Below are 54,209 nucleotides of genomic sequence, written 5' to 3' on the forward strand. Positions count from 1 at the left end.
GGCAGGATCGCGCCCCCTCGCGCGTTGCACCTGAACCGCCGCCCATGCCTCTCTCGCGCCCGCCCTCATGAAGCATCGCGCTCGTCTGCTCCTGCTGATGCTCTGCGCGGGCTGCTCCGCCAGCGAGACCGTGCTCGCCGCGGACACGGAGGAAGTCTACCAGACCGTGCTGGGCGAGTGCTGCTTCGGGCATCCCGCGATTCTGCAGCAGGTGACGGATACGGCCGGGCTGTCGGGCCCCGATACCTTCACGGCGGACGATGAACTGATGAACCGCTTTTCGCCGGCGGTGCTGCAGGCCGTGGAGGATCTGCGAAGGCGGAGCGCGTCGGTCTACCCGCTGCCGGACTCGGTTCGCGCGTCGCATCACGATCAGCGAGTGTCCGCGGACAGCGCCCGGGCGCTGATACGGGCTGTTCAGCGCGACAAGGTGGATCGCCTGCCGGATCGCGCCTCGGTGGTCCTCGTATCCACGGTGGGATTCAGCCGCGACGGCCAGTTGGCCGTCGTGCAGATCGTGGAGGTGTGCGGGGAAATGTGCGGGGGCGTGACCCTTCGCGCCGTGCGCAAGCACCCGGGTGGCTGGTTCCTCGCCGAGGAGGTCTTCCAGGCGGTGTCCTGAATCGCATTCATGCCTCAGGCGATGGTGGTCGCGGAAAAGACAGCGCCGCACGAGGGCGCTTCGGCCGAACACTTACCCCTTGCGCTAAGTATCACAACCTGTAACTTAGCCTCATGGATAAGTATCCCGACGAACTGAACGACATCTTTCAGGCGCTCGCCGATCCTACGCGGCGGGCGGTGCTGGCGCGGCTGGGGCGCGGGCCGGCGACCGTGGGCGACCTGGCGGAGCCGTTCAGCATGGCGCTGCCGTCGTTCATGAAGCACATCCGCGCGCTGGAGGCCAGCGGGCTCATCCAGACGCGCAAGGAGGGCCGCGTGCGCACGTGCTGCATCGAACCGAGCCGTTTCTCGCACATCGACCGGTGGCTCTCCGCGCAGCGCGCCATCTGGGAAGGCCGCACTGACCGCCTGGAGCAGTTCGTCACCCGCAACCCGTCGCAGAAAGAATCACGATGATCCAGATCGCCAATCCAGACCTTGACCTCACGCTGTCGCGGATCATCCGGGCGCCGCGCTCCGTGGTGTGGAACGCGTGGGCGGACCCCGCGAGCTTTGAGCAGTGGTGGGTGCCCGCGCCGGCGCGGTGCAAGGTGATGGAGATGGATCTGCGCCCCGGTGGCGCATTCGTGACGCGCATCAGCGAGGACGGCGGCGAGTTCGGCCCGCACATGAACGCGTGCTTTCTGGCGGTGGACGAGCAGGAGCGCATCGTGTTCACCAACGCACTGGTGGGCGGATGGCGCCCGGCGGAAAACCCGTTCGTGACGGCAATCATCACGCTGCGCGACCACGGCGACGGCACGGAGTACAGCGTGCAGGCGATGCACAAGAACAACGCCGACCGCAACATGCACGATGAACTCGGCTTCTACGACGGATGGGGCACCGTCGTGGAGCAGCTTGCCCGCTTCACCGAACGCAACGGATAGCGGGGTCCGCGCGGATCGGCGGCGGCTTGGCAACGGCGCGGGAACCCCGCAGATTCCCCCGCGCACGTTTCCACGCCGGCCCGCGCCGGGCAGCCCTCACCTCCTCCCCGAAATCCCTTCCCCATGCCCAGCTTTCCGTGGTGCCGGACGCCGATGATGGCGGTGCTTCTGCTGGCGGCTTCCGTGCTTCAGGCATCCGCGCAGGAGGTCCGTCCGCCGGCACGGATCCCGTCGTTCACGATGATGGACAGCTCGCGGTACGAGCAGCGCGAAATGGGCATTCGCTACGCCTACCGGTTCGCGGATTCCACGCAGCACGTGGCGGCGACGGCGTTCGTCTACCCCGTCCCCGCCGAGCGGCTCGCCAAGCCGGCCGCGGAGCAGATCGCGGAGGAGGCGCGGGAGTTTGTCGCCAGCCTGGATGGCGGCATCGGGCAGGGCTGGTACCGCTCGGTCACGGTGGTGGTGGACACGGCGCGCGCATGGGACGCGACGGACGGATCGCATCCCGGGCATCTCGTGGCGGCCGTTCTGCGCCGGGATGACGGGAACCTCGCGTCGTTCATGCACCTGATGCTGCTGGGCGACCACTACGTAAAGACGCGCCTCACGCTGCCGGCCGAGGAGTGGCGGACGAGCATGGCGCCCAACTTCGGGCCCGACCTGTTCGCGGCGCTCGCGCCCCCGGCACCCGCGCCCCGGTAGGCGGGCTCGCGTTCCGTCTGCCGCCACCGACGGCCACCCCGCACGGGGCGGCCGCCGTTCTCATCCACACCTTTCCCGAAACGTGATGCACGATCGCGCCGCCGCCCTGATCCAGGAGCTCCAGCTGCAGCCGCACCCCGAAGGCGGCTACTACCGCGAGATCTTCCGCTCCGCCGGATCGGTGCAGCCGGCGGACGACCGTCCCGCGCGCAGCGCGCTGACCACCATCTACTTTCTGCTGGTGGAGGGACAGCAGAGCCGATGGCACCGGGTGCGCTCCGACGAGGTGTGGCACTTCTACGAGGGAGATCCCATCGAGGTGTTCTGGAGCACGGGGCGCGACGCCATCCAGAAGGCGACACTGTCGAACGGAGCGGCGGGCGCGCGGCACGTGTGCGTCGTTCCCGCGGGCGATTGGCAGGCGGCCCGGCCGGCGGGCGCGTACGCGCTCGTGGGCTGCACCGTGGGGCCGGGCTTCGACTTCGCGGATTTCGAGATGATCACCGACGGCTCGCCCGAGTGGGATGCGCTGCGCCGCCTGGACGGCGCGCTCCCCGAGCTGTTCTGATCACACCTCCAATCGATCGGGAGACGCGATGATGACCGGCGCCCAGCTCGCCGCCGCGCGCGAAACGCTCGGCAGGACCGTCCGGGAAATGGCGTACGACCTGGCGGTCACGGAAGACGAGATCCGCGCGTGGGAAGCCGCCGGCGGTGACCTCATCCCGCTCCGGCAGGCCCGCGACGTCAAGCTGTTCCTGGCGGACAACGAGTGGATGGAGGCCGCCGGAGTCCCCGAGTGCCCGTGGAACACGGCGTGGGAAAAGCAGCCCATGCCGGACCGGCTCAGCGACCAGGTGGAGCACATCCGCCGGCGCGACGCCCACGCGGAAACCTGCGGCACCTGCCTGGCCTTTCGCCGCCGCATGGAGGAGATGTGGCCGAGCCTGGCGGACCCGCCCCCACCGCCGCCCGCGCCCCCTTCCCGGCTGGCCGCGGCGTGGAAGCGCCTTATCGGCCGCGGCAAGTCCTGACCGCGCGAGCCCGTGCCTTGACGGCCGCCCGGGTGCGCCGCAATAGTTAATCATCCACTTAACCATACCACCTCGCGCCACCGATCATGACCGCCATCCCCCCTCCCGACCCCCGGCTGGTGCACGACTCGTTCGTCATCGAGCGGTTCTACCCGGCGCCGCCCGCGCGCGTGTTCCGGGCGTTCGCGGACCGCGGCGCCAAGGCGCAGTGGTTCGGCTGCGTGGAGGGGTGGGAGGTGGTGGAACACCGCATGGACTTTCGCGCGGGTGGCACCGAGGTGTGGCGCGGCGGCCCGCCGGGCGGCGTCATCCACCGCAACGACACTACCTATCACGACATCGTCCGGGACCAGCGCATCATCTGGAGCTACGCCATGTCGCTGGACGGCCGCTGCATCTCCGCCTCGCTCGCCACGCTGCAACTGCGCGCCGCGGGGACGGGAACCACGCTGGTGCTGTCGGAAACCGGCGTGTTTCTGGACCACGACGCGGACTGCACCCAGCGCGTGCGCGGCACGCACGACCTGCTCGCCAGCCTGGAGCGCTACCTGTCCGCCGGGGAACCGCGGAGGGAGCCGTGAGCGGCGGCGGGCTGGTGAAGCCGCGCCTGCGCCGCATGCACGAGGTCCTTTCCGGACACGTGGAACGCGGAGAGATGCCGGGCCTGGTGGCCCTCGTCAGCCGGGGCGGCGACGTGCACGTGGAGGTGCTGGGCAGGCAGTCGCTGCACCTTTCCGCGCCCATGCGGCGGGATACGATCTTCCGCATCGCCTCGCTCACCAAGCCGGTCACCGCCGCCGCGGCCATGATCCTGGTGGAGGAGTGCCGCATCCGGCTGGACGACGCCATCTACCCGTGGCTCCCCGAGCTTGCGGGCCGGCGCGTGCTGCGCTCCCTCGCCTCGCCGCTGGACGACACCGTCCCCGCCACCCGGTCCATCACCCTGCGCGACCTGCTCACCTCGCGCATGGGGTTCGGCAGCGTGATGGCGATGCCGGACACGTACCCCATCCAGGCGCGCATCCGCGACCTGCGCATCGGCGGAGACCGCCCGCCGCTCCCGTCGGACGCGCCGCCGATGGACGAATGGCTGCGCGCGCTGGGCTCCCTGCCGCTTATGGCCCAGCCCGGCGAGCGGTGGATGTACCACGTGAGCATGGACGTGCTCGGCGCGCTGATCGCCCGCGTCAGCGGACAGACGCTCGGCGCGTTCCTGCGCGACCGGCTTTTCGGCCCGCTGGGGATGGACGACACCGCCTTTCACGTCCCGGCGGACAAGCTGCCGCGCCTGGCGGGCTTCTACTGCTTCGACCGGGAGGCGGGCGCGCTCGTCCCGTTCGACAGCGAGGAGCGCAGCGCGTGGGCTGACGAGCCCGCGTTCCAGACCGGCGCGGGCGGCCTGGTATCCACCGTGGACGACTGCTTCGCCTTTCAGCGCATGCTCCTGAACCGGGGACGGCACGGGAACGAGCAGATCCTGTCGCCCGCCACGGTCGCGCTGATGACGGCGGATCACGTGGCGCCCGGGGAGCGCGCCGGGGCGGAAATCTTCTTTGGAGCGTCGAGCAGCTGGGCGTTCGGGATGGCGGTAGACGTGCGGCGCACCGACCTCCATCGCACCCCGGGCCGGTTCGGGTGGGACGGCGGCTACGGGACTTCGGCGTACGCGGACCCGGCGGAGGGGCTGATCGGCATCCTCCTCACGCAACGCCTGGTGGACTCGCCGGAGCCCACGCGGATCTCCACGGACTTCTGGACAACGGCGTACGGCGCCATCGGCTGATCCACGGACCGGCCTCCATGCGCGCCTGCATGCGCGGGCGGCCCCGTGCTTGCCCGCCCCGCCCCGCTCGCGCGTGACCGGAAACGAGCAGAGGAGGCGAGGGTGAGCACGAGTGCAGCCGTACGCGGCATGCTGGCGGGGGCGGCGGGCGTGGCCGCCATGACGCTGGGAGAAAAGCTGGAGCAGCGGTTTACCCGGCGTCCGGATTCGTACGTGCCCGCGCACACGCTGGAGCGGCTTCTGGGCAGGCCGCGGCGCCCGGATTCGCGGCGTCTGGGGATGAACTGGACGATGCACTGGGGACAGGGCATTCTGATGGGCGCGGTGCGCGGCGTGATGGCCGAGCGAGGCTTCCGCGGGCCTGTGGGATCGTTCATCTTTCTGAACCTGCGGCTGATCAACGACCAGGCGCTGGAAAACGCCACCGGCGTGGGCGCGCCGCCCTGGACGTGGCCGGTGGACGAGCAGGTGATCGACCTGACGCACAAGGCGGTGTACGCGTTCGCCACCGGGCTGATCGCCGACCTGCTGGTGGCCGGCCCGCCCCACACGCCCGCGCCGCGCCCCGGCTGGACGACGCCCCGGCACTGATCCGCGTGGGAAGAGGAGGCGGATTGGCATCCTCAGCGGTGCTGGCCTACCTTTCCTCGGCCACGCCGTGCGGATGACTTGGCCGCTCTGGTGATGGAAATCAGGCGGTCCCTATGCCGATCCGGCTAATCCGCTCTCCACACGCCTTGGCGCCTGCTTCAGAGCCGCTACACAAACTGATGACGACACCGCAGGAACAGCCGAAGAACCCGCTGCACGGTATAACGCTGGAGCGCATGCTGACGGAACTGGTGGCGCACTTCGGCTGGGCCACCATGGGCGAGCGCATCGCCATCCGCTGCTTCACCAGCGACCCCAGCGTGCCCTCCAGCCTCAAGTTCCTGCGCAAGACGCCGTGGGCGCGCGAAAAGGTGGAAGGCATGTACCTGTACATGCTGCGCGAACAGGCCCGCCAGGCGCGGCGCGGGGCCTGACGCGGCCGGCTTCCGTCACGCGGACGAGCACGGACGGCGGAAAGCGGCGCGCGAACCATTCGCCCCGCCGCCGCGCGGGGTTCTTACCGGATACACGAAAACGGAGCCCGGATTTGCCGGATTCGATCTTTCCCGGCCGCGAGTTTGCGGCCTTTCTGTTCGATATGGATGGCACCATCCTGACGTCCATCGCCGCCGCGGAGCGCGTGTGGGCGGCGTGGGCGCGCGGGCACGGGCTGGACGTGGAGGCGTTCCTTCCCACCATTCACGGCGTGCGCGCGGTGGAAACGGTGCGCCGCCTGAACCTGCCCGGCGTGGACGCCGTCGCCGAGGCGGAGGCGATCACCCTGGCCGAAATCGCGGAGGTGCGCGGCATCGAGGCGATCCCGTCCGCGGCCGGCTTTCTGGCCGGGCTGCCGGCCGGGCGCTGGGCCATCGTCACCTCCGCGCCGCGCGCCCTGGCGGAACGGCGGCTTCAGGCGGCCGGCCTGCCCATCCCCCCGCTGATGGTGACCGCGGAGGACGTGGAGCACGGCAAGCCGGCGCCCGACTGCTTTCTGCTCGCGGCCAGACTGCTGGGCGTGCACCCCGCGGAATGCCTCGTCTTTGAAGACACGGCCGCCGGCATCGCCGCCGCCGAAGCCGCGGGCGCCGCCGTCGTGGTGGTGACCGCGACGCACGCGCATTCGTTCCGGACTCCGCATCCCACCATCGCCGATTACGCGGGGCTGGCGGGAACCGTGGGACAGGCCGGCTCCCTGGCGCTCTCCATCCACTGAAGCGCATCTCGCAGGATGCAGGTCATCAACCGCACGCTCCCACGCCGGTCATCCTCCCGACGCAGTGACAGCATCGTCCCGGACCGGGTGCGTGGGAGCCGGATGATCTGTCGTCCTGAGCACCCTTTTCTCCCCGTCTGAAACGCAGGATCGTAGCACATCCGCACGCTCGATTCCCGACAGCGCGCGAATGTTTGCTCTGCCCCGCAACAAGCGTTATTCGTACACGCAGGACCATCCCGCCCGCTCCCACCCCGCCCCATGCTCCTACGCTTCTCGTGGCCGCCGCAGCTGCGTTTTCCCTCGCCGTCGCGCGAAACCTGGGGGCGCAGCCGTTCCGCCTGGCCCCTCCCTGGTCGCCCGCTGACCCGCGGGAACGCCCTTTTCTACGATTCCGCACGGCGGATGAGGACTGCATGACGACGATACCCGCGGATCACGCGCCCTCGCGCGAGGACGTGCGCGCCAGCTACGACCGCGTGGCGGAAGAGTACGCGCGCCGCATCGCCGGCGAACTGGCGCACAAGCCGCTGGACCGCACGCTGCTGGACGCGTTCGCCGGGCGGGTGCGCGGTGCCGGCCCCGTGGTGGACGCGGGGTGCGGGCCCGGCCACGTGACGCGCTACCTGGCCGACCGCGGCGTTGAGGCCAGCGGGCTGGACCTGTCGCCGGGGATGGTCGACCAGGCGCGGGCGCTGCACCCTGACGTGCCGTTCCGCGTGGGCGACGTCACCGCCCTGGACGCGGAGAAGGGCGCGTGGGCCGGCGCGGTCGCGTACTACTCGCTCATCCACCTGCCCCGGCCCGTGGTGGTGCGCGCGCTGCGGGAACTGGCGCGCGTGCTGCGGCCGGGCGCGCCGCTCTTCATCGGCTTTCACGCGGGGAGCGAAACGCGGCACATGGACGAGTGGTGGGGCCAGCCCGTGCGCCTGGACTTCGTGTTCTTCAGCGTGGGAGAGATGACGGGCTACCTGCGCCAGGCCGGCTTCACGGTGGAGCAGGTCACCGAGCGAAGCGCCTACCCCGACGTGGAAGCGCCCACACGGCGCGCGTACATCCTGGCGACAAACGCTCCGGCCACGGCACCGTCCGCCGCGGCCGATCCGGCGGAACGCCCCACTCCCGCAGGTGCGGGTTGATCGAGCGCTACGAACCGTGGGAGCCGGCGGGACCAATCACCACACCGGCCGGCAACGTCGTCATGAATACGGCCGCGGCCGCGTTCACTGTCAGCCTCGAGTTCTCCGCCGTGCGGAGCGCAGCCCGTCTGGACCTCAGACTGGAGTTCCGCGAGCGCGTCTTTGCCTGCATGTCGCACGAGGAGTTCGTCCATCCCTGGCAGTACGAGCAGCACGGGCCGGTGCCGCGGCTTTCGCCCCCGTGGGAGAGATACGCGTTTCCCGTGTTGAAAGTGCATGATTCGCGGTGGCTCGCCTCGTTCTCGGACTCCCAGATTCTGGACGTGGAACTGCCTGAGGTCATCCACTACCGGTTCGTGACGCTGGACCACACCGCCGACGTCCTTGCCTCGGGCGAGGTGCACGCTTCGTGGGTCCCGGTGGATCGATAGCCGCCACGAGCCGCGCGAAACTCCCGCTCCAACCGCATCCGCCGCCGGTTCCGCGAACGGCTCCGGAAACGTTCCGCCCTCCATTCAATCCCATGACTCAGCCCACGTTCGCCACACCGCAGGAAGCCGCGATGAGCGGGTTTTCCGCCCGGCACTGCCGCGTGGTGGCCATGGCGGTGGATGGGGATGACGCGTACGTCGTCATCGACACCGGCTCCGACGGGTTCAGCTACCTGTACGGCGGCACGGCGCAGCGCGAAGCGGACGGCTGGCGCGACGGAAACAGCGGCAACGGCGATGGCTGGATGTCCACCGATCCGGAGCGCGACCTCGGCGTGCTTACCGTCTGGGACGAGGCGCCCGCCGGCTGCGACGCCGTGCGCGTGCAGTGGCGCGGCGAAACCCGCGAAGCCGCCGTGCACGACGGCGCCTATCTGGTGGCTTGGTTCAAGGTCGCGTGTCCGGAAGATTCCTGGCCATCCGTCACCTCGTTCCGCATCGGCGGCCGGTGGGTGCCCTGAACCCGCCTGCCCGTGGCCTCGGCCCCGATGACCCGTGACGACCTGATCGACACACGATTTGCCCGCGTCCCCCATCCACATCCACGCCCGACGATCCAATGCGCCTGCTCGTCCGCCCGCTCCTGATGCTCACCCTGGCACTCGCCGGGACCGCCACGGCAGCCTCCGCGCAGGAGGCGGAGACCCTGGCCGGAGTGCCGGAAATCGTAAGCTCCGCGAGCGCCGAGCAGCCGGTGCGCGCCGACCTGGCCCTGGTTACGCTCCGCTTTGGCCGGGTGGGGCGCACCCCGGCCGAGGCCGGACGCAACACCGCGCTCGCGGCCGACAGCCTGCGGCGCATGCTGCGCCCGCTGGGCATTCCCGCGGATTCCGTCATCAGCGCCAGCACCTGGTACTGGTGGCGAGGCCGCGTGGAGGCGATCGTCGCCAACCGCTCCGTCCCCCGCTGGGTCGAGGACGGCCGCGGCGGCGGGCACCGGAGTGATTCCACCGTATCGGACACGACGTTCCGGGTTTCGGAGTCGCTGCAGGTGCGCATCCGCGATCTGCGCCGGGTGGGCGCGGTCATCGACGCGGCGCTCGCGGCGGGGATCACCGACATCTCCGACGTCACGTTCTCCGCCACCAACACCGAAAACGAGCAGCGCGAGGCCATCCGCCTGGCCACCCAGCGAGCCCGGCGCAACGCCGAAGCGATCGCGCTGGCCGGGGGCGGGCGGGTGGGCCGCACGCTTCGGCTCAGCACGGACGGCAACGGCGCCGCTCCCCGGTCCGTGCCCTACGACGTGCTCCACCTGGAGGCGGTCACGGCGGAGGATGCCGGAGGTGCCCCGGGCAGCACCGTGGTGGTAGGCCCGGTGCTGCGCGTCAGCGCCACGGTGCACGGCCGGTGGCAGCTGGTGGAAGGGAGCTGACGCCGCGTTCCGTCCTCGCGCACTCCCGCGGCAAGGGAGGGAGCCGGCCGGAGCGGCCCGCGTGAAACCAGCTCCGGCATCGCCGCGTTCAACCGTGGATCGCGCGCGGATGCCCATCATCCGCGCAATCCACCATTGATGACGAGGCATCCCCCATGACCGCGATCCGCCGCGGCTTGCTCCTTCTGCCGCTGCTCCTGGCCGCCTGCGCCCCACGTCCATCCACCATCGCGGTTCCCTTCCCCGCTCCATCCACGGCCGAAACCGCGTCACCGCTCGCCGCCACCCTGGACCGGAACGCGCCGCTCTGGCTGGCCGAGCACCACGTGCCCAGCGTGTCCATCGCCTACATCCGCGGCGGCCGCGTGCTGTGGACGCGGGTCTACGGCGAGCAGTCGGAGGGCGTGCCGGCCACCGCCCAGACGCTGTACAACGTGGCCTCGCTCGCCAAGCCCGTCTCGGCGGAAACCATGCTGCGGCTGGCCGCCGCCGGGCGGGTTTCGCTGGATGAGCCGCTCGCCGGCTCCTGGGTGGACCCCGACGTCGCCGCCGACCCGCGCCACCAGCGCCTCACGCCGCGCATTGCGCTCAGCCACCGCACGGGCTTTCCCAACTGGCGCTTCCAGACCCCCGGGGGCACGCTCGCCTTCAACCGCGATCCGGGCACCGTGCTGGGCTACTCCGGCGAGGGATACGAATACGCCCGCCGGTTTGCGCAGCGAAAGCTGGGCACGGACTGGGAATCCCTGGCCAGCCAGTACGTCTTCGGCCCGCTGGGGATGAACCGCACCACCTACACGCGGCAGCCCTGGTTCGCGGGGCGCATCGCCAGTCCCTACGGGCGCGAAGGCCGGTACCGCGATCCCGCCATCCAGGATTCCGCCCTCGCCTCCGACGACCTGTACACGACCGCCGGCGACTACGCCGCGTTTCTCGTGGCCGTCATGAACCGCGACGGCCTCCCCGCCGCGTTCGCCGCGCAGCGCGATTCCCTGCACGTCGTAAACGAAGAAGCCACCGCCCGCTGCGACCGCACACGCGCCGCCCCCTGCCCGCGTGTGGGAATGGGGCTGGGATGGGAGATCATGGAGTTCCCCGGCGAAACCGTGCGGATGCACTCCGGCGCCGACTGGGGCGAAAGCACCCTGGCCTTCTACTTCGCGGAGACGCACGACGGGGCCGTGATTCTCACCAACGGCGCCAACGGCATGCAGGTGGCCATCCGCGCCATCGACCTGCTGTTCCCTGACAGCCAGCTGGCCGCCGACGCGCGCAGCTACAAGTAGCGGACGCCCACCCCTGCCCGGCGGAGGAACCGAATCACCCGGCGGATGCGCCGTGCCCGGGGTTCGCCGACCAGGCGGAGGAGACGGCGCGCTTTACGCCGGCATCTCTCCCGATCTGCGGATCATGCACATCGACGACGGCGGGCGATTCCAGCTCACCGGGGAGGAGGATGGGGCCACACCGGCCCCATCCTCTTTTTCGTCGCGCCTAGCGGAAAGCCGCCACCGTGGGTGCGGTCAGGTTGAGCACTCGCGCGTTGTCTTCGTACAGCGCGGTGCCCATCGCCACGCCGCCATAGGTCTTGAGCGGATTGCTCCAGTACTGGATGCGCGTGCAGTTGCTGCAGTTGTTGCCGTACGACATCACCGTGCGCCACGTCTTGCTGGCCGGGATGAATCCATGGCCGTAGCTGTACGGCGAGGTGCTGGCGTCCACGTAGCGGTCATGACGCGCGCCCTGCAGGTGGCCGATCTCGTGCCCGAACGAGTAGTAGCCGGTGATGCAGGTGTAATCCGCCACCGCGAACGCCGACGTGGCGGTCGCGTTGATCGCCGCGGCCTGCCCGCACGCCTCGCTGTCGTTCACTACCAGCAGCACCACGTCGGCCGCATAGGTGTTGCGCAGGGTGTGCACGTTGTCCATCAGCCCGTCGGCGGTCAGCGCGAGGGCGTTGGTGTGCTGCGTAAAGCTGCGGCTGGCCTCGTTGTACGTGACCGGGCCGGTGTACACGCGATTGAAGGTGATGTTGATGCCGCTGTTGACGTACGACTGGTTGGTTTCATCCACGGCCAGCTGAATCAGGCTGGCGATGTTGGGCGCGGCCGCCAGGACCGACGCCGTGTAGACCACCGCCACGTTGATGGTGGTGTTGGCCAGCGCGCCGACCGTGCCGCCGCCCGCGGGCACCCGGGCCTGCAGCGCACCGCCGAAATCGTCGCGCAGCGCGCCGCTGGGATTGTCGGGGGCGTGCTCCGGCGGCAGGCCGTTCTGGTCGATGCGGGTGACGGAATGCAGGCCGTCGCCCAGCGGCGCCACGCTCCAGGTGGTGCGGTCCACCGTGATGGTGCCGGTCACGGCGCCATCCACCATCACCAGCTGCACCCGGCCCACCCCGCCGCGCACGGCGCCCGACCACGACACGTCGCCGGGTGCGCGCTGAACGAAGTTTTCCCCGTCCGCCACCACGCTGATTCCGGGCGCCACCTGAAAGCGCAGGGCGGACTTGCGGTTCAGCCGCTGGGCGGGGGCGGCCTGCACCCGCGCCACGTTCACCTGGGCAGAGCTGCCCCGCTCACGAACCACCGACAGGCGGCGCTGCTGAACGCTGTTGAGCGGCGGCGCGGTGACCAGCGTAAGAAGCTCCTCCTGCACGGGTTCGGTCATGGCGGGCGTGGCGGAAGGGATGGCGTCGCTCTGGCAGGCGGCGGCGCCGAGGGTGGCGGCCAGAACCAACAGTGATCGTGCTCTCATGTGGCGTCCTCCCGAACAATGTGGATGAATTGTACTTCGTTTGACGACATATTAAACGGTACCCTCCGGACTTCCAAGAAGAAAATTTCAGACTCGCAGATCACGCCACATCGGCACATTTTCCTTGGAAGGAGCAGAATCAGGCGTCCCGATCGATTCTGGATTCGATCACATTGAGCCGTAACACCTTAGAACAAATCAGGGCGATCGTGGAGGCTCTGTTTTCGGAAACGGTTGTAGATCCCGGACGGAGTGGTTATGCTCGCGCGCCGTGGCGGAGCGCTGGTCCTCCGCGGCGCTTCTCCCCCGACCCGGAACCCCGTCGACGTGAACGTTCTCTTCGTCTGCAGCAGGAACCGGCAGCGCAGCCTGACGGCAGAAAAGGTGTTTGATGGCGAGAACGGGCACGAGGTGCGGTCGGTGGGCACCGAGCCCGGCGCGCGCATCCGGGTAACCGCCGGGCACATCGGGTGGGCGGACCTGATCTTTGTGATGGAGAAGAAGCACCTCCGCCGGCTGGAAGCGAAGTACCGCGACGAACTCGCGGGCCGGCAAGTGGTTACGCTGCACGTCCCCGATGACCACGAGTACATGGATGACGCGCTGGTCGAGCGCCTGGCCGCCGCGGTGGCGCCCTACGTCGACTTCGGCGGGATGGACGGATAGCTTTGATCCGGATGGTCCCGCATCCCGGATGGCGACACGCACGGCACAGTTCGCCGCACCTCCCGATCCTCCCCTCCAGAGAGCAGATGCCCGCAAAACCAACCCGCGCCAAGCCCGCCGCCGCACCCGCGGCGGACGAGGTCGATGCGTTTCTCGCCACGACCGAGCATCCGCACAGGGCGGAGATCGCCGCGCTGCGGGAGATCATTCTCGGCGCGGACGCGGGGATCACGGACGGCATCAAGTGGAACGCGCCCAGCTACCGCACCGCGGACTGGTTCGCCACCACTCATCTCCGGGCAAAGACGGGCGTTCAGATCATCCTGCACTTCGGGGCGAAGAAGCGGGCGGGCTTTGCCCCGCGCGCCCAGATCGCCGATCCGGAGTCGCTGGTGCAGTGGCTGGCGGACGATCGCGGGGCCGTCACGTTTCGCGACATGGACGACGTCCAGGCGAAGCGATCCGCCTTTGCGGCCCTGATCCGCGAATGGATTCCACACGTGGCCGGGTAGGCGGGATCGGGTTGGCGATCCAACCCGATCCCGCCATCCGCGTCCGTGAAGATTTGCGGATACAGAGTGGCCGCGATCAGGCGGGGGACGGACGCGCGGTGGCCTCGCGCTGCTCGCGCGTCCACGCCTCGGAAACGGCGAGGCCGGTCGCCACGTCATCCACCACGAGGATCAGCTGGTTGTCGTGGTCGCTGTACAGGACCTCGATGTTTACGCCCGCTTCCGCCATCGCGCGGGTGATTCGGCCCAGCTGTCCCGGCTGCTCCTGGTTCAGCCGCTGCACCAGGACCTCACGTACGGCGGTGACGCGAATCCCCTCCGCTTCCAGCGCCACGCGCGCTGCCTCTCCGTTGGCGATAAGGAAGTGCGCCACGCCACGCCCGCCGACCACCCACGCGCCGCCGCCCTCCACGCTGATCCCGGCGCGGCCCAGGGCGTCGCCCATCTCGGCCAGCGCACCCGGCCGGTCATCCAGTTCGATCGTCAGATCCATCATCATCGTTCGCTCGTTCAATGGGTTGTGCCGCGCCGTCGTTCAGCGGGTGCGGACCGTGGGCGCGCGCCGGATGGGAAAGGCGCAGGAGTTGGCGATGAAGCACGACGCGTGCGCCTCGTCGTGTATGCGCAGCGCGAGTTCCACATCGTTCCCGCCATCGATGGTCACCATAGGACGCAGCGTGACCTCCTCGAACCGGCCGCCGCCGGCATCCACGCGCATGGTCCCCTGCGCATCATCCTCGTAGCTCGTGACGCGGATGCCCCTGCGCGCGCAGAGCGCGAGGTAGAACAGCATGTGGCAGGCGGAGATGGAGGCCAGGAACAGGTCCTCGGGGTTGTGCAGCGCCGCGTCGCCGCGAAAGGCGGGATCAGCCGATCCGCGCAGTTCCGGCTTGCCGCCGATCTCCACGTGGTACTCGCGGCCGTAGCCGGTATACCGGGCGGTACCCTCACCCGTGTTGCCCTCCCAGACCACCCGTGCGGCGTAGGCGTGCTCGCTGTTCATCATCCATCTCCCGTCAGGTAAGGGGCATTGAGACGGGGTGGATGATAAGGGTTGCGCGCCGGCCATGCTTCGCCCATCATCGAAGTATGCCCGACACACCCGACATTGCATCCATCGCCGCGCTCGTGGCCGATCCCACGCGCGCCACCATGCTCACCGTGCTGATGGACGGCCGCGCGCACACCGCGACGGAGCTCGCGCTGGAAGCCGGCGTCACGGCATCCACCGCGAGCAGCCACCTTTCCCGCCTCACGGCCGGGCGGCTGGTGTCCATCGCCAGACAGGGCCGGCACCGCTATTTCCGCATCCCCGACCCGTCCATCGCCGCCGCCATCGAGGGGTTGATGAACATCGCGCCGCGCGCCGCGCGCACCCGCCCCGGCCCCCGCGACGAGAAGCTGCGGTTTGCCCGCGTGTGCTACGATCACCTTGCGGGAGAAGCAGGTGTGCGCCTGCTGGACGCGCTGCGGGCGCGCGAAATCATCAGCGGGGCGGATGACGGGATGCGGATGACGGAGGGCGGCGCGGAGTGGTGCGACCGCGTGGGCATCGACCGGGCAACGCTGGGCGCGACGCGGCGGAAGGTGTGCCGGTCGTGTCTGGATTGGAGTGAACGGCGCACGCACCTGGCCGGATCGCTCGGGGCCGCGATCCTGGACCGCCTTCTGGCGCTGCGGTACGCGCATCGCGAGCGGGACACGCGAGTCGTAACCTTTTCCGCCGCGGGAGAGACGTTTCTGGACCGGCTCGAGCTCGCGCGGTGATCCGGGCGCCCTCACCCCGCGTGCTGCGCACGTCGACCCTCTCCCACGAACAGATGTGGGAGAGGGAGCACACCCCAGTTCGGCGCGAAACGAGAGTCTGGTGCGCGTGGGGATCATCCGTCGGCGGTCGAAACCGCTGCTGGAAATACACGAATCCGCCTGCGCGGACTGGGTCCGCGGCTCGGTCGTAATCCCCCGCGAAGTTGAAATCCCGGCATGTCGCGCGTAGGCGATATGCCGGGATTATTCGCGCAGGGGGCGGATTCATCCGCTCCCGAGGCCCGCGATACGCGCCGACATCCGCCCTTCGCCTACATCCGCCCGCGCCGCCCTCCTCCCCCGCTTCCGCCGCACCCCGCCGGCATTTGCGCCTGCCGCCGCTGACCTCCTCTTCCCGCTCCGTTTACCTCACCGCGACCGCGCCGCCTCGGACAGACGACCGGCCGCGTCGTGAAGTACGCGGATGGGGCGCTCCAGACGCTCCAGGCGAAAGCGCGCATCCGCATCTTCCGGCGGCGCTTCCAGCAGCGGTCCGATCTCCGGCGGTTCGCGGCCCGCGGTGAGCGCGGCGCTCAGTTCCGAGAGCGCGTCCGCCGCCCGGGTACCAAACGTCGCGGCTTGCGCGCTGGAGTCGTGGGCCGCCGCGGCGGATGAGGCGGTGACCAGCCGGCGCAGGTACAGGCTGATGGTTTCCGCCGGCTCCAGGTCCGTCCCGCGCCCCGTTTCCAGCCGCGTCCGGTCCAGCGACGCAGACAGTTCCATCAGCATCAGCCCCGCCGCGCGCCGCCGCGCAGCCACCACCTCTCCCGCCACGCGTGGCCACGCCAGACACGCCAGCAGGTAGTCGCGCGCGGTCTCCGCCGCGGCGGCCGCGTGCTCCGGAAACCGCCGCCGCTCCGGGGGCGCCCACAGCAGGTGCGCGCCCGCCAGCGCGATTACCCCGCCGATGAGCGTGTCGATCACCCGCGTGAACGACAGGTTCCAGAGCCCCGCCTGCATCTCCGCCAGCAGTACGAACGTTGGCGTAATCAGAAAGGTATAGGCGAGATAATTGACCGGCAGCATCGCCACCGTGCACACCGCCAGCGCACCCAGGATGCCCACCTGCACGTGCGGATCCGTGGTCAGGTGCGGGATGGCGATGGCCAGCGTGGCGCCCAGCGCGGTGCCGCCCATTCGCTGCAGCCCCTTTACCAGCGTGGTTCCCCGCTGCGGCTGTAGGGTGATGAGCGCCGTCGCCGTGACCCAGTAGCCGTGCTCCAGACGCAGCGCGTACGCCACCGCGACCGCCGCCGCGGCCACGATCCCCGCGCGCAGTGCGTGACGCAAAAGGACGGAGTGCAGCGACAGGTGCCCGCGCAGCGGAGCCAGCCAGCCCTCGGCAGTGGAGGGGCGTGCCGCGACGGCCGCGGGGAGCGGCGGAAGGCGGCCTTCCAGCGCCTCGTGCGCTGCGTCGGCGAACTCGCGGACGCGCCACGCAAGGCGCAAAAGGTGACGAGCTTCCGGCGCATCATCCCGCAGCGCGGACATGCGCGACGGCTCGGGATGCGGCACGGCGCCGCGGCCCGTCATCAGCCGCGCGCCGGCCGCGTCAAAGAAGGCGGCCAGGCTCGCCGCCTCATCCGCGGCGGCGTCGCGCAGGGGGCCCGGGGGCACGTCGCCCACCGCGTCGGCATAGGCGGCAAGGGAGCCCAGCGCCTGGTCGGCGCCGTGCAGGTGCAGCAGAAGCACCTCTTCCTCCGTCGAGCGGCCGCCGGGGCGGCGGTCGGCGGGAAGGGTGCGCCACGCGGCCTCCAGCGCGGTGCGCACCCCGTCGAAGTGCGCCCGGCCCGTGGCGCCTTCCGTACCGGCGCGGGCAAGCTCCGCCACCTCCCGCGCCATGGCGCCCAGCGCGTCGTAGCACTGCCCCACCGCACGCTGCGCCGGCCGCAGCCGCCGCACGGGCCACAGCAGCAGCCCGATCAGCGCCGCCCATCCCGAACCCGCCAGCAGCCACACAGCCCGCATGAGCGCGGCTTCGGGCGTGGCCGCGGTCGCGAGCGAGACGGCAAAGGTGACGGAGCTGATGGTGCCCGCGTCCTGCCCGGTTCGCCCCCAGGCCCGGCCCAGGGCCGCGCAGGCGGTCCACACGGCCATCCCGGCGATGGCGGCAACGGGCGCGTGCCCCAGCAGCGCCGCGGTCGCCGCCGCCAGCGCGGAGGCGAACGAAACCACGGCCAGGTGCCACGCCCGGCCGGAATAGCTGCCGTCCTTGTCCACCAGGGCCGCGTTGAAGCCGCCCAGCGCGGCCCACGCCATCCCCGGAATCCCAAAGGCGCGTCCCAGAATCAGCGGCACCATGATGGCCGCCGCGGCGCGCAGCCCCGCGCCCCACGCCAGCCGCGCCGGCGCGACGCGAATGATCTCCCGCAACGCGGGATGCAGTCGATCGGTCTTCATTCCATTCACGGGCTCGGAATCGGCACTCTCTCCTTCGGCGCCATGCAGGGACCGTACGCGCCCGCGCGCGGCGTGCGGCGTTTTCACGGTTGGCGACACGGACCGCCATCTGGCGCGCGGCCCTGCGCATCGTTACTCATGGTGCCGGATGTTTATCCATCTCCGAGGCCCGGCGCCCTGCCCCGCCACCGGTTGACGCCAGCGCCGCGCACACCGCTGCGGGGGCAGCGCGGTTCCCTGCCGTCCCACCCACGCTGCACCCTTCCCTTTTCAGACCCACATGAACCAGTTTCTACTCGTCGGCGACATCGGCTCCGCGCGGATGGTGCTCGGGCTTGCGTCCACGGACGGCACGACCCTCACCGACCTCCAGGAAACCAGCCTCGCGGACAGCGGCGGCACGGCGGTGGAAGAGATCGTCACCGCGTTTCTGCGCGAGATGGGGGTGCGTGTAGCGGGCGCCTGCTTCAGCGTCGCCGGCCCCGTGGTGGACGAGCAGGTCTGGTTTCCTTCGTCCAAGCGACACGTGGACCAGCGGCGGCTTCGCGAATCGCTGTCGATTCCACGGCTGACGCTGGTGAATGATCTTCAGGCGACCGCGCGGGCGCTTCCCCACCTTGCCCCCAACCAGTTTGCGACACTGCAGATGGGTGTGGCGGATCCCAACGGTTCGCGCGCCGTCATCTCGGCGGAGGCGGGATTGGGACAGGCGATGCTGATTGCCCAGGGCGAGCAGCGGGTCGCGCTGGCGTCGGAGGGCGGGCACGCGGACTTCGCGCCCAACGGCGAACTGCAGGAGGGACTGCTGGCGTTTCTGCGCGCGGAAACAGGGCACGTAAGCTACGAGCGGGTATGCTCATCCGGCGGCATTCACAACATCTACCGCTTTCTGCGCAGCCGCGCCGTCGAGCCGGAGCCGTCGTGGCTCGCCCAATCCATTGCCGCCGCCGCTGATCCCGCGGCGGCGATCATCGCGGCGGCGGGCGGGACGGAGCCTTCGTGCGCGGTATGCAGGCAGGCGCTGGAGGTATTCGCGGCGATTCTGGGCGCGGAATGCGGAAACATGGCGCTGCGCACGCTTCCCACCGCCGGCCTGTTCGTGGGCGGCGTGCTGCCCCGGCAGATGCTCCCGGTGCTGCGCGGCGGGGCGTTCCTTGCCGCTTTCCGCCACAAGGGCCCGATGTCGGACCTGATCCGCCGGATTCCCGTCCACGTGATCCTGGAGCAGCACGCCGCCCTCTTCGGCGCCGCCCAGTACGCCCGCGCATCGGTGGCGTAGACACGGCTCGGGCGTGTCCGCAACGGATTGATCGCGTGTCCTCGGGGGCCGGGCGGGTGCATCGCCCGGCCCCCACGCTTTGCGCCACGGTCCGCGTCTGGCGCGAGCGCCCGCGCGGGGCTACTCATCAACCGACGCCCCACTGCCGCGCGGCGTGGTGTCACGGTCCATGCTGGGCTGGACCCGGCCAGCCGCCGCGTCCGCCACCCACGGCCAGGGGCCGACTCACCGCGACAAGGAAGCGCATGACCGACCATACCGAACCGGACATCATCGTCACCACGGATGCGGGCGGGCCTCCCCGGCGCGGCGCGGCTCACGAGCGGCTGGAGATGTTCGTGGGATCGTGGGACGCGGCGGGCAGGACGTTCATGCCGTCGGACCTGACAGGGCGGGAAACGTACGAATGGCTGCCCGGCGGCTTTTTTCTGGTCTACCGCTTCGACCGCAGGTACGGCGAAAGCCCGCACCGCGGGATGGGCGTGTTCCGGGTGGATCCGGCGGACCAGTCGTATTCCGCGACGTTCTACGACAACCTGGGCTACGCGCGCGACTACGCCGTCACGGTGGATGGACGGCGCTGGACGCTTACCGGGCCGTGGGAGCGCGCGACGATCGAGTTTTCCGAGGACGGGCAGCGGCTGGACGAGCACTGGGACCGTTCGGACGATGGCGAGAACTGGCTGCCGCTGTGCGACTTTTCCGCCACGCGCGTGCCTTCATCCTGACCGCCATCGGCCCCGCGGACCCGTTCCCGGCGCGAACCCGACGCCGGCAGCGGGTTCTGCCCGCCGGATGATCTCCTTTCCCGCCCCGCACGCATCGACAGAACCATCGTGATCCGAATGATTCCGCCGGCCAGAGTGCTCATCGTGGCCGCGTTTGCCGCCTGTGGCGCGTATCTGCCCGCCGCCGCCCAGGAGCCGATGCCGCCGCACGAGACGTTCACCCTGCACTCCGCCGCGCTGAACGAGACGCGGCGCATCAACGTGTACATGCCGCCAGGTTCGAGCACCGTGGGCGCGGCGCCGCTCCCCGTCCTCTACATGCCGGACGGCGGCGAACAGGAGGATTTTCCGCACGTGGCCGCGACGGTGGACGCGGGCATCCGCGCAGGCGAACTGCGGCCCATGTACGTGGTGGGCATCGAGAACACGGAGCGCCGGCGCGACATGACCGGCCCCACCACGGTGGAGAGCGACAGACAGATCGCGCCACGTGTGGGAGGATCCGCCGCGTTCCGCGCCTTCATCGGCGACGAACTGATCCCGGAGATCGGGCGCCGCTTCAACGTGTCGAACGAGCGGGCGATCATCGGCGAGTCGCTGGCCGGGCTGTTCGTGGTGGAAACGTTCTTCGCGCGGCCGGAACTGTTTCGCACGTACATCGCCCTCAGCCCCAGCCTGTGGTGGAACAGCGACGAACTGGTACGCAACGCGGGCGTCCGGCTCCGCACCACTCCCGCCGCGGAGCGGACGCTCTACCTGTCGTCGGCCAACGAGGTGGAGGACATCGTTCCCGCCACGGCGCGGCTCGCGGGATTGCTGCGGACGATGGCACCCGCCGGGGTGACGCTTCGGTTTGAGCCCCGGCCGGACCTGCGGCACGACAACATCTACCGCTCGTCCGCTCCGGGCGTGCTGCGCGAGCTGTTCCCGGCGGAAAAGAACCGGCCGTAGCCCGGCTGAGGTCCGGTCCGCGCGATCCACCCCTCGCGGGAGACGAGCGCATGAAGGTACGGAACGTCCATCAGCGCACGCTGGATGCATCCGGGACGCAGGTCGGCGCGCTGATCGACGGGCTGGCGCAGCGGGGAGACCGCCTGTGGCCGGAAGAGAGGTGGCCACAGCTGCGCTTCGACCGTCCGCTGGGCGCGGGCGCCGTGGGCGGCCATGGGCCCGTACGCTACGTAATCGAGGCGTACGCGCCGGGCCGCGGCATCCGCTGCCGCTTTACGGCTCCTCGCGGATTCCTGGGGACGCACGGCTTCGAGGTGGAGGACGCGGGCGGCGGCCGTACCGTTCTGCGCCACGTGCTGGAAATGCGCACGACGGGTCCGGCGCTGCTGAGCTGGCCGCTCGTCTTTCGCCCGCTGCACGACGCGCTGATCGAAGATGCGCTCGATCGTGCCGAACGCAGCGTGGGGATGAAGCCCGCGGGCGCGCGCTGGTCGGTGTGGGTGCGGGTGCTGCGCCGCGTGCTCCGCGGGCGTGGCTAAGCGGCTCGCCCGCTACGGCTTGCGAGGCGCGCGGTTCAGGCCCATGCGCAGCTGCACCTCGCGCGGAACCCGCAGGTCGCGCAGCAGGTTGTCGCTCACGCCAAAGCCGAGCACCTCGCGCTGCACCACGTAGTACCACAGCGCCTCGCCCGCGGCGCCTACCAGCAGGTCGCGTACGGGCGTGGCGGGCTCGGTGTTGGGCGGGGCCGCGGCATCGAACCTTTCCAGCCTCTGCAGCGCATCGTGAAGCGCAGTCCCCAGCCGCGCCAGCACCGCCGTCTGTTCCTGAAGAATCTCGTACCGCAACGGGTCCACGTCGCGGTTGGCATCCGGCATCCCCAGATGCCGCGGAGGTCTGAGCACCATCGTTGTCGCGCGGTCCTGATGTTCTTGCGTGCGCCCTGGAAAAGGCGCGTCTCTGTCGGGAAGCTATGCGGGCCCCGCTCCCGCGACTACTCCCCGCATCCCCCCCGGCGCGGATGCATCGCATCTGGACGGCGAGCGGCTGAATCCGCCAGCGAACGTGGTTTGCAGGGACCTGGAGCCCTACGTCGTTCCGTTCAGTATCCGCCAGACACGGAGATGTTGAGTTGACCATCCAAGTACGCGCGGCCACCGCGGCCGACCGGAAGTTCATGCGGGACGTGGTGCCACGGCTGCGGTCGTTCGGAGAGCCGCCGCTGCGGCCCGCCGAGGCGCTGGACCGGGCCGAGCGCGAGACGCTGGCGCGCGCCCTCGACGAGCCGAAGCCCGACGCCGTGCTGCTGATCGCGGACCTGGCGGGCGCGCCGGCGGGGGTGGCGTACGCGCACGCGGCGACGGATTACTTCACCGGCGAGACGCACGGCCACCTCTCCATCATCGCCGTGGCCCAGTCCGGCGAGGGGCAGGGCGTGGGGCGCGCGCTGCTGGCCGCGGTGGAGTCGTGGTCCGCGGCGCAGGGTCACCGTTTCATGACCCTGAACGTGTTCGCGGATAACCATCGGGCGCGCGCCGTCTACGAGCGCGCGGGCTACGGGCCCGACACCCTGCGCTACTACAAGGAACTGCCGGGCCCGGCACAGTAGCCGCCTCAGCGGGCACGAGTGGTGGGCGCGATTGCGGGACCCGCGTCCGATGGGCATCATCATCCGGATGCGACACCGGACGCACGGCGGTCCCGGCAAGACGAACGCAATCACACGCACGAGAGATGACATCCATCGAACCAACCCGCATGGAGGACGGCCGCGCGATGCTGCTGGCCGGGCTGCGCCGCGTGCATGCGTTTACCGCCACGTCGCGTGACATCCCGATGCAATGGGAGGAGTTCCGGCGGATGGGGCCGCCGCCGGGGCGTCAAGGCACGGCCAGCTACGGCGTCATCTGCGGGGCGAACATGGAGGAGCGTTCGATGGAGTACATGTGCGCCGTGGAAGTGGATAGCCTGCAAGACGTTCCGCCCGAGTACGGCCGCATGCGCATCACCAGGCAGCGGTACGCCGTCTTTACGCACGAGGGAGGCGTTTCCAAGCTGGGAGACACCTGGGGCTCGATCTGGAATGACTGGCTTCCGCGCTCGGGGTATCAGTCCGCGCACAGGCCGGATTTTGAGCGGTATGACGAGCGGTTCGATCCAGAAACGGGTTCCGGCACCGTCGAAATCTGGGTCGCGGTCCAGAGCGCCTGAGCTGCCTTTTCCGCGGCTCTGCGTCAGGCTGTCTGTTGGCGGGCGACGGATGGAAGCAGCGCCAGTGCGGCACCTCTTTCTACCGAGAAAGCGAGACCATGTACCGGCTTCCGAGCATTCCACGCACGCTCCGCCGTGTGCTGCTGATGGCGGCTTGCGCGAGTGCGGCGGCGCGGCCCTGCATTGCGCAGGAGCCAAGCGCCACGAGCGGATCGCCGGCCGCGATCGCATCCATCCGCCAGCAATACGCGCGCATTGAGCGTGAGGCGCCGGGAATGCGCCGGACCACGCACGATGTGGAGAACTTTTCGCTCGAGGGCGGCGTGCTGCACGGCTTCTTTGCGGGGCGGGAGCTTCGCAAGCTCACGGCGCAGTTGTACGGCGAAACGTGGCGAGGCACGGAGGACTTCTATTTCACCGACGGCCGCATCTTCTTTATCCACACGGTTGTGCAGCGGTACGACATGCCAATGAGCGGCCGGGTGGTCGCGACCGTGGATCATCGGTTCTACTTCGATGGGGGACGGCTGATCCGGCGCGTGCGCACCCAGCGCCCCGTGACGGGAGAGGACATGTCGGCGTACGACCAGGAACTGCCGTCGCTGCTGCGCGACGCCCGGCTCTTTGCCGCGTGCGCCGCATCCACCGCGGCCAACCCGCCGGAGTGCACCGCCCCCGATCCCTGATCAGAACCCGGTGCGCGGAGGTGCTTTCCCGCCAGCCTGCGATCAGCCACGTTGCTGCGCCCACCTCTCGCGCATCCTCCTGCCGCGGCGGAATCCGAATGTCGACGACGACCCGCACCCTCCTCGCCGCGCTATGCGCATCCATCGCCCTCGCGCCCGCCGCGGCGAACGCGCAATCGGCCGCGCTGAGCAGCAGGGCGGAACCCGCGGCGTTCGCCAACCCGCGGCGCCTGGAACAGCTGAGTTCCGCGTTTCCCGCGATCGACAGCCTGATGGCCGCGTTCGCCGAGCGGTCGCGGGTGCCGGGGATCGCGTACGGGATCGTGATCGATGGACGGCTCACGCACGTGGGCACCGCGGGGGTGCGCGAGGTGCCGTCGCGCGCGCCGGTAGACACGGCCAGCGTCTTCCGCATCGCGTCGATGACCAAGAGCTTCACCGCCGTCGCCATCCTGCAATTGCGCGACGCGGGGCTGCTTTCGCTGGACGACCCGGCCGAGCGCTACGTGCCGGAACTCGCCTCGCTGCGTGCCACGGGCGATGCGCCGCCCATCACCATCCGCCACCTGCTGTCCCACTCGGCCGGCTTTCCCGAGGACAACCCGTGGGGCGACCAGCAGCTTGCCGCCACGGATGAGGAAATGTCGGCTATGATGCGCGCCGGCATCCCGTTCTCGACAGCGCCGGGCACCAGCTACGAGTACTCCAACTTCGGGTTCGCCATCCTGGGGCGGATCGTGGCGAACGTGTCGGGAATGGCGTATCCGCGGTACATCACCGAACACGTGCTGCGGCCGCTGGGAATGAACTCCACCACGCTGGAGGCCTCCGCCGTCCCCGCCAGCCGCCTGGCCCGCGGCTACCGGCTGCGCGACGGCGAGTGGATCGAGGAGCCCGCGCTGCCCGACGGCGCGTTCGGGCCCATGGGCGGCATGCTGACCTCCGTGAGCGATCTTTCCCGCTGAGTGGGCTTCATGATGGACGCGTGGCCGGCGCGCGACGGGGCAGAAACGGGTCCGCTGCGCCGCTCTTCGCTGCGCGAAATGCAGCAGGTGGCGCGTTTCGGCGGCGCTGCGGCCGTGCGCGACTCCGTGGCGGGAACGGTGACGCTCAGCGCGGGCGGCTACGGGTACGGCCTGGGCATCCGGCAGACGTGCGTGTACCGGACGGTAGTTTCGCACAGTGGCGGGCTTCCGGGCTACGGATCGCTCATGCGGTGGCTGCCCGAGTATGGCGTGGGGATCGTGGCGATGGGCAACCTCACCTACACCGGCTGGGGCGGCGTCACCGACCAGGCGCTGCAGAGGATGGCGCGCACCGGCAGTCTGGAGCCGCGCGTGCCCCGGCCCGCGCCGGTTCTCGTCCACCGGCAAGACCAGGTGTCGCGGCTGATTACGGGGTGGAGCGAGCCCCTGGCCGACAGCTTGGCGGCCATGAACCTGTACCGGGATGAACCCCGGGACCGCCGCCGCACGGCGATGGACCGGCTGGTGCGCGAGGCCGGGGGACAGTGCCGCAACGAGGGCCCGCTGCTGGCGGAAAACGCGCTGCGGGGAAGCTGGCGCATGCGGTGCAGGGACGGCGACCTGCGGGTGTGGATCACGCTGGCGCCCACGGAGCCGGCGCGGGTGCAGTATCTTGAGGTGGCGCGGATGGGCCGCGACGAACGCATGGACGCGGCGCCCGTCTGCCGCTGACCCTCCACACGAACCGGGGAACCACGCATGACGGCAGACGAATCGCTCCGCGACCTTCTGGCGCGCCAGCTGGACTGGCAGGACGCGCACGCCACCTTTGACGCCGCGGTCGACGGCGTTCCGGCGGAGCACCAGGGCACGCGCCCGGCCGGGCTGCCGCACTCCGCGTGGGAGCTGCTGGAGCACCTGCGCATCACCCAGCGCGACATTCTGGATTTCTGCCGCGATCCGGGCTACCAGGAAATGGCTTGGCCGGACGACTACTGGCCCGCGTCCGCCGCGCCGCCCTCGCCGCAATCGTGGGAGGAGTCCGCCGCCGCCTACCGAGCCGACCGCGCCACGCTCAAGCAGCTCGCCGCCGATCCGGCCACGGACCTGTACGCGCCCATTCCGCACGGCAGCGGGCAGACCATTCTGCGCGAGCTGCTGCTGGTGGTGGACCACACCGCGTACCACGTCGGCCAGCTCATCCTTGTCCGCCAGTTGCTGGGCATCTGGAAGTAACACGTGCGCGGCGCGATCCGCACAGTGCGTACAGCAGATGGGCTGAGGGTGGAGGCCGCACCGCGCCGCCGTCGCCCGGGCCGCCCAGCCCACCCGGTGCACGCCGCGCATCGATCCCTCGGGGGCCCCGCCCCGCCGGAGAATCGCCCCTCGACACCTCCGTAAAAAAGCCAGTCGCGCCATGATGACCACCGAAGCCCACGCACACGGCCCCGCGGCCATGGAAACGCTCGCCCCGCGCTCTCCGTACGAGGCGGACGCGCCCGGAGCGCGGCGCGGCGGATTTCTGTCGGGTGCACTGTACGGCGTGTTCGTTCTGGTCCGCGAACTGTACCAGGGCGAGCCGGCGTTCAAGGCAGTCGTAATCGCCATCCTCATGGGGGCCTTTTTCGGAACCTTCATGGGGCTGGTGGCCTCGGCTGTGGAGGGGAGGCGAAGGCGCACGAAATCCCGGTCGCAGGCGGATCCGGCCCTGAACCCAGAACTGGACGGCGGGCGATACCGCTATCGACTGGCCTGTGGATGGGTGACGCCGGCGGGCAGGACGGTGCCCGGCGTTCTGTTCGTGGGCGCGGCGGGGATGCGGTTCGTGCCGCACAGGGGCGCGCCGGCGGGATCGGGCGAGGCGCCCGTGATGGAACCGCTGGACGCGGTGAAGATGAAGCTGTTGGACCTGCCCGTTACGCTGCGCAACCAGTTTCAGGGACAGCTGCGCGTACCGCGGATCGAGCTTCGCGGGCCCGGCGGCACCGCACGCTTCCGGGTGCCGGAAGAAGAGGCCGTGTTCAGCCGCCTCCAGGCCGCCGTCGCCCAGCTTCGCGCGGAGTCACCGGCGAACTGATCCTGCGTCCCGAGTATTGAGGTGCATCGCCGGAGACAGCAAGAATGGTCCGCATAGTGCTGTTCGGGGAGCGGATCGGGCCGAACGGTTCGTCATCGGCCGGCCACGATTGCGATCCCCTTCTTCGGTTCCGCGGACCTCCCATCTGCATTCCTCATGGCTGAGATCTTCATTTGTTACCGGCGGAATGACAGCGAAGGCTACGCGGGTCGGCTGCACGAGAATCTGGAGAGTCATTTCGGCTCTCGTGCGGTATTCGTGGATGTCGACAACCTGCACCCGGGCGTGGACTTCGAGCGTGTGATCGCAAGCACGCTGCTCAAGGCCAGGGTCGTACTCGCGGTGATCGGGCCACGCTGGGTAAACTCGCGGCTGAGCAACGAAGCCGACTACGTGCGCATGGAAGTGATTGCTGCGTTGAAGACGCGCAAACGCCTCATCCCCGTTCTGGTGGGGGGTGCAACGATGCCCGCGGCCGAGAGGCTCCCGGAGGAGTTGAGAGCGCTTGCTCGAAACAACGCCTTCACCCTGCGTCATGAGGCATGGAAGGACGACGTAGCCCGCCTGATCAAGTCGCTGGAAAGGACGCTCAGCAGCGGCACTCCGCGCGCGAAGACGAGCGTCACACCCGTCGCGGGGCCAGGACGCAGACCCGGAAAAGCTGCCGCGGCGGCCAGGAAACCCGCGGTTAAATCCACGACTTCCAAGGACGGGACGAGCAAAGGAACGACTGTGTCCGGAACCGCGAAGGCTGGGCGGAAAAAGGCGAAACCGGCAGATCCTCCCACGGCAGCGGCCTCCAAAACGGGTTCGAAGACGGCGGCCAAGCGTGCCCGGACACCACAGCCGGTGAAGCCCGCGGGTCCCAAAAGCACGGTTCGGAGCAAGGGCGGCACGCCGACCGGGAGCCGCCCGCCCAAGGGGCCAGGCGACAAGACCTCCGCGCGCCGCGGGGTTCGCACGCGCAAGCCGGCCCCGTGACGATTCCGGGCCACGGCCGTACCTCACGCGAGGTTGAGAGCGTCACACCCTCCCCCGCAGGCACATGACCGATCAGACTTGGAGCGAGTTGCTGCCCAGCGTGATTGTTGGAGTTCTGGCCGGGGCTGCGGGGGTCGGGATAGGCCTGTCCGTCCGGGGCGCGGTCCGGCGAGCGTTCCAGGGCAGAGACGCGTTCGAAATCGACGAGGCGGAACTGGGCGTGGGCAGCCAGAAGCTGGTACTGCGCGCGAACAGAGAAGATGTGCGGGTGGCATACCAGCTCTGGGTCGAACTCAGTACGCGCAAGATCGGACTGCCCATCGACTACGACGACGACGTCATCGTGGAGATCTACGATTCCTGGTACCACTTCTTCGGCATCACGCGCGAGCTGATCAAGGACATCCCGCCGTCCAAGCTCCGCAGCGGCGAAAGCATTCAGGCGCTGATCCAGCTCTCCATCGACGTGTTGAACGAGGGGATGCGGCCCCACCTTACCCGTTGGCAGGCCCGCTTCCGAAGGTGGTATGATCGTGAACTCAGCAACCCCGACAACATCCTTGTAGAGCCGCAGGAACTGCAGAAACGCTTTCCCCGGTACGATGAACTGACGGATGACATGGATCTGGTGAATGCCCGGTTGATGTACTATCGGGACCAGATGCGGAAGTTCGTTTTTGGCGAAAGCGCGCAGGTGGTGAAGTGACCGCCGCCCTCGTGCTCGCCGGCACCATCACCTGACCCGGCGCGGCAATGGACTGAAGCCGGACGAACCGCTGCACCGCCCTGCCGGGGCATTGACCGCTGCATCGGTCCGCCGCAAGGTTTCCGCGATCCCACACGCATTCCGCAGCGCGGGTCTGCCGACGCCGCTGGCGCACGTCACACATCCCCGCCTCCGCCCCACCGCACTACATGATCGTCGCCATCGAGCAGGTTCAGGGAGAAACCCGCAGCATCAACGACCTTGCCGCGTGGTTCGGGTTTCGTGAACTCTGCTACGAGCTTCTGCACTACGAGCAGGGCGCGGTGCACACGCTTCCCGCCGATCCCGAGATCGTGGTGGTGGGCGGCATCGGCAGCGTGTGGCGCGCGCTCACGCGGCTGGGCGTGGAGGTTCCGCGGCTGGATTCCATTCCGCCCCAGGTGGAGCCGTTCGCCGGGCGCAGGCTGTGGATCTCCACGCTGGGCCAGGTGCGCGCCGGCGCCGAGCGGCAGACCGAACCCGTCTTCGTAAAGCCGCTTCCCGGCGACCTCAAGCAGTTCACCGGCCGCGTGGTGCGCCACTTTCGCGACCTCATCCCCATGGCCGGGCTGCCGGACGAGATGGCGGTGCAGTGCTCGGAAGTGGTGGAGTTCATCTCCGAATACCGCAACTTCGTGCATCGCGGCGAGCTGGTGGGCTCCAAGAACTACAAGGGCGATTTCCGCGTCTGCCCCGACTACGCGCGCGTGGATGAGGCCGTCGCCGCCTTTTCCGACGCGCCCGTGGCGTACTCGCTGGACACCGGCATCACCCGGGACGGCCGCACGCTGGTGGTGGAGACCAACGACGGCTACTCGCTGGGATTTTATGGACTGCACCCGGTGCGGTACGCGCGCATGCTGCAGGACCGCTGGTCGCAGATGACGGCGGCCGTCGCGGTGTAGCGGGCGGATGACCGTCTCCTGGGCACAGGCGCCGGCGAGGGGCTGGGGCGACTGAAGTCGCGGCAACAACGGCGCGAAGTCCGCCTGCGCGGACTGTGGCGGACGGCTCGGCGCGTGGCCGCACCTGGGTTGATGGGCCGATGGCGGCGTGGCGGGGTTGGGCGCAGGTTGAGCGGGATTCTTTCGATCAGAAGCTGGCCGCCAGCTCTCGCCTGACTGTGCAGCGCGCGCCGGGCGTCTGGATGTGAGCGCCAGCCGGCAGACCGCCATCCACCGAATCAGCTCATCAGACTCATGAGGGTTCGCCTGCGTTTCTGGCTCGTTCTCCCGGCGCTGCTGGCGTCGGCATCGCTTGCCGCCGCGCAGGCCGCGGCGCCCGATTCCACGCCGCGCGACCGCTTCATGGCGACGCTGGAGCGCTGCGCACACCGGCCCGCTCCGTCCGACACCGTGGCGGCGGACCCGGCGCTGCGCCGCGAACTGCTGGCCATGGTGGCCGCCGACCAGCGCGACCGCGAGTTCACGCGCACCATGGGCGCCGCCGCGCCGCCCGAGTCGCAGATGCGGCTGATGATGCACAACGACTCCGCGCGCACCGCCCGCCTGCGCCAGATCGTGCGCGAAGACGGCTGGCCCACCGCTGTGCGCGTGGGGTGGGACGGCGCCAACGCGGCGTTCCTGGTGCTGCAGCACGCCACCGACCCCGTCTTTCAGGCGCTGATGCTGCCGGAGGTGCAGGACGCGTATCGGCGCGGCGAGCTGGAGGGCCAGTCGGTGGCGCTGCTCACGGACCGCGTGCGCGCCGAGGCGGGGCTGCGGCAGCGGTACGGCATGCAGCCCGAACTGCGCGACGGGCGCTACGTGCTGGGCGACGTGGAAGACGTGGCCGGACTGCCCGCCCGCCGCGCCGAACTCTGCGTGCTTCCGGTGGACGTGTACCACATGATGATGGAAGAGATGTACGGCCTGCGCGACCACGGCGTCGGCCTGTTTCAGGCGCCGGCCACGCCGTGACGACCGCGCGCCGGCCCCTGCCCGTCCGGCCGGCGCGCCCCTGCCCCCACCCGCCGGAGAACTCGCCGCCTTGCACGACCAGCCGATCATCATCCGCCCGGCGGCGCAGCTGGACGCACCCGCCATCAGCGCGCTCATCATTGCGCTGTCGCGGTACTTTCTCGCCGACCCGGACCGGCCCGGGGATGCCGCCGTCTTCCTGGAGACCATCACCCCCGCGGGCGTGGCCAACACGCTGGCGGACGGGCGTTTCCGCTATCACGTGGCGGACGCGGACGGGGTGCTGGTGGGCGTGGTGGGCGTGCGCGACGGGCGGCACCTGTACCACCTGTTCGTCGCGGAGCCGTTTCACGGGCGCGGGATCGCGGCGCGGCTCTGGGCCCATGCGCGGCGCGTGGCGCTTCAGGACGGCGATCATCCCGGCGAATTCACCGTCAACTCGTCGCTGCACGCCGTGCCGGTCTACGAGCGGCTCGGCTTTGCGCCCGACGGCGAGCGCACGGTCAAGGACGGCATCGCCTATCTGCCCATGCGCCTCGCGCGCGCGGGGAGCCATCCATCAGGGCCAGGTTGATGCGTCCGATCCGCTTCCCGTCATCCGCTGGACGGGACGCAAACCATCCCGCTCCGCCTCCCGCCATCCATCCGACGATGCGCATCCCCTCGCTTTACGCCATCACCGCCGCGCTGTGCTGCGCCTGCGCCGGATCGCCCGCCGTCTCGCCTGTGGCGGCTCCCGAGCCCGTCGCCGCCCCCGCCACCGCGCCGCCGCCCGAGGGGGAGCCGATCTCCGTCTGCGTATACAAGGACGGCGCGCTCGCGAACATCGCGGTCACGTATGACTTGCAGACGGGCGACACGCTGGTGGATGGCCGTCCCTTCGCGGAGGTGCATCCCACCACCACGCCGCCGTACGCGGCCGGCGCGGACTGGTTCGTGAGAGACGAGCCGTTCGACCGGGACTACGGACCGCCGCGGCGCGCCGTCAAATACGGCCTGCCCCGCACGCTGAGCCCGTGGGAAATCACGCCCGTGAAGCCGTACCGCGGCGTGGCCGTCTTTGCGGAAGCGGGGATCACCGGCGAGCCCGAGGTCATCTACGTCCTCGTCCGGCCCGGGTGTGTGTTTCAGCCGTATCAGTCCCTTGTCGACGTAGGTGCAGTCCGCGGCTGACCAGCACACACTCCTCCGCGATCATCTACGGAAGAACTGCCGTTTCACACGGAGGTCACGGGGGATGCACGGAGGGCACGGAGGAACAGATCAACAGAAAATCTCACGCAGAGCAGCAGAGGCGCAGAGGAAAAGGACGGACGGCATCAGCAATGTTGTTGTCTGTTCTCTGCTGCTCTGCTGCTCTGCGTGATCCGGTCCGTTGCAGTTTCCTCCGTGCCCTCCGTGCCCCCTCCGTGACCTCCGTGTGAAACGGCAGTACTCCCGCTTTCGCGCCACACGACAGCGGCAGAATTCGCGGGCAGTTGCGGCACCTCCATCTGTTTCGCGAAATTGGTGGGACAGAGCTGATGCACGACGCGCGCGGCACCCGTGAGGGGCGCGCTTCTTGCCGCCAGCGGCGAACCATGCCGGTCCCCCTGTGCCCGTGAAGTAGCTGTAGATGCTCTCGTCGTTGAAGTCCGCCACGGCCGCGCACCACGAGCGGGTCGAGGCGGCGATGCCGTCGCTGGACCAACTCGCCACTCCCGAGGGATACGCCTCCGCGCTGCGCGCCCTGCACGGCTTTCACGCCGCGTGGGAGCCGGCCATCTGGCGCGCCCCCGGCATGGGCGACACCGGGCTGGTGGAGGCGGACCGCCGCAAGCTGCCGCAGCTGGAGCGCGATCTGCGCGCCCTGGGCATCGAGCCGGTCGTCCAGCGTCCGCCCGTGGACGAGATGGACGCCGCCACCGCGCTGGGCGCGCTGTACGTGCTGGAAGGCGCCACGCTGGGCGGACGCGTCATTCACCGCCACATCGCCGGCCCGCTGGGCATCACCCCCGCGCACGGCGGCGCGTACTATCATGGCTACGGCGAACTGACCGGCCCGCGGTGGAAGGAATTCTGCGCCGCCGCGGAATCGTACGTGGCCCGGCACGGCGGCGAGTCCCGCGCGGTGCGGGGCGCGGTGGCCTGCTTTGGCGCGCTGGAGGCCTGGCTGGCCGTGCCCGGCGTGCTCGCCCCGACCCCGACCGCCGCCCTGACCTCGTGAACGACCCCAACCACCTTCCGCCGCTGGTTCCCGGCGCCGACGCGCCCGTGGACTTTGTTTCGCCCACGGCGGCAATCGACCTCACCAACTGCGACCGCGAGCCCATCCACATCCCCGGCGCCATTCAGCCGTACGGGGCGCTGCTGGCCCTGCGCGAGCCGGCGATGGTGATCGAGCAGGCCAGCGAGTCCGTGCTGCACCACCTGGGCGTTCCCGCCGCGGCCATGATCGGGCGCACGGTGGACGCGGTGCTCGGCACGGGGGTGCGCGACCAGGTACGCGCGCTGGCGCTGCAGGCGCGGGAGCGCGGCTCCGGCCAGGTGAGCGTCACCCTGGCCGACGGCGGCGAGCGGTGGTTCGACGCCGGGCTGTCGTACAGCGACGGGCTGATGCTGCTGGAGCTGGAGCCCGCGTCGGAGCACGGGCGCCTTCCGCCGGAAACGTTCGGCACGGTGATGCGGCAGATCGTGGAGCGGCTGGAAACGGCGGATTCGCTGCACGAACTGGCCGAGGGCGTGGCGGCGCGGATGCGCGACGTCACCGGATTCGACCGGGTGTGGGTGTACCGCTTTCACCCCGACTGGCACGGCGAGATCATCGGTGAGGCCAAGCGCGACGACATCGAGACGTGGCTGGGAATGCACTATCCCGCGTCGGACATTCCGGCGCAGGCGCGCGCGCTCTTTCTGCGCAACTGGGTGCGCGCCATCCCCGACCTGCAGTTCCGCCCGTCGCCCGTGGTTCCCACGCTCAACCCGCTCACGGGGCAGCCGCTGGACATGGGCAACGCCCTGCTGCGCAGCGTCTCGCCCATCCACGTGCAGTACCTGGGCAACATGGGCGTCACCGCCAGCCTGGTGATTTCGCTCATCCACCGGGGCAAGCTGTGGGGGCTCATCAGCGGCCACCACTACAACGGCACCAAGCACGTGTCGGCGGATGTGCGGGCGCTCTGCGAGTTTCTGGCGCAGGCGCTTTCGCTGCAGCTGGGAACCACCGACCGGCTGGAGGACCGCGAGTACGCGCTGCAGGTGCGCGCCGCGCAGAGCGCGCTGCTCAGCCGCATGGCCGACGAGGAGCCGGCGGAAAAGGTGCTCACCACCGGCCCGGTGACGCTGCTGGACGTGGCCTGCGCCGAGGGCGCGGTGGTCATGCGCGACGGGCGCATCTGGCGCGTGGGCGCCACCCCGGACGACGAGCAGCTGCGGGAGCTGGCGGCCTGGCTGCGGACGCGCGCCGACGATCCGTACGAGACCACGCGGCTGGCCGGCGATTATCCCCCCGCGGAGGAGATGCGCGGCGTGGCGGCCGGACTGCTGGCGCTTCCCCTGTCGCGCGACCGCCGCGACTTCGTGCTCTGGTTTCGCGGCGAGCGGCGGCAGATCGTGCGGTGGGCGGGCGATCCCCGAAAGCCGGTGGTCATTGGCGAGGACGGCTCGGCGCGGCTGCACCCCCGCGGCAGCTTCAACCTGTGGGAAGAGGAAGTGCGCGGCACCTCGTCGCCGTGGCGCGGCATTGAGCGCGAGGCGGCGCTGGACATCCGCCGCGGCGTGCTGGATCTGCTGGTGCGCAAGGCCGAGGAGATCGCGCTGCTCAACCACGAGCTGGCGCTGGCCAACGCGCAGTTGGAGGAAACGGCCGTCGAGCTGGAGGCGCAGACCGAGGAGTTGATCGAGCAGCGCTCCGAGCGCGAGCAGATGCTGGCCAGCGAGCGGCGGCTGCGCGGCGAGGCGGAGCGCGCCAACAAGGCCAAGGCCGACTTCCTGGCGGTGATGAGCCACGAGCTGCGCACCCCGCTCAACGCCATTGGCGGGTACGCGCAGATCATGTCCATGGGCGCGCGCGGCCCGGTGACGAACGACCAGGAAGGGGACCTGGAGCGCATCCAGGTGAACCAGCGGCACCTGCTGGGCCTCATCAACAGCATCCTCAACTTCACCAAGCTGGAAGCGGGGCAGATTCAGTTTGCGCTGGCCCGCGTGCGCATGGACGTGCTGCTGCACGGGCTGGAGGCGCTGGTGGGGCCGCAGATGCGCAACAAGTCGCTGGACCTCACCATCAGCGACTGCGGCGCGGTGACGGTGATGGGGGATGAGGAGAAGCTGCGGCAGATTCTGCTGAACCTGCTTACCAACGCGCTCAAGTTCACCCCGGCGGGCGGGTCGGTGGAGGTGTCGTGCGAGGTGGAGCGCGACCTGCTGCAGATTCACGTGCGCGACACGGGGCGTGGGATTCCCGCGGGGGAGCTGCACACGATCTTTGAGCCGTTCGTGCAGGTGGAGCGGCACGTGACCAGCCTGAACGACCAGGGCGTGGGGCTGGGGCTGGCCATCAGCAGCGAGCTGGCGCGGGGGATGGGCGGGCACCTGCGGGTGCGCAGCGAAGTGGGAAAGGGTTCCACGTTCTCGCTTACTCTCCCCGTGGTGCGGGACGAGGAACGGGCGTAGCCGACGGAAGGCGGTGGCGATCCGCCGGTATGCGTCGGCGGATCGCGGCGGGTGCTCAAGCGGTCGTGCGGCGGCGGGCGGGGGCCCTCACCCCGCGTGCTGCGCACGACGACCCTCTCCCACGAACGGATGTGGGAGAGGGAGCACACCCCAGCCCGGCGCGGCTGATTGATTCGGCTCGCGGCGGCGGCCTTTCGCCCGGCGGTTGAAACCGCGCCTCGAACAACACGAAGTCCGCCTCCGCGGACTGTGGTTGCCGCCATCCTGTGCATCCTGATGCAGTTGAAGCCCCGAACCGGACGCGCCAGCGGCCGGTGTCGGGGCTTTCCGCTTTTGGAGCGGCGGATTTATCCGCTCAGGAGGGTCTCAGCGGCTCCCAATTCCGCTCTCCGCGAAGAACCATCCGCCCCGTCCAACCCTCCCCCCTTTCTTGTTGTAGGAGGGTGGGCGAGTCGTACGAGCCCGGGTGGGGGCCGCCCGTGAACTCCGCCCTTCCACACCGAACCCTCCGCCCTGCCCTCCCCCACGGAACGCGCCTTGCCCGCCGTCCCTCCCTCACGCGACGCCGTTCATCCACCTCCGCGCAGCGACCCGATGCCCAACCGTCTGGCCGGCGAAACCAGCCCGTACCTGCTGCAGCACCAGGACAACCCGGTGGATTGGTATCCGTGGGGCCCCGAGGCGCTGGAGCGCGCGTCCGCCGAAGACCGGCCCATCCTGCTGTCCATCGGCTACTCCGCCTGCCACTGGTGCCACGTGATGGCGCACGAGTCGTTCGAGGACGACCAGACGGCGGCGGTGATGAACGAGCTGTACGTCAACATCAAGGTGGATCGCGAGGAACGCCCCGACATCGACTCCATCTACATGACCGCCGTGCAGCAGATGACCGGCCACGGCGGCTGGCCGATGACGATGTTCCTCACCCCGCAGGGCGAGCCGTTCTACGGAGGCACGTATTACCCGCCGGAGCCGCGCCACGGAATGCCCTCCTTCCGGCAGGTGCTGCTCGCCGTGCACGAGGCGTGGACGGAACGCCGCGAAGACGTGGACCAGAGCGCCGCGCACCTCACCGGCGCCCTGCGCGAGAGCGCCGGCCTGCGCGCGCCCGCCGGTGCGCTGGACACAACGATCCTGGACCGCGCATCCGCCGCGCTGGCGGAGCGGATGGATGCGCAGTGGGGCGGAACACGCGGCGCGCCCAAGTTTCCGCAGCCGCTCACGCTGGAGTTCCTCCTCCGCTCCTGGAAGCGCACGGGGGACGACAAGCTGATGCGCCTGCTGGATGTGACGCTGCGCCGCATGGCCGCCGGCGGCATGTACGACCACGTGGGCGGCGGGTTCGCGCGGTACAGCGTGGACGCGCACTGGCTGGTGCCGCACTTCGAGAAGATGCTGTATGACAACGCCCTGCTCGCCCGGCTGTACCTGCACGCGTGGCAGGCCACGGGGGATGACGCGTACCGCACGGTGGCGGAAGACGTGCTCGGCTGGGTGTCGCGGGAGATGACGTCGCCGGAGGGCGGCTTCTACTCCGCGCTGGATGCGGACAGCGAGGGCGAGGAGGGGCTTTTCTACGTCTGGTCGCCCGCCGGGATCGACGAGGTGCTGGGCGCGGAAGACGGGGCGCTGGTCCGCGCCTACTACGGTGTGACCGCGGAGGGCAACTTCGAGGGGCACAACATCCTGCACGCCTGGCGCCCGCTGGACGAGGTGGCGCGGGAGAACGGCGTGGCGCCGGAGCACCTGGCCGCCGTCCTGGACCGCGCGCGTCCGAAACTGTACGACGCTCGCGCCAAGCGGATCTGGCCCGGCCGCGACGACAAGATTCTCACCTCGTGGAACGCCATGATGGTGCACACGCTCGCCGAGGCCGCGCGCGCGTGGGATTCCGACGAGTACCGCGCGTCCGCCATCCGCGCCGCGGAGTTCCTGCTCGGCTCGCTGCGCACGGAGGACGGGCGGTTGGCGCGGACGTACAAGGACGGGAACGCGCGCATCCCCGCCTTTCTGGAAGATCACGCCCTGCTCGCCGAAGCCCTCGTCGCGCTGTACGAAACGACGTTCGACGCACGCTGGCTGGCCGAAGCGCGCACCCTGGCGGACCGCATGCTGGATGCGTTCTGGGATGAGGACGAGGGCGCCTTCTACGACACCGCGCGCGATGCGGAAACGCTCGTCATCCGCCCGCGCGACCTGTACGACAACGCCACGCCGGCCGGAAACTCGTCCGCCGCCAACGCGCTGCTGCGGCTGAGCGAACTGACGGGCGTGGGGCGATACGCGGATGTCGGCCGCCGCGTGCTGGAATCCATGGCGCAGGCGATGGCGCGCATGCCGTCCGGATTCGGCCACCTGCTGGGCGCGCTGGACTTCCACCTCGCCGTCCCGACGGAGGTCGCGTTCGTCGGCGCGCCGGAGGCGGAGGACACGCGGGCGCTGCTGGCGGTGGTCCATCGCGCGTACCTGCCCAACGTCGTTACCGCGCTGCGCCGCCCGGATGATGCGGAGGACGTCGCGGACGCCGTGCCCTTGCTGGCCGGCCGCACCGCGCGCGAGGGCCGCGCCACGGCGTACGTCTGCGAGCGCTTCGCCTGCCAGCAGCCCGTCACCGACCCCGCCGCGCTCGCGGAGCAGCTCGGGATCGTGGGGACGGGATGATTGCGGAGGATGGGCGGCGGTAAAGATGCGGGGGAGCCATCCGGCGCGGATGGCTGATTCGGTGTGCCTGACGCCTCGCGGACCCCTCCCCGGCCCTCCCCGTGCAAACAGACGCACGGAGAGGGAGAACTCACCCCCGATCCACGGCTCCGTGCGGTCGAGGCCGCACCGCGATCCAGCCATCCCGCAATGCAGTTGAAGCCCCGAACCGGACGCGCCAGCGGCCGGTGTCGGGGCTTTGCGCCTTTGGAGCGGCGGATTCATCCGCTCACGGGAGGGGAGGGTGGGCGAGTAGTACGAGCCCGGGTGGGGGCCCGCCCTGGAGCCCGCATCCCGATTCCCGCCATCCTCGCGCCCGCTTCAATCACTCCACCGAGCGCCACCGACCAGCCCGTTCCCGCCACGTACGCTCCTCATCCATCGCCCTCATCGGCCCGATGCAGCCGTCCCGCACCGCCCCGGCCCTTGCGCCCGCGCGGCGACCGCCGGTAGCATCCACCAGCCCACACAGAGGAGAGACCGCCATGCGTATTCTCGTCGCGCTCGCGCTGCCACTGCTGGCAGCCTGCGCCAGCCCCGCGCCCCGCGAAGAACCCGCCAGCGCCGCGCCGCCAGCGGGCGCTGCCACGACGGAGCCCGCCCCGGGCACGTCTCCCATGCCCAGCGCAGGAGCAGGCCAGGTGACCCTAGACTTCAGGCCCGGCACCGCGACCAACGGCGGCGGCGAGCAGAACGCTTCCGCACAGGGCGCGTCCGGCTCCATCGAAATCACGGGCACCATGGACACGCCCAACCCCTGCTACAAGGTATCCGGCGAACTGGCGGGCCAGGACTCGCGCGAGCTGCGCGTGCGCGTGGTGGGCCGCGCCGATCCGGAGCGCACCTGCGTGCAGTCCATCGGCGCCGTGCCGTATGCCGCCACCGTGCGCGGCCTGGCACCCGGCACGTACAGCCTGACCGTGGTGCACGCCTATCCGGACGCGGGATGGGACGAGGCCACCGTGGTGCAGTCCCAGGTCGTGGTCCGCTGACAACCCCCATCCGCCCCGCCCGCCCGTGACCCTGCCCCGCCTCGCGCTCGCCCCCCTCGCCGCGGCCCTGATGGCCGGCTCCGCGGCGGCGCAGCAGCCCGCTCCCGCCCCGCGGGGGAGTGCGGACAGCTACGCGCTTCCCGCCACGCCCGCGCCTGCGCCTATCTCCGCTCGCGAGTTCGCGGAGCGGCGCCGCGCCCTGGCCGCCACCATGGGCGACGGCGTGCTCGTCGCCCTGGGCGAGGTGGAATCCGACGCGCCGTTTGCGCAGAACTCTCCGTTCCGCTGGCTTACGGGCGTCAACGAGCCGGGTGCCGCGCTGGTGATCAGCAAGCGGGGCGGCACGGTGAGCGAGCGGCTCTACGTCCCGGCGCGCAATCCCGCGCGCGAGGTGTGGGACGGGCCGCGGCTGGGCGCGGAGGGCGCGCTGCGTCTTACGGGCATCCCGTCATCCACCGCGGACTCGCTGGATGCGCAGCTGCAGCCGCTGCTGTCCGCGGCCACCACCCTGTACACACTGGCCCCGGTCGGCTCGGACGGGAGCCGCGCGCGGTTTCTGCGCCCGGACCAGCAGTTCATCCAGCAGCTTCGCGCGCGCTACCCCAACCTCACCCAGGTGCGCGATGTGAGCGCGGCGGCGTTCGGCCTGCGCGCCACCAAGTCGCCCGCGGAGCTGGACATGATCCGCCGCGCGGTCTACATCACCGCGCTCGCCCAGCGCGAGGCCATGCGCGCCACCGAGCCGGGGATGAACGAGTTCGAGGTCCACGCGCTCATCGAGGGTACGTTCCGCCGCTACGGCGCGGAGCGTCCCGGCTTCGGCAGCATCGTGGGCTCCGGGCCCAACAGCACCACCCTGCACTACCGCGCCGCCGACCGCTTCATGCAGGCGGGCGAGATGCTGGTGATGGACATCGGCGCCTCGTACAACGGCTACACGGCGGACCTCACCCGCAGCATTCCCGTTAACGGCCGCTTTACGCCGGAGCAGCGGGAGATCTATTCCATCGTGCTGGAGTCGCAGAAAGCCGCCGAGCACGAGGCCCGCCCCGGCGCGCCGCTGGGGGCGGTGCTGCAGGCCGCTGTCCGCGTGCTGGGCGCGGGGATGGCGCGGGTGGGGCTCATCGAGTCCGCCGACGCCATGTACGACTGCGACCAGGGCGGGCGCCGCACGGAGTGCCCGCAGGGGCAGCTGTTCTTCATGCACGGAATCGGATATGGGATCGGACTGGACGTCCACGATCCGGAGGCGTCGTATCCCAACTACGGTGGCGGCTTCCGCGTGGGGAGCGCGTTCACCATCGAGCCCGGGATCTACGTCCGCGGCGACGTGCTGGACTACCTGCCCGACACGCCCCGCAACCGTGCCCTGCGCGCGCGGCTGGCGCCCGCCATCGCCAGGTACCGCAACATCGGCGTGCGGATCGAAGACGACTACTTCATGGGCGAGAACGGGCTGGAGCGGGTGAGCGCCGGCGCGCCGCGCGAGATCGCGGAGATCGAGGCGCAGATGGCGCTGGACAGCGGCTGGAACCGTGAGCGCCGCCCCGAAGTCGTGGAATGGTATCGGGGCATTGATCCCGCCACCCCCTGAACGTCTCGTCAGCACCCACTCACGACGGCCGGTGCGTGCGCCGGCCCTTTCCAGAACCAGATCCGGATGATGGCAATGCAGCGGGGCCCGGCGGCCGCGCGCGGAGAGCGCGCGTGAGCCGCTTCCGCTATTTCGGGGGGATCGACTGGTCCGGCGCCAAGGAGCCGCTGTCGAACCTGTGGACCGCCGTCGGCGAGGAGCGCGACGGCAGGCTGTGCATCGTGGCGCTCTGCCCGCAGCCGTTTCGCGCGGACGTGGCCTCGTACGTGGCGGAGGGATGGCGGCGGCACACGGGCGCGGCGGAGGGCGAGCCCATTCTGTGGGGCGCGGACTTTCCGTTCGGGCTCCCCTCCGTGGCGGTGACCGGGATCGAGGGGCTGCGTGACCGGTCGTGGCGCGGGATGGCGTCGTGGGTGGCCGACCGGCCGCCGGAGGAGATCCGCGCGGGGATGGACGGGCTGCACAAGACCCTGCGCGGCACCGACACCGGCGGGGCGATGGCGCCGTTGGACCTGCGGCTGTACAAGCAGACGCTGGAAGGCATCCGCTCGCTCTGGGAACTGCTGGACGCGGCGGAGGTGTCGCTGCTTCCCGTCGCTCCCAAGCCGGACGCGCCGACGGTGATGATCGAGGTGTATCCGCAGGGCGCGGTCAAGGATCTGGGGATCAAGGGCTCGCGCGTGCCCTCGCGCCCGGGCGAGGTGCGGGCGCGGCCCGCGGCGCTGCGGCCGTTCTTTTCGTTCGATCATCCGTCGATGGAGGCCGCCGCGTGCACGCTGGAGGACGCGCGCGATGCGTGCCTGGCGTGTGCGGTGGCCTGGCTGTGCCGCGACGACCTGGACCAGCCGTTCCGCCTGAACCGCATTCCCCGCCACCTGGCGGAACTGGAGGGGTGGATCTATCGGGCGCCCGCCGCGCTGGGGTGATTTGCAACGGTGGCGGGATCCGGTGTGGATCGCCGAACTCCACGGCGGTCCCCACCCGTGAGCGGCTGAAGCCGCCGCTCTAACAGCGGGAACCCCCGACACCGGCCGCTGGCGCGTCCGGTTCGGGGCTTCAACTGCATCGAACTTTACCACCCGCGCCCAACCCACCCCCACGTTGAGGTCTCCCTTTCTCCCGCGGAGCGGGGGAGAGGGGCGGGGAAAGGGGGCCTCTCCGACCGCGCGGCTCCGTCCGGAACGTGAAATCGTCGTAGTCCTCCCTCTCCGTGCGTCTGTTTGCACGGGGAGGGCCGGGGAGGGGCCCGCGAGGCGTCCGGCGCGCCCCGACTCCGCAGATCACCCCAATCCCCCTCCCCGCCCCTTACCGCATCACGCGAAGTACCCGTTTTCCCGCATGTCCGTCAGCAGATCCGGCCCGCGCGGATCCCACCCCACCGCGCGCCGGGTGATGGCGCTGGAGGCGGGAACGTCGAGCGAGGCGAATCCCCCCAGCCACCCGAAGTGCGCCTGCGCCTCGTCCGCGCGGATGCTCCGCACCGGCACGCCGAGCCCCTCGCCGATGGTCCGCGCGATGTCGCGAAGCGCTACGCCTTCTTCCCCGACGCCGTGCAGCCGCGTGCCGGGCTCCGCCTTTTCCAGCGCGAGGCGGAACAGGCGGGCCGCATCCAGCCGGTGCACCGCGGGCCACCGGTTCGCGCCATCGCCCACGTGCGCCGACACACCCGTGCGCCGCGCGACTTCGATCAGCGCGGGGATGAACGCGTGGTCCCCCGCTCCATGCACCGACGGCGGAAGGCGCACCACGGAACCGCGCACACCCCGCTGCGCCATCGCCAGCACCGCTTCCTCTGATGCCACGCGCGGCGCGCCGGGGGAGGAGGGATCACCCGCGTCCTCTTCCGTCACGGGCCGGCCGGGCACGACCACCGTCGTCCCCGAAGTGACGACCAGCGGCCGGTCGGTTCCCGCCAGCGCCGCACCCATCGCCTCCACCGCGCGCCGGTCCGTTTCTCCATTCCCCGCGTAGTCGGAAAAGTCGTGAATGAACGCGGCGTGAATCACGCCTTCGCTGGCCCGCGCGCCCGCGGCCAGGCTTTCCAGATCCGCCAGTTCGCCCCGGTGCGCGCCTGCGCCCCACCGGGCGAGGGTTTCGGCCGCGGCGTCGCTGCGCGCCAGCCCCGTCACCTCGTGCCCCGCCTCCCGCAGTTCCCGCACGATGGCTTCGCCAATGAAGCCCGTTGCTCCCGTCACGAATACACGCATTCGATTTTCATCCTCCCAAGGTGGACTCCCATGACCGCCGGGTGCATTATCGTGGGATGATGAAACGCCAAAAAGCCGAGAGGTCATACCGGTATGCCCGCTAACACCCTGCCCGATTCCGCGTCGCTGGGCGGCTTTCTGCGCGATCGCAGGGCGCGGGTGCAGCCCGGGCCGGGCGCGGGGACGCGGCGGCGCACGCCCGGCCTGCGGCGCGAAGAGGTCGCGGCGCGGGCTGGGGTCAGCGTCACCTGGTATACGTGGCTGGAGCAGGGGCGCGGCGGCCCGCCCTCGTCCGAGGTGCTGGAGCGTCTGGCGGGCGCGCTGGAGTTGGACGATGTGGGCCGCGAGGTGCTGTTTCTTCTGGCCCAGCACCGCCCTCCGCCGCTCACGCAGACTGCCGCCCCGGCGGTTACCCCGGCGCTGCAGCGCGTGCTGGACGCGTTGCCCACGAGCCCCGCCTACGTAAAGACGCCCGCGTGGGACATCGTGGCCTGGAACGCCGCCGCCGTCGCGGTGCTGGCCGATTACGCCCTGCTGCGCCCCGCCGAGCGCAACGTGCTCCGCAGGCTGTTCGGCACGCCCGGCGCCCGCGACCGGCTTCCCGACTGGGAGGAGGATGCGCGTTTCGCCCTGGCCGCCTTTCGCGTGGATGCGGCGCGCGCCGGCGGCTCGCCCGAGGCCGCCGCGCTCGCCGCCGAACTGCGCGAAACCAGCGCCGACTTCCGACGTCTCTGGGCGGAAAACGAGATGCGCACCCACGGCGTGGGCCTGAAGCGCCTCCACCACCCCGCCGCCGGGCTGCTGACGCTGGAGTACTCGGCGTTTGCGGTGGATGGCGGCGAAGGGCTGAGCATGGTCGTCTTCACGCCGGCCTCCCCCGCCGACGAGCAGGCCATCGCCCGGCTTCTCGCCGATCAGCCCCGCGCCGCCTGACGCACGCGGCGCTCGACACCATCGCACTCCGCGGCCGAACCTCCCGTGTCGCGCACGCGACCGCCCCCGCGCCGCGCGGCTCGTTCTCCCCGCGGGCAGAATCGGCGAGGTCGCGGACGGCGGCCGCACGCGCCCAACCGTCCATCGCAGGCTGATCTGGGGTGTGCTCCCTCTCCCACATCCGTTCGTGGGAGAGGGTCGTCGTGCGCAGCACGCGGGGTGAGGGCCCCAGCCCGCCGCCGCGCACACGTCCATCTCCCGGGCGCGATCCCACGCCAACGTCGGTCGCCTTATGGATCGACCGATCCCCGACACGACAAACCCCGGACAGCATCGCCGTCCGGGGTTCATCGGCCCGCATCTCATCCACCGCGTCACCCGCGGGGCACACCGCCGTCCGCATGGAACGCACGCCTGCGCCGCGCGATCATCCGCCCGTACACGAAGCCGTTCACCGCCACCACGAACAGCCCGATCCCGATCTGCAGGCCGCGCGTGAGCCCCGCCGGGTACAGCACGGAAATGATGTAGTGCTCCAGAAAGCCGCCCTCGTACCCCGCCTGGCCGCCCAGCCTGCGCAGGTACTTTTCCAGCGGCGTCAGCGGGCAGATCCATCCGCCGAACATGATCAGCGCGCCCCACGCCGCCACCGGCACGTGCACCCACCGCAGCCGCGGCCAGCGCAGCACCAGCAGCGCCCCGATCCCCGCGAAGATCGCAAAGGAGAGGTGAAATACCAGCAGCACGTCGGCCAGAAAGCGGTAGATCAAACCGGAGCTCCCGATCGTCATGGGAAAGAACAAATGCAGCGCGCCGCGCCCGGATTCCGGTCGCGGCGCGCTGTGCCTCTACACCCAAGGAGAAGACGCGATCAGGCCGGAACGCCGGCCGCCGGCGCCGCTACCCGCAGGTCCTTGCGGATGATCTTGCCGATGGGGCTCTTGGGCAGATCGTCGCGGAACTCCACCTGGCGCGGCACCTTGTACCCCGCCAGCGACGAGCGGCAGTGCGCCGTGAGCGCCTCGGCCGTCAGCGACGGATCCTTCTTGACCACGAACGCCTTGACCGCCTCGCCGCTGTGCTCGTCCGGCACCCCGATGACCGCCGCCTCGCGCACGCCCGGATGCGCGGCGATCACCTCTTCCACCTCGTTGGGATACACGTTGAAGCCGCTGACCAGGATCATGTCCTTCTTGCGGTCCACGATCTTCACGTAGCCGTCGTCGTCCATCTCCGCCACGTCGCCGGTGTACAGCCACCCGTCGCGCAGCACCTTGGCCGACTCCTCCGGGCGCTCCCAGTAGCCCACCATCACCTGGTCGCCCTTTACCAGCAGCTCGCCCGGCGTGCCGTTGGGGACGTCGGCGCCCGCCTCGTCCACGCAGCGCACCAGCGTGGACGGCAGCGGAATGCCGATGCTGCCCACCTTGACGGCCTGCACCGGGTTGAAGCTCACCACCGGAGAGGCTTCGGTCAGGCCGTAGCCCTCCACCACCGGCGTGCCCACCACCTGCTCCCACCGCTTGGCCACCGAGCCGTGCAGCGCCATGCCGCCGGCCACGGACAGCTTGAGCTTGGGAGGATTCTTGATGAACCAGTCCTCGTTAGCCAGCGCGTTGAACAGCGTGTTCACGCCGCTGAACCAGGTGATGCGGTACTTCTCGAACGGCTTGCGCAGGTTGCTGGGCGGCCGCGGGCTGGGGATGAGGATGTTGTGCCCGCCCAGCTGGTAGAACAGCAGCAGGTTCACGGTGAAGGCAAAGATGTGGTATAGCGGCAGTGCCGTCATGATGCTGTCTTCGCCGGCCTTGAGGTAGGCGCCGTTCATCTCCAGCATCTGCGCCACGTTGGTGAGCAGGTTGCGGTGCGAAAGCGCCGCCCCCTTGCTTACCCCCGTGGTTCCGCCCGTGTACTGCAGCGCCGCCACCGAATCCAGCCCCACGCCGTCCAGGTAGCCGGCCAGGTCCACCCCGCTGGCCAGCCGCTCGCGGCCCGTTTTGAGCGCGTCCTGCAGCGGCGTGTGGGGAACGGTGATGGGCGGAAGCTGCTTCTTGGCGTACTTGAGCACCGCGCGGATGAGCGTGGCCTGCAGCGTGGCGAACCACTCCGTCACGCGCACGGTGACGACGGTCTCGATCTTCGTCTTGGGAAGCACCGCGGGAAGCCGGTCGGCGAACAGGTCGCTGATCACCAGCACGCGCGCGCCCGAGTCGCTGAACTGGTGAATCATCTCCGGCGGCGTGTACAGCGGATTGGTGTTCACCGCCACGCATCCCGCCTTCATCACGCCGAACAGCACCACCGGGTAGGCCAGCGAGTTGGGCATCTGGATGGCGACGCGGTCGCCGGCCTTGAGCTTCAGCCCGCCGCGCAGGTAGGCGGCAAACTCGTCGCTCAGGCGGTCCACCTGCGCAAAGGTGAGCGAGCCCGCCATCCCGTTGGGCATGCACTGCGTAAAGGCCGTGGCGGATCCCGACGCCGCAGACTGCCGCCGCACCATGTCCGCGATGGTGCGGAACGGGATGGGCGTGATGTCCGGCCTGGTTCCCGGCGTGTAGTGCGAAACCCAAGGACGGTTGCTCATTCTGCCTCCTGGAGGGTGGAAACGCCGGCGGTGGCGCCGGGCTGATGTACCGCGGATGCGTGGTGCGGGCGCGGGCTTCCGCCGCCGCGCGCGGGTGCGCGCCTCGGGCCGCGCCGGGGCCGCCCCCGGGGACGGAGGGGGCGATCTACCTAGCTTACATGCTCGCGGCGGGCGGCGCCAGCCGGACGTTCGTTCCAGAAACTCTGGTTTCTGCTCGCCGGGACGGGGACGGGGATGCGGATCAGGCAGGGAACAGCGGCCGCGTCGTGCCGCGGATGCCGTCCGGGGAGGAGACGATCCGCTTGGGAAACCCATCGATCTTCCGTTGTTCGTTCGGGCCGATGCGGACGCGGGCGTCCTTGCCCCGGGTTCCAATCCGCATCTAAGTTGCTGCTCCCCCGTTCTCCCCTCCAGTCACAAGCCCCATGAAGATCCGCACCGGACTCGTGTGCGCCGCGGGAGCGCTGCTCTGCGCCTGCCAGGGTGCCGCCACCACACGCCCGTCGCCCAGCACCTCGTACCAGGTGGGCGTCTCGCGCGAAGACCAGTTCCGGCAGGGTGTGCCGCAGCAGCTCGGCCGCCTCGGCTTTCAGGTGGAGCGCTTCGATGAATCGTCCACCAACTTTCGCTGGATCACCATGCCGCGCACTCGGCCGGTGTTCACCGATGAGACGGGTGTCCGCGAAGGGGAGATGAAGCTGGTCGTCACCGCGCGCAAGGCACAGGGCGCCATTCGCGGGGACCTGTTCAAGATGACGGTGGACATGGAGAGCCGCACCCGCGTGCACCCGGATTCCGCGTGGACCCCCGTGCGCCACACCCCCGAGTACGACCGTTTCGCGGCGCGCATCATCCAGGACTTCCGAACCGCGTTCGACACCGGCGAGCACCTGCGCAACTGATCCGCCGGAATCGGTGCGCGACCGGCGGCATCCCCGCGCGACCGCCGCCCGGACGGGCGGGGTGACACGGGTGGGATTACCTGCCCGGTGACGCAAACCGTTCGCGCACGTCTGGAATCCGTCCCGCTTCCCCATGGTGCCGCCGTCCCCTGCGGCCGATCATCCCCACCCCTCCTCGCTCGAAACCGATCATGAGAATCCGCACCGCCATCCTGTGCGCCGCGACGGCGCTGCTCTGCGGCTGCCGGGGTGTTTCCACGGCCGCGCCTTCGCCCACCAAGCGCTACGAAGTCGGCGCCGCGCGCCGCGAGCAGTTCATCGCCGAGGTGCCGCGGGTGCTGGGGCGGCTGCACTTTGAGCTGCAGCGCACGGACGAATCGGACCGGAACGCCCGGTGGACCACCCACATCAAGCGCCGCCCCGTCCTGGACGACGAAACGGACGTGCGCGAGGCGGAAATCAGCCTGGTCGTATCCGCGCGGCAGGCGCGCTACGCCATGCGCGGCGACATCTTCAACATGGAAGTGGAAGTGGAGAGCCGGGTGCGCGTCCATCCCGATTCCGGGTGGGTGGCGGCGCGCTCCACGCCCATGTACAACCGCTACCTGGACCGCATGCTGCAGGAATTCCGCACCACCTTCGACACGGGCGATCACCTGCTGCGCTGAGGTTTCGCCCGGCGGATGGACGAAGAACGGCGGCACCCCCAGGGGAATGCCGCCGTTTTCCTATCCATCATCCATCCCCCGAAGCCGCGGATCGACGATCCCGGCGGATGGAAATCAGGCCTTGAGCCACATGGGCACGCCGCCCTCGCCATCCGTCTGGATCTGGTCCACGTCGTACACCTCGGTGGACACCCCGCCGATGGTGCCGGTGCCGGTGGACTGGATCATCTGCCAGCCGCGCGGCGCGGGGTGCGACACGCCGTCCACGTTGTACGCGGCCCAGTAGCTGTCGAACTTCAGTTCACTGTACAGCTGCGAGCCGGAAAGCCCCGGCCCGTAGCCCACGTACACGCCGGGAACGTATCCCGCCGCGGCGACCTGTTCGTACCACGCGTTGCAGTAGGCGGCCACGTCCGCGGACGGCGCGTTTTCCGCCACACACTCCAAGTCCAGCCACACCGACACGCCCGGCGGAAACCCGATCTGCTGCGTAAAGGCGGCGGCGTTGCGGCCGTACTCCTCGCCCAGCGACTGCGACGGCGCCCATCCCGGCTCTTCCACGTGCTGCACCGTCATCAGTGCCAGACCGTGGCCCAGAAGGCGCTGCGCCTCTTCCGCGGAAAGGTCGGTGGACGGGTTCATGGCCGTCCGCCCGATGTAGCGCAGGCAGAAGGTGAACCCGGCCTGCACAAAGGCCTGCGCGGCCTCGTCGCTGATCGGCGTGTCGGCGTCAAACCCGCGCGCGCCGGACGACGCGGAGGCAACGGCTCCAGTAAGCATGGATGGACCTTGGAAGAGATGAAGACGGCGGGCGAATGAACGGCTCCGGGCAGGGCGCCCGGCGCATGACAGGCTAGCGCGAAGTGGCGTGAACCGCAATGCGCGTCAGCCGTTGATCATCTCCCGCGCGGCGGCGAAGACGTCATCCAGCATGGCGGGGGTGAGGCGGCCCGTGAAGGTGTTCTGCTGGCTGGGATGGTACGAGCACAGCAGCGCCGGCGCGCCCGGCACCGCCACGCGCACCCCGTGCCCGAATTTCGGCGTCGGCTGCGGAACCGGCGTGCCGGCCTCGCGCATCAGCCGCAGCGCCGCATCGTACGCAAAGCCGCCCAGGCAGAGAATGACGCGCACGTTGGGCAGCAGGCGCAGCTCGCCCTGAATGAAGGCGGAGCACGCGTCCCGCTCCGGCGGCAGCGGCTTGTTGTCGGGCGGGGCGCACTTGACGGCGGCGGTCACCCACGCGTCGCGCACCTGCAGCCCGTCGGCGCGCGAAGTGGAGGTGGGCTGGCTGGCGAACCCGGCGCGGTGCATGGCCGCGTACAAAAAGTCGCCGCTGCGGTCGCCGGTGAACATGCGTCCGGTGCGGTTGGCGCCGTGCGCGGCGGGGGCCAGCCCCAGCACCATGAGCCGCGCGTCGGGATCGCCAAAGCCGGGCACCGGCCGCGCCCAGTAGTCCTGATCGCGAAACGACTTGCGCTTCTCCACGCCCACCCGCTCGCGCCACTCCACCAGCCGCCCGCAGGTTCTGCAGCCGGACACCTCGTCCATCAACACGTTCAGCTTCATGTCCCGCGCGTCTTGAGGCGTGTTCTGCACATTTCGCGTTGCTGCGTTTACGGACCCGGCATTCACGTATGGCACTGGCACTGGGCACTGAGCACTTGGCACCGAGCACCGCGGTTCAAGCACTCACGCACTCACGCACCCAGCACTAACGCACTTCCCCTCTGGGCGTGCCCCCGCTGCGCGGGGTCGGGCTTCGCGCGCCGTAGGCAACGATACAGCTGTTGCCAACGGCGCCGAGCCCCCGGTTCGCGCCACGGTTGATCTCGTCGAGCGAAGTCGGAGCACGCGCGAACCGCGTTCTCGGCCCTCCGGGCGCGAATCCCTCACGCAACCGCGCGTTGCGCGCAACTGCTTCCGCGGCAACGGATACCGGGGCCGGGCGGTTCGGTTCCGCGCGGATCGTCATCCCCCCCGAAAGCAGAAACACCCTCCCGCTGCGCGGAAGGGTGTTTCGTATCCTCTATCGTCCGGCCCCTACTGCACGGACGGCGTGCTGCGGGTGCTGGTGGTGCTGGACGAGCCCGATCCTCCGCGGGACATTCCCGCCTGGCCCATCCCCGGCATTTCCCGGCGGCGCGTTTCAAACGGGGTGCGCTGCCGCACCGCCGCGGGACGAGCCGGGGGGCGGCGGGCCGGAACCGCCTCGCGCCGGGGGCACGGCGTGGCGCCCCATCCATCGTGCACCATGGAGACGCCGCCGTTGGCGCACGAAACCAGCAGCCACGAGGTGCGCGTGGGATCAAACCGGGCCAGCACCGCCGACTGCGGCGCCGTCGCGCTGCGCAGGAGCGCGGGGCTCACGGCGCGCACGTCCATCGACCAGCTGTCCTCCGGAAGATCGCCCGCCACCACTTCCGCCAGCCGCGCGATGGACGTTCCGGCATCGCTGGAGCGGAAGGCGGCCAGGCCCATGTCGCGGCGCAGATCACCCGCGGTTCCCGCCTCCACGTAGCGCTCCACGTCCAGGTCGCGGCCCGCCACCAGCACCAGCACCGCGGCCTGGCTCTTCAGCAGCGAGGGCAGCTGCCCCACGTCACCCAGGTCGCCCGGCTGCCCCGGCTGGCGCAGCGGCCACATCCCCGCCGGAAACACGCGCCCCACCTCGTGGCGCCGCGGGTACACCACGTAGGTGCCCATCCCCGGAACCACGGCAAACACGGCCACCTCGGCGCGCTCGCTCAACGCCACTTCCAGCCCCTGGCTGGTGAGGCGCAGTTCCGCCTGCAGAGGCGAATCGGCGGGCTGCGGGGGTTGCTGCTGCATGGCGGGGGCGCAGGCGGCCAGCGTGCCGGCCACAAGCAGCGAAACGGGAATGCGCATGGATCCTCCGGGATGTTCTGAGGTTGCAGACGGGCTGAAGCGGGTACGGGGCAACGTCTGCGCCGCCCGGGAGGCATTCTGTATCAGAATGATGCAGAACGTCTTACGCCGGATCGTAATGGAACCCGCGCGGCTCGCTGTCGCCCGCAGAGGACAGCCGTGGTCTCTCTACCGAGACACCATCCGCAGCCCGGCCAACGCCAGCAGCGCCCATCCCGCCAGAAAGCAGACGCCGCCCAGCGGAGTGATGGCGCCCAGCCAGCGGATTCCGCTCAGCGCCAGCACGTACAGGCTGCCCGAGAAAAGGACGATCCCCGCGGTGAACAGCCATCCCGCGGCGTTCCACGATCCGCCGGACGCGCGCGGCATCGCCATGGCCACGGCCAGCAGCGCCAGCGCGTGGTACATCTGGTAGCGCGCCGCGGTCTCCCACACGGCGAGCATCTCGGGGCTCAGCCGGGCCCGCAGCGCGTGCGCGCCGAACGCCCCCGTGCCCACCGCCATCAGCGCCATCGCGCATCCCAGAATCCAGAACGTTCGGTTCATTACACCTGCCCGGGAACGGAAGTCATCCTCCTCCTCATTCCGTACAAGATGCCCCGCATCCGCCCGCCGCGCCATCAGGCAACGCCCGTCATCCACACAGGACGGCGTACGGAATCCGCTGAAGCAGCCATCCATCCACCGTCATCGTCCCGGAATGCCCGCGGCGGACGGGAGAAAATGCGCAAGTCATTGCTGCATAGATACATAGGATACACGGGAACACCTCTTGCACTGGGTGCTCCCGGATTCCGTCACACTCCCATCCTGGACAGGGCACATGAGCGACAGCCGACCGCGCGGCAGCCTTTGGCGCGATCATCCGGCCTTCTTCTGGGGGACACTTCTGCTGGTACTGCTGCTGCTGGGCGGCGCGGGGGTCATTGCGTCGCGGGTGCCGCGCTACCAGTCGGAGACGGAGTACTTCAACCGGCAGCTTTCCACCGCGCAGAAGGCCACGCGCGACTCGCTGCTGGCCAACCAGCAGCGCCGCACCGCGCTGGCGGTGGCCGTGCTGCGCCGCGACATGCGCATCCGCTCGCTGGAGCAGAAGAACCGGCACCTGGCCATCGTCCTGGACGATTCCGTGCTGGAGCTGAGGCAGGGCACCGCCACGCTGCGCCGCGTGCACATTTCCGTGGGCCCGGACTCCGTCGTGCGCGCGCCCGACGGACGGACCTGGCGGCTGGTGAGGCCGGTGGGGGAGCGCAAGGTGGCGGAGCGGCAGACCTCGCCCACGTACACGGTGCCCGAGTGGGTGTACGTGGCGCGCGGCGAGCCCGTGCCGCCGGAGTCGGAGCGGCGGGTGGCGGGCGGGCTGGGCGCGTACGTGCTGCGCCTGGACGACGGAACGGAAATCTACAGCCAGCCGAGCAGGGGACCGCTGGCCGAGACGGTAAAGCCGGGTGGGTTCATGACCCGGTCGCAGGATCTGGCGGCCATCTTTGACGCCGTGGGCGAAAGCACGCCGGTTTACATCTACTGACGCCGGGACCCTTTTGAACGGCCGCCCGCGAGGACGGCCGGGGAGCAGTACGCACGATGGACCAGATTCCCAACCGCAGGCGGCCCGACAGCATTCCGGAACGGCGCGACTTTACCCCCAAGGGGCACGTGCGCCGCATCTTTCACGACCACAAGCTGGGCGTGGTGGCGATGCTGCTGGGCGTGCTGCTGTCGGCGGGGCTGTTCGCGGCCACGTCGGCGTGGGCCGTCAACGAGCGCCTTACTCGCCGCGTGACGGAGATGACGTACCAGAACGACACGCGCTCGCTGGAGTACGTCCGCCGCAAGGAGGCCGACCTGGTGCGCCGGGCGGCGGAAGAAGAGCAGAAGCTGGCGAGCCGCGAAGAAGAGCTGGCGCCCAAGAACCGGCCGTACCTGGTGGTGAGCCTGGCGGAGCGCCGCGTGCTGTACCTCAAGGGGAACGACACGCTGTTCAAGGCGCCGGTGGCGGTGGGCTCCGGCAAGACGGTGGTGATTGAGGGACGGACCAAGCGGTTCATTACGCCGCGCGGGCGCATGTCCATCACCCACAAGGAGCTGGATCCGATCTGGGTTCCGCCCAACTGGCACTACGTGGAGTACGCGCGCAACCGCGGAATGGGCATTCGCGACATGAGCAACGCGTCGCCCAACGCGCTTTCGGGGTACCCGGCGGGGCGTGTTCCGGTGAGCGGCAACACGGTCATCATTCCGCCCTGGGGCAGCCCGCAGCGCGCGCACAAGGGCGTGCTGGGCGTGGCCAAGCTGGAGATGTACGATGGGTACTACTTCCATGGTACCGACAACCCGGCGTCCATCGGCAGCGCGGCCAGCCATGGCTGCATCCGGATGCACAAGGACGATATTTTGTGGATGTACCGCAACGTGCCCGTGGGCACCGCGGTGTTCATCTACTGACCCGCGGGTGATGGCGGGATCGACGAAGCCCCGGCGCGGATCTCCGCGCCGGGGCTTGGGTTTTGGGGAGGGCGGAAGTTCGGGGGCGAATGGTCGGCTGCATCAACAGGATGTGGCGCGGCCGCGGGCGGGGGCCCTCTCCCCGCGTGCTGCGCACGACGACCCTCTCCCACGAACGGATGTGGGAGAGGGAGCACACCCCAGTGCCGTGCGGGCCGGATACTGTGGTGCATGCCGAGGCAGGCCCCTCCCCCGGCCCCTCCCCGTGCAACTGCCGCACGGAGAGGGGAGAACGGCATCTCAACGCGATCCGGATGGCGTGGCGCGGCGGCGGGCACCCCTCTCCCCCCGGCCCCCTCTCCCGCGAGCGGGAGAGGGGGAGACCTCAGCATGGGGGTGGGTTCGGCGCGGGTGGTGCAGTTCGATGCAGTTGAAGCCTCGAACCGGACGCGCCAGCGGCCGGTGTCGGGGCTTGGCGCTGTTCGAGCGGCGGATTCATTCGCTCAGGAGAGTCTGCGCGCGCCTTCATTCCGCCTCCCACGCCGAATCATCCGCCCGCCAACAACCCTCCCCCAGTCTTTTTTGGGGGAGGGTGGGCCGGTGATGCCGGCCCGGGTGGGGGCCGCCCGCGAACTCCGCCTGACGCGGTACTTCCGTACTTCCGTACTTTCGTACTTCCCCACTCACGCACTCAGCACCCCGCACTCACGCACTCCCCTTACACCCATCGCTTACGCCGAAAATACCCAAACAGCAGCATCCCCACCGCCACCATGCTCCCGATCGCCCACAGGTAGCCGTACTTCCAGTGCAGTTCCGGCATGCGGTCAAAGTTCATCCCGTACACGCCGGCGATCCACGCCATCGCCATCAGGATGATGGACCACGCCGCCATCAGCCGCATCGTCTCGTTCAGCTGGTGCCCGGAAAGGGAGATCTGCCCCTCCATCGCCCCCGTCAGCAGGTCGCGCAGCGTGTCTATCTCTTCGGCCACGCGGATGGCGTGGTCGTGCACGTCCTGAAAGTACGGAAGCAGTTCCGGCTGCAGAAACGGAATGTCGCGGCGCAGCAGCGAGCCGAT

The 54,209-nt window shown here is 70.0% G+C and carries 61 protein-coding genes (1 of these 61 running past the window's edge); 47 read left to right on the plus strand and 14 right to left on the minus strand.

The annotated features are described in order from the left end of the window. The first annotated feature begins 67 nt into the window (after positions 1-67). From HNQ61_RS02415 to HNQ61_RS02490, 16 genes are all read left to right on the plus strand, one after another. Complete coding sequence (locus HNQ61_RS02415; protein WP_170031328.1) at positions 68-622, plus strand: hypothetical protein; 555 nt, start codon at positions 68-70, stop codon at positions 620-622. 113 nt (positions 623-735) lie between these two features. Beyond that, the gene (locus HNQ61_RS02420; RefSeq protein ID WP_170031330.1) at positions 736-1,080 is read left to right on the plus strand and encodes an ArsR/SmtB family transcription factor; all 345 of its coding nucleotides are present in this window, start codon (positions 736-738) and stop codon (positions 1,078-1,080) included. After that, entirely contained in the window at positions 1,077-1,553 is a 477-nt protein-coding gene (locus HNQ61_RS02425; RefSeq protein ID WP_170031332.1) for an SRPBCC family protein, read from the plus strand. Before HNQ61_RS02420 ends, HNQ61_RS02425 begins: the two co-directional genes overlap by 4 nt. Before the next feature lie 123 nt (positions 1,554-1,676). Continuing rightward, on the plus strand, positions 1,677-2,258 hold the full coding sequence (locus HNQ61_RS02430; RefSeq protein WP_170031334.1) for a hypothetical protein: 582 nt from the start codon (positions 1,677-1,679) through the stop codon (positions 2,256-2,258). Between the two features lie 85 nt (positions 2,259-2,343). Further along, a complete protein-coding gene (locus tag HNQ61_RS02435; RefSeq protein WP_170031336.1) occupies positions 2,344-2,826 on the plus strand; it encodes a cupin domain-containing protein in 483 nt (160 codons plus the stop codon). Positions 2,827-2,854: 28 nt separating this feature from the next. Further along, positions 2,855-3,292: a hypothetical protein gene (locus tag HNQ61_RS02440; protein ID WP_170031338.1), complete on the plus strand. Its 438-nt coding sequence runs from the start codon at positions 2,855-2,857 to the stop codon at positions 3,290-3,292. Between the two features lie 86 nt (positions 3,293-3,378). Then, on the plus strand, positions 3,379-3,873 hold the full coding sequence (locus HNQ61_RS02445) for an SRPBCC family protein (protein WP_170031340.1): 495 nt from the start codon (positions 3,379-3,381) through the stop codon (positions 3,871-3,873). After that, the gene (locus tag HNQ61_RS02450) at positions 3,870-5,075 is read left to right on the plus strand and encodes a serine hydrolase (protein ID WP_205761125.1); all 1,206 of its coding nucleotides are present in this window, start codon (positions 3,870-3,872) and stop codon (positions 5,073-5,075) included. The genes HNQ61_RS02445 and HNQ61_RS02450 overlap by 4 nt, the downstream gene beginning before the upstream one ends. Before the next feature lie 159 nt (positions 5,076-5,234). After that, complete coding sequence (locus HNQ61_RS02455) at positions 5,235-5,666, plus strand: hypothetical protein (protein ID WP_170035841.1); 432 nt, start codon at positions 5,235-5,237, stop codon at positions 5,664-5,666. Between the two features lie 179 nt (positions 5,667-5,845). Beyond that, the gene (locus HNQ61_RS02460) at positions 5,846-6,100 is read left to right on the plus strand and encodes a VF530 family protein (RefSeq protein WP_170031342.1); all 255 of its coding nucleotides are present in this window, start codon (positions 5,846-5,848) and stop codon (positions 6,098-6,100) included. A gap of 113 nt (positions 6,101-6,213) precedes the next feature. Then, a complete protein-coding gene (locus HNQ61_RS02465; RefSeq protein WP_205761129.1) occupies positions 6,214-6,879 on the plus strand; it encodes an HAD-IA family hydrolase in 666 nt (221 codons plus the stop codon). A 416-nt stretch (positions 6,880-7,295) separates the two neighbouring features. After that, the gene (locus HNQ61_RS02470) at positions 7,296-8,018 is read left to right on the plus strand and encodes a class I SAM-dependent methyltransferase (RefSeq protein ID WP_170031344.1); all 723 of its coding nucleotides are present in this window, start codon (positions 7,296-7,298) and stop codon (positions 8,016-8,018) included. A gap of 62 nt (positions 8,019-8,080) precedes the next feature. After that, the gene (locus tag HNQ61_RS02475) at positions 8,081-8,449 is read left to right on the plus strand and encodes a hypothetical protein (protein WP_170031346.1); all 369 of its coding nucleotides are present in this window, start codon (positions 8,081-8,083) and stop codon (positions 8,447-8,449) included. Between the two features lie 92 nt (positions 8,450-8,541). Further along, positions 8,542-8,970, plus strand: coding sequence for a hypothetical protein (locus HNQ61_RS02480; RefSeq protein WP_170031348.1), 429 nt, complete (start codon positions 8,542-8,544; stop codon positions 8,968-8,970). 98 nt (positions 8,971-9,068) lie between these two features. After that, positions 9,069-9,884, plus strand: coding sequence for an SIMPL domain-containing protein (locus tag HNQ61_RS02485; RefSeq protein WP_170031350.1), 816 nt, complete (start codon positions 9,069-9,071; stop codon positions 9,882-9,884). A gap of 155 nt (positions 9,885-10,039) precedes the next feature. Further along, a complete protein-coding gene (locus HNQ61_RS02490) occupies positions 10,040-11,170 on the plus strand; it encodes a serine hydrolase domain-containing protein (RefSeq protein ID WP_170031352.1) in 1,131 nt (376 codons plus the stop codon). A 208-nt stretch (positions 11,171-11,378) separates the two neighbouring features. Here HNQ61_RS02490 and HNQ61_RS02495 read toward each other — a convergent pair whose 3' ends face one another. Continuing rightward, positions 11,379-12,641, minus strand: coding sequence for a M12 family metallo-peptidase (locus HNQ61_RS02495; protein WP_170031354.1), 1,263 nt, complete (start codon positions 12,639-12,641; stop codon positions 11,379-11,381). A 327-nt stretch (positions 12,642-12,968) separates the two neighbouring features. On the opposite strand from HNQ61_RS02495, the gene HNQ61_RS02500 reads away from it, so the two are divergent. Beyond that, positions 12,969-13,307 carry a low molecular weight protein tyrosine phosphatase family protein gene (locus HNQ61_RS02500; protein ID WP_170031356.1) on the plus strand — a complete coding sequence of 113 codons (339 nt, stop codon included), beginning with the start codon at positions 12,969-12,971 and terminating at the stop codon, positions 13,305-13,307. An 86-nt stretch (positions 13,308-13,393) separates the two neighbouring features. Beyond that, positions 13,394-13,819: a DUF1801 domain-containing protein gene (locus HNQ61_RS02505; protein ID WP_170031358.1), complete on the plus strand. Its 426-nt coding sequence runs from the start codon at positions 13,394-13,396 to the stop codon at positions 13,817-13,819. A gap of 76 nt (positions 13,820-13,895) precedes the next feature. On the opposite strand, the gene HNQ61_RS02510 is transcribed toward HNQ61_RS02505, so the two are convergent. Further along, positions 13,896-14,315: an amino acid-binding ACT domain-containing protein gene (locus tag HNQ61_RS02510; protein ID WP_170035843.1), complete on the minus strand. Its 420-nt coding sequence runs from the start codon at positions 14,313-14,315 to the stop codon at positions 13,896-13,898. 39 nt (positions 14,316-14,354) lie between these two features. Continuing rightward, positions 14,355-14,825: an OsmC family protein gene (locus tag HNQ61_RS02515; RefSeq protein WP_170031360.1), complete on the minus strand. Its 471-nt coding sequence runs from the start codon at positions 14,823-14,825 to the stop codon at positions 14,355-14,357. Between the two features lie 83 nt (positions 14,826-14,908). Here HNQ61_RS02515 and HNQ61_RS02520 point away from each other — a divergent pair, with 83 nt between their 5' ends. Next, a complete protein-coding gene (locus tag HNQ61_RS02520) occupies positions 14,909-15,586 on the plus strand; it encodes an ArsR/SmtB family transcription factor (RefSeq protein WP_170031362.1) in 678 nt (225 codons plus the stop codon). 408 nt (positions 15,587-15,994) lie between these two features. Here the strand turns inward: HNQ61_RS02520 and HNQ61_RS02525 are convergent, their stop codons facing one another. Continuing rightward, the gene (locus tag HNQ61_RS02525) at positions 15,995-18,025 is read right to left on the minus strand and encodes an FUSC family protein (RefSeq protein WP_170031364.1); all 2,031 of its coding nucleotides are present in this window, start codon (positions 18,023-18,025) and stop codon (positions 15,995-15,997) included. Between the two features lie 280 nt (positions 18,026-18,305). Here HNQ61_RS02525 and HNQ61_RS02530 point away from each other — a divergent pair, with 280 nt between their 5' ends. The 4 genes from HNQ61_RS02530 to HNQ61_RS02545 all read left to right on the plus strand — a co-directional run bounded on the left by HNQ61_RS02530 (position 18,306) and on the right by HNQ61_RS02545 (position 21,522). Further along, on the plus strand, positions 18,306-19,304 hold the full coding sequence (locus HNQ61_RS02530; RefSeq protein WP_170031367.1) for a glucokinase: 999 nt from the start codon (positions 18,306-18,308) through the stop codon (positions 19,302-19,304). A 245-nt stretch (positions 19,305-19,549) separates the two neighbouring features. Beyond that, positions 19,550-20,032, plus strand: a complete 483-nt coding sequence (locus HNQ61_RS02535; RefSeq protein WP_170031369.1) for a DUF1579 family protein — start codon at positions 19,550-19,552, stop codon at positions 20,030-20,032. A gap of 117 nt (positions 20,033-20,149) precedes the next feature. Beyond that, positions 20,150-20,983, plus strand: coding sequence for an alpha/beta hydrolase (locus HNQ61_RS02540; protein WP_170035844.1), 834 nt, complete (start codon positions 20,150-20,152; stop codon positions 20,981-20,983). Between the two features lie 50 nt (positions 20,984-21,033). Continuing rightward, complete coding sequence (locus HNQ61_RS02545; protein WP_170031371.1) at positions 21,034-21,522, plus strand: SRPBCC family protein; 489 nt, start codon at positions 21,034-21,036, stop codon at positions 21,520-21,522. Positions 21,523-21,534: 12 nt separating this feature from the next. On the opposite strand, the gene HNQ61_RS02550 is transcribed toward HNQ61_RS02545, so the two are convergent. Continuing rightward, a complete protein-coding gene (locus HNQ61_RS02550; protein WP_170031373.1) occupies positions 21,535-21,858 on the minus strand; it encodes a DUF6665 family protein in 324 nt (107 codons plus the stop codon). A 254-nt stretch (positions 21,859-22,112) separates the two neighbouring features. Between HNQ61_RS02550 and HNQ61_RS02555 the strand changes: the two genes are divergently transcribed. The 19 genes from HNQ61_RS02555 to HNQ61_RS02645 all read left to right on the plus strand — a co-directional run bounded on the left by HNQ61_RS02555 (position 22,113) and on the right by HNQ61_RS02645 (position 41,429). Next, positions 22,113-22,589 carry a GNAT family N-acetyltransferase gene (locus tag HNQ61_RS02555; protein ID WP_170031375.1) on the plus strand — a complete coding sequence of 159 codons (477 nt, stop codon included), beginning with the start codon at positions 22,113-22,115 and terminating at the stop codon, positions 22,587-22,589. A 149-nt stretch (positions 22,590-22,738) separates the two neighbouring features. Beyond that, entirely contained in the window at positions 22,739-23,191 is a 453-nt protein-coding gene (locus HNQ61_RS02560; protein WP_221239642.1) for a GyrI-like domain-containing protein, read from the plus strand. Positions 23,192-23,289: 98 nt separating this feature from the next. Then, the gene (locus HNQ61_RS02565; RefSeq protein WP_170031379.1) at positions 23,290-23,877 is read left to right on the plus strand and encodes a hypothetical protein; all 588 of its coding nucleotides are present in this window, start codon (positions 23,290-23,292) and stop codon (positions 23,875-23,877) included. 98 nt (positions 23,878-23,975) lie between these two features. Then, entirely contained in the window at positions 23,976-24,842 is an 867-nt protein-coding gene (locus HNQ61_RS02570; RefSeq protein ID WP_170031381.1) for a serine hydrolase domain-containing protein, read from the plus strand. Between the two features lie 9 nt (positions 24,843-24,851). Continuing rightward, complete coding sequence (locus HNQ61_RS02575) at positions 24,852-25,574, plus strand: serine hydrolase domain-containing protein (RefSeq protein WP_170031383.1); 723 nt, start codon at positions 24,852-24,854, stop codon at positions 25,572-25,574. Between the two features lie 27 nt (positions 25,575-25,601). Continuing rightward, on the plus strand, positions 25,602-26,078 hold the full coding sequence (locus HNQ61_RS02580; protein WP_170031385.1) for a DinB family protein: 477 nt from the start codon (positions 25,602-25,604) through the stop codon (positions 26,076-26,078). A gap of 181 nt (positions 26,079-26,259) precedes the next feature. Then, a complete protein-coding gene (locus HNQ61_RS02585; protein WP_170031387.1) occupies positions 26,260-26,919 on the plus strand; it encodes a hypothetical protein in 660 nt (219 codons plus the stop codon). Between the two features lie 156 nt (positions 26,920-27,075). Further along, on the plus strand, positions 27,076-27,900 hold the full coding sequence (locus HNQ61_RS02590; RefSeq protein ID WP_170031389.1) for a toll/interleukin-1 receptor domain-containing protein: 825 nt from the start codon (positions 27,076-27,078) through the stop codon (positions 27,898-27,900). Between the two features lie 64 nt (positions 27,901-27,964). Beyond that, entirely contained in the window at positions 27,965-28,606 is a 642-nt protein-coding gene (locus HNQ61_RS02595; protein WP_170031391.1) for a hypothetical protein, read from the plus strand. Between the two features lie 209 nt (positions 28,607-28,815). Then, positions 28,816-29,550, plus strand: coding sequence for an ATP-grasp domain-containing protein (locus tag HNQ61_RS02600; RefSeq protein ID WP_170031393.1), 735 nt, complete (start codon positions 28,816-28,818; stop codon positions 29,548-29,550). Between the two features lie 294 nt (positions 29,551-29,844). Further along, a complete protein-coding gene (locus tag HNQ61_RS02605) occupies positions 29,845-30,564 on the plus strand; it encodes a DUF6624 domain-containing protein (RefSeq protein WP_170031396.1) in 720 nt (239 codons plus the stop codon). Between the two features lie 70 nt (positions 30,565-30,634). Continuing rightward, positions 30,635-31,138 (plus strand): GNAT family N-acetyltransferase, encoded by a 504-nt coding sequence (locus HNQ61_RS02610; RefSeq protein WP_170031399.1) that lies wholly within the window; start codon positions 30,635-30,637, stop codon positions 31,136-31,138. Between the two features lie 77 nt (positions 31,139-31,215). Continuing rightward, entirely contained in the window at positions 31,216-31,737 is a 522-nt protein-coding gene (locus HNQ61_RS02615) for a hypothetical protein (RefSeq protein WP_170031402.1), read from the plus strand. A gap of 442 nt (positions 31,738-32,179) precedes the next feature. After that, positions 32,180-32,770: a biliverdin-producing heme oxygenase gene (locus HNQ61_RS02620; protein WP_170031405.1), complete on the plus strand. Its 591-nt coding sequence runs from the start codon at positions 32,180-32,182 to the stop codon at positions 32,768-32,770. Then, complete coding sequence (locus tag HNQ61_RS02625) at positions 32,767-35,217, plus strand: ATP-binding protein (RefSeq protein ID WP_170031407.1); 2,451 nt, start codon at positions 32,767-32,769, stop codon at positions 35,215-35,217. The genes HNQ61_RS02620 and HNQ61_RS02625 overlap by 4 nt, the downstream gene beginning before the upstream one ends. 594 nt (positions 35,218-35,811) lie before the next feature. Further along, positions 35,812-37,878 carry a thioredoxin domain-containing protein gene (locus HNQ61_RS02630; RefSeq protein WP_170031410.1) on the plus strand — a complete coding sequence of 689 codons (2,067 nt, stop codon included), beginning with the start codon at positions 35,812-35,814 and terminating at the stop codon, positions 37,876-37,878. A 524-nt stretch (positions 37,879-38,402) separates the two neighbouring features. After that, the gene (locus HNQ61_RS02635; protein WP_170031412.1) at positions 38,403-38,909 is read left to right on the plus strand and encodes a hypothetical protein; all 507 of its coding nucleotides are present in this window, start codon (positions 38,403-38,405) and stop codon (positions 38,907-38,909) included. A gap of 25 nt (positions 38,910-38,934) precedes the next feature. Then, entirely contained in the window at positions 38,935-40,503 is a 1,569-nt protein-coding gene (locus HNQ61_RS02640; protein ID WP_170031414.1) for an aminopeptidase P N-terminal domain-containing protein, read from the plus strand. Between the two features lie 113 nt (positions 40,504-40,616). Further along, the gene (locus HNQ61_RS02645) at positions 40,617-41,429 is read left to right on the plus strand and encodes a DUF429 domain-containing protein (RefSeq protein WP_170031416.1); all 813 of its coding nucleotides are present in this window, start codon (positions 40,617-40,619) and stop codon (positions 41,427-41,429) included. A gap of 387 nt (positions 41,430-41,816) precedes the next feature. Here the strand turns inward: HNQ61_RS02645 and HNQ61_RS02650 are convergent, their stop codons facing one another. Further along, positions 41,817-42,710: an SDR family oxidoreductase gene (locus HNQ61_RS02650; protein WP_170031418.1), complete on the minus strand. Its 894-nt coding sequence runs from the start codon at positions 42,708-42,710 to the stop codon at positions 41,817-41,819. A gap of 93 nt (positions 42,711-42,803) precedes the next feature. Between HNQ61_RS02650 and HNQ61_RS02655 the strand changes: the two genes are divergently transcribed. Then, positions 42,804-43,643, plus strand: coding sequence for a helix-turn-helix transcriptional regulator (locus HNQ61_RS02655; RefSeq protein WP_170031420.1), 840 nt, complete (start codon positions 42,804-42,806; stop codon positions 43,641-43,643). Between the two features lie 374 nt (positions 43,644-44,017). Here the strand turns inward: HNQ61_RS02655 and HNQ61_RS02660 are convergent, their stop codons facing one another. The 3 genes from HNQ61_RS02660 to HNQ61_RS02670 form a co-directional block, all read right to left on the minus strand. Continuing rightward, the gene (locus tag HNQ61_RS02660; RefSeq protein WP_221239641.1) at positions 44,018-44,413 is read right to left on the minus strand and encodes a DUF2784 domain-containing protein; all 396 of its coding nucleotides are present in this window, start codon (positions 44,411-44,413) and stop codon (positions 44,018-44,020) included. A 101-nt stretch (positions 44,414-44,514) separates the two neighbouring features. After that, a complete protein-coding gene (locus HNQ61_RS02665) occupies positions 44,515-46,227 on the minus strand; it encodes an AMP-binding protein (protein ID WP_170031425.1) in 1,713 nt (570 codons plus the stop codon). A 241-nt stretch (positions 46,228-46,468) separates the two neighbouring features. Beyond that, a complete protein-coding gene (locus HNQ61_RS02670) occupies positions 46,469-46,609 on the minus strand; it encodes a hypothetical protein (protein ID WP_170031428.1) in 141 nt (46 codons plus the stop codon). Positions 46,610-46,652: 43 nt separating this feature from the next. Here HNQ61_RS02670 and HNQ61_RS02675 point away from each other — a divergent pair, with 43 nt between their 5' ends. Together HNQ61_RS02675 and HNQ61_RS02680 are read left to right on the plus strand one after the other, a co-directional pair. After that, the gene (locus HNQ61_RS02675) at positions 46,653-47,129 is read left to right on the plus strand and encodes a hypothetical protein (RefSeq protein WP_170031431.1); all 477 of its coding nucleotides are present in this window, start codon (positions 46,653-46,655) and stop codon (positions 47,127-47,129) included. Positions 47,130-47,320: 191 nt separating this feature from the next. Continuing rightward, the gene (locus HNQ61_RS02680; RefSeq protein ID WP_170031434.1) at positions 47,321-47,797 is read left to right on the plus strand and encodes a hypothetical protein; all 477 of its coding nucleotides are present in this window, start codon (positions 47,321-47,323) and stop codon (positions 47,795-47,797) included. Between the two features lie 114 nt (positions 47,798-47,911). On the opposite strand, the gene HNQ61_RS02685 is transcribed toward HNQ61_RS02680, so the two are convergent. The 4 genes from HNQ61_RS02685 to HNQ61_RS02700 form a co-directional block, all read right to left on the minus strand. Continuing rightward, positions 47,912-48,577 carry a DUF1906 domain-containing protein gene (locus tag HNQ61_RS02685; protein ID WP_170031437.1) on the minus strand — a complete coding sequence of 222 codons (666 nt, stop codon included), beginning with the start codon at positions 48,575-48,577 and terminating at the stop codon, positions 47,912-47,914. A gap of 105 nt (positions 48,578-48,682) precedes the next feature. Then, the gene (locus tag HNQ61_RS02690) at positions 48,683-49,363 is read right to left on the minus strand and encodes a uracil-DNA glycosylase (protein ID WP_170031440.1); all 681 of its coding nucleotides are present in this window, start codon (positions 49,361-49,363) and stop codon (positions 48,683-48,685) included. Between the two features lie 474 nt (positions 49,364-49,837). Further along, positions 49,838-50,683 (minus strand): hypothetical protein, encoded by an 846-nt coding sequence (locus HNQ61_RS02695; RefSeq protein ID WP_170031443.1) that lies wholly within the window; start codon positions 50,681-50,683, stop codon positions 49,838-49,840. Between the two features lie 168 nt (positions 50,684-50,851). Continuing rightward, on the minus strand, positions 50,852-51,229 hold the full coding sequence (locus tag HNQ61_RS02700; protein ID WP_170031446.1) for a DUF423 domain-containing protein: 378 nt from the start codon (positions 51,227-51,229) through the stop codon (positions 50,852-50,854). Between the two features lie 277 nt (positions 51,230-51,506). On the opposite strand from HNQ61_RS02700, the gene HNQ61_RS02705 reads away from it, so the two are divergent. Together HNQ61_RS02705 and HNQ61_RS02710 are read left to right on the plus strand one after the other, a co-directional pair. Further along, positions 51,507-52,211, plus strand: coding sequence for a hypothetical protein (locus tag HNQ61_RS02705; protein WP_170031449.1), 705 nt, complete (start codon positions 51,507-51,509; stop codon positions 52,209-52,211). Between the two features lie 56 nt (positions 52,212-52,267). Continuing rightward, positions 52,268-53,128 (plus strand): L,D-transpeptidase, encoded by an 861-nt coding sequence (locus HNQ61_RS02710; protein ID WP_170031452.1) that lies wholly within the window; start codon positions 52,268-52,270, stop codon positions 53,126-53,128. Between the two features lie 718 nt (positions 53,129-53,846). Here HNQ61_RS02710 and corA read toward each other — a convergent pair. Next, a protein-coding gene (gene corA, locus HNQ61_RS02715; RefSeq protein WP_170031455.1) for a magnesium/cobalt transporter CorA crosses the window boundary here: on the minus strand, positions 53,847-54,209 show its end. The gene runs 696 nt beyond the window's last position; 363 of the gene's 1,059 nt are visible here — the last part of the coding sequence; its start codon lies beyond the right edge, outside the window — the gene reads right to left on this strand; the stop codon is at positions 53,847-53,849.

The sequence above is a fragment of the Longimicrobium terrae genome (assembly GCF_014202995.1).
GTDB classification, from domain to species: Bacteria; Gemmatimonadota; Gemmatimonadetes; order Longimicrobiales; family Longimicrobiaceae; genus Longimicrobium; species Longimicrobium terrae.

Excerpts from the sequence above, each read along its gene's own strand:
- HNQ61_RS02615 (WP_170031402.1), top strand. The coding sequence starts at position 31,216 with ATGCGCATCCCCTCGCTTTACGCCATCACCGCCGCGCTGTGCTGCGCC.
- HNQ61_RS02620 (WP_170031405.1), top strand. The coding sequence starts at position 32,180 with ATGCTCTCGTCGTTGAAGTCCGCCACGGCCGCGCACCACGAGCGGGTC.
- HNQ61_RS02455 (WP_170035841.1), top strand. The coding sequence starts at position 5,235 with ATGACGCTGGGAGAAAAGCTGGAGCAGCGGTTTACCCGGCGTCCGGAT.
- HNQ61_RS02445 (WP_170031340.1), top strand. The coding sequence starts at position 3,379 with ATGACCGCCATCCCCCCTCCCGACCCCCGGCTGGTGCACGACTCGTTC.
- HNQ61_RS02590 (WP_170031389.1), top strand. The coding sequence starts at position 27,076 with ATGGCTGAGATCTTCATTTGTTACCGGCGGAATGACAGCGAAGGCTAC.
- HNQ61_RS02485 (WP_170031350.1), top strand. The coding sequence starts at position 9,069 with ATGCGCCTGCTCGTCCGCCCGCTCCTGATGCTCACCCTGGCACTCGCC.
- HNQ61_RS02525 (WP_170031364.1), bottom strand. The coding sequence starts at position 18,025 with ATGAAGACCGATCGACTGCATCCCGCGTTGCGGGAGATCATTCGCGTC.
- HNQ61_RS02480 (WP_170031348.1), top strand. The coding sequence starts at position 8,542 with ATGACTCAGCCCACGTTCGCCACACCGCAGGAAGCCGCGATGAGCGGG.
- HNQ61_RS02540 (WP_170035844.1), top strand. The coding sequence starts at position 20,150 with ATGATTCCGCCGGCCAGAGTGCTCATCGTGGCCGCGTTTGCCGCCTGT.
- HNQ61_RS02580 (WP_170031385.1), top strand. The coding sequence starts at position 25,602 with ATGACGGCAGACGAATCGCTCCGCGACCTTCTGGCGCGCCAGCTGGAC.
- HNQ61_RS02665 (WP_170031425.1), bottom strand. The coding sequence starts at position 46,227 with ATGAGCAACCGTCCTTGGGTTTCGCACTACACGCCGGGAACCAGGCCG.
- HNQ61_RS02695 (WP_170031443.1), bottom strand. The coding sequence starts at position 50,683 with ATGCGCATTCCCGTTTCGCTGCTTGTGGCCGGCACGCTGGCCGCCTGC.
- HNQ61_RS02530 (WP_170031367.1), top strand. The coding sequence starts at position 18,306 with ATGAACCAGTTTCTACTCGTCGGCGACATCGGCTCCGCGCGGATGGTG.
- HNQ61_RS02700 (WP_170031446.1), bottom strand. The coding sequence starts at position 51,229 with ATGAACCGAACGTTCTGGATTCTGGGATGCGCGATGGCGCTGATGGCG.
- HNQ61_RS02430 (WP_170031334.1), top strand. The coding sequence starts at position 1,677 with ATGCCCAGCTTTCCGTGGTGCCGGACGCCGATGATGGCGGTGCTTCTG.
- HNQ61_RS02470 (WP_170031344.1), top strand. The coding sequence starts at position 7,296 with ATGACGACGATACCCGCGGATCACGCGCCCTCGCGCGAGGACGTGCGC.
- HNQ61_RS02505 (WP_170031358.1), top strand. The coding sequence starts at position 13,394 with ATGCCCGCAAAACCAACCCGCGCCAAGCCCGCCGCCGCACCCGCGGCG.
- HNQ61_RS02560 (WP_221239642.1), top strand. The coding sequence starts at position 22,739 with ATGGAGGACGGCCGCGCGATGCTGCTGGCCGGGCTGCGCCGCGTGCAT.
- HNQ61_RS02510 (WP_170035843.1), bottom strand. The coding sequence starts at position 14,315 with ATGATGGATCTGACGATCGAACTGGATGACCGGCCGGGTGCGCTGGCC.
- HNQ61_RS02575 (WP_170031383.1), top strand. The coding sequence starts at position 24,852 with ATGATGGACGCGTGGCCGGCGCGCGACGGGGCAGAAACGGGTCCGCTG.
- HNQ61_RS02495 (WP_170031354.1), bottom strand. The coding sequence starts at position 12,641 with ATGAGAGCACGATCACTGTTGGTTCTGGCCGCCACCCTCGGCGCCGCC.
- HNQ61_RS02705 (WP_170031449.1), top strand. The coding sequence starts at position 51,507 with ATGAGCGACAGCCGACCGCGCGGCAGCCTTTGGCGCGATCATCCGGCC.
- HNQ61_RS02670 (WP_170031428.1), bottom strand. The coding sequence starts at position 46,609 with ATGCGGATTGGAACCCGGGGCAAGGACGCCCGCGTCCGCATCGGCCCG.
- HNQ61_RS02440 (WP_170031338.1), top strand. The coding sequence starts at position 2,855 with ATGATGACCGGCGCCCAGCTCGCCGCCGCGCGCGAAACGCTCGGCAGG.
- HNQ61_RS02675 (WP_170031431.1), top strand. The coding sequence starts at position 46,653 with ATGAAGATCCGCACCGGACTCGTGTGCGCCGCGGGAGCGCTGCTCTGC.
- HNQ61_RS02650 (WP_170031418.1), bottom strand. The coding sequence starts at position 42,710 with ATGCGTGTATTCGTGACGGGAGCAACGGGCTTCATTGGCGAAGCCATC.
- HNQ61_RS02605 (WP_170031396.1), top strand. The coding sequence starts at position 29,845 with ATGAGGGTTCGCCTGCGTTTCTGGCTCGTTCTCCCGGCGCTGCTGGCG.
- HNQ61_RS02585 (WP_170031387.1), top strand. The coding sequence starts at position 26,260 with ATGATGACCACCGAAGCCCACGCACACGGCCCCGCGGCCATGGAAACG.
- HNQ61_RS02655 (WP_170031420.1), top strand. The coding sequence starts at position 42,804 with ATGCCCGCTAACACCCTGCCCGATTCCGCGTCGCTGGGCGGCTTTCTG.
- HNQ61_RS02490 (WP_170031352.1), top strand. The coding sequence starts at position 10,040 with ATGACCGCGATCCGCCGCGGCTTGCTCCTTCTGCCGCTGCTCCTGGCC.
- HNQ61_RS02415 (WP_170031328.1), top strand. The coding sequence starts at position 68 with ATGAAGCATCGCGCTCGTCTGCTCCTGCTGATGCTCTGCGCGGGCTGC.
- HNQ61_RS02685 (WP_170031437.1), bottom strand. The coding sequence starts at position 48,577 with ATGCTTACTGGAGCCGTTGCCTCCGCGTCGTCCGGCGCGCGCGGGTTT.
- HNQ61_RS02630 (WP_170031410.1), top strand. The coding sequence starts at position 35,812 with ATGCCCAACCGTCTGGCCGGCGAAACCAGCCCGTACCTGCTGCAGCAC.
- HNQ61_RS02565 (WP_170031379.1), top strand. The coding sequence starts at position 23,290 with ATGTACCGGCTTCCGAGCATTCCACGCACGCTCCGCCGTGTGCTGCTG.
- HNQ61_RS02570 (WP_170031381.1), top strand. The coding sequence starts at position 23,976 with ATGTCGACGACGACCCGCACCCTCCTCGCCGCGCTATGCGCATCCATC.
- HNQ61_RS02635 (WP_170031412.1), top strand. The coding sequence starts at position 38,403 with ATGCGTATTCTCGTCGCGCTCGCGCTGCCACTGCTGGCAGCCTGCGCC.
- HNQ61_RS02425 (WP_170031332.1), top strand. The coding sequence starts at position 1,077 with ATGATCCAGATCGCCAATCCAGACCTTGACCTCACGCTGTCGCGGATC.
- HNQ61_RS02420 (WP_170031330.1), top strand. The coding sequence starts at position 736 with ATGGATAAGTATCCCGACGAACTGAACGACATCTTTCAGGCGCTCGCC.
- HNQ61_RS02550 (WP_170031373.1), bottom strand. The coding sequence starts at position 21,858 with ATGCCGGATGCCAACCGCGACGTGGACCCGTTGCGGTACGAGATTCTT.
- HNQ61_RS02595 (WP_170031391.1), top strand. The coding sequence starts at position 27,965 with ATGACCGATCAGACTTGGAGCGAGTTGCTGCCCAGCGTGATTGTTGGA.
- HNQ61_RS02515 (WP_170031360.1), bottom strand. The coding sequence starts at position 14,825 with ATGATGAACAGCGAGCACGCCTACGCCGCACGGGTGGTCTGGGAGGGC.
- HNQ61_RS02545 (WP_170031371.1), top strand. The coding sequence starts at position 21,034 with ATGAAGGTACGGAACGTCCATCAGCGCACGCTGGATGCATCCGGGACG.
- HNQ61_RS02475 (WP_170031346.1), top strand. The coding sequence starts at position 8,081 with ATGAATACGGCCGCGGCCGCGTTCACTGTCAGCCTCGAGTTCTCCGCC.
- HNQ61_RS02460 (WP_170031342.1), top strand. The coding sequence starts at position 5,846 with ATGACGACACCGCAGGAACAGCCGAAGAACCCGCTGCACGGTATAACG.
- HNQ61_RS02680 (WP_170031434.1), top strand. The coding sequence starts at position 47,321 with ATGAGAATCCGCACCGCCATCCTGTGCGCCGCGACGGCGCTGCTCTGC.
- HNQ61_RS02520 (WP_170031362.1), top strand. The coding sequence starts at position 14,909 with ATGCCCGACACACCCGACATTGCATCCATCGCCGCGCTCGTGGCCGAT.
- HNQ61_RS02710 (WP_170031452.1), top strand. The coding sequence starts at position 52,268 with ATGGACCAGATTCCCAACCGCAGGCGGCCCGACAGCATTCCGGAACGG.
- HNQ61_RS02535 (WP_170031369.1), top strand. The coding sequence starts at position 19,550 with ATGACCGACCATACCGAACCGGACATCATCGTCACCACGGATGCGGGC.
- HNQ61_RS02435 (WP_170031336.1), top strand. The coding sequence starts at position 2,344 with ATGCACGATCGCGCCGCCGCCCTGATCCAGGAGCTCCAGCTGCAGCCG.
- HNQ61_RS02600 (WP_170031393.1), top strand. The coding sequence starts at position 28,816 with ATGATCGTCGCCATCGAGCAGGTTCAGGGAGAAACCCGCAGCATCAAC.
- HNQ61_RS02690 (WP_170031440.1), bottom strand. The coding sequence starts at position 49,363 with ATGAAGCTGAACGTGTTGATGGACGAGGTGTCCGGCTGCAGAACCTGC.